The sequence below is a fragment of the Chryseobacterium sp. PET-29 genome, from assembly GCF_025736815.1.
In the GTDB taxonomy this organism is placed as follows: Bacteria; Bacteroidota; Bacteroidia; order Flavobacteriales; family Weeksellaceae; genus Chryseobacterium; species Chryseobacterium nepalense.
In genome coordinates this window covers 2,652,888-2,710,558 of the sequence record NZ_CP107053.1, presented here as the reverse complement: position 1 = coordinate 2,710,558, position 57,671 = coordinate 2,652,888, and the positions used below count along the sequence as shown (strand labels likewise).

Below are 57,671 nucleotides of genomic sequence, written 5' to 3'. Positions count from 1 at the left end.
AACAATATATTCAGCCGAACACAAAAGTTTTATATCTGGAAACACCTACCAACCCTGCGATTGAGGTTTTGGATTTAGAATTTTTCGGACAGATTGCGAAGAAGCACAATTTAATTTTTATTGTGGATAACTGCTTCGCTACACCTTATTTACAGCAGCCGATAAAATACGGGGCAGATATTGTGGTTCATTCCGCAACCAAATTAATTGACGGACAGGGTCGGGTTTTAGGAGGAGTGGCAGTAGGAAGAGAAGATCTCATCCGCGAAATTTACCTCTTTGCAAGGAATACGGGGCCTGCCATGTCGCCTTTCAACGCCTGGGTGTTGTCCAAAAGTCTGGAAACATTAGCGATCCGTGTTGAAAAACATTGTGAAAATGCTTTAAAAGTTGCCGAATTTCTGGAAGCTCATCCCAATGTAGAATTGGTGAAATATCCATTCCTGAAATCCCATCCGGGATATGAAATCGCTAAAAAACAGATGAAGTTGGGTGGAAATATCGTAGCCTTCGAAATCAAAGGCGGAATTGAAGGGGGAAGGAACTTCTTAGATAAAATAAAAATGTGTTCACTTTCTGCAAATTTAGGCGATACAAGAACAATTGTTACGCATCCGGCATCAACAACGCACTCCAAATTGTCCGATCACGAAAGGAATGAAGTAGGAATCACGGCAGGCTTGGTGCGGTGCTCTGTTGGTCTGGAAAATGTAGATGATATTATTGCTGACTTGAAACAGGCATTGGATTAACAACGAACCCGAAGGGTTCAACAATAATAGCCGTAGGTGTTACCTATGGAAAAAATATAAAAAATGAAAAATTCAGAACAATTATACAAAGCATTATCCGAAAGAATTTTAATTCTCGACGGAGCGATGGGAACCATGCTTCAGCGGTATAAATTTGAAGAAGAGGATTACCGTGGCGAACGTTTCAAAAACTGGGAACATCCTGTAAAAGGAAACAATGATTTGTTGTCTTTAACGCAGCCTCATGCCATCGAAGAAGTTCATAAAAAATATCTTGAAGCAGGAGCGGATATTATCGAAACCAATACATTTTCGGGCACCACGATTGCCATGGCAGATTATCATATGGAAGATCTGGTATATGAATTAAATTACGAATCTGCAAAAATCGCCAGAAAAGTGTGTGACGAATTCACCGCTAAAAACCCGGATAAACCACGATTCGTTGCAGGATCTATCGGCCCAACGAACAGAACGGCAAGCCTTAGTCCGGATGTGAACGACCCCGGTTACAGGGCCATTACATTCGAGGAATTGAGAGTGGCCTACAAACAGCAGTGCGAAGCATTATTAGACGGAGGGTCAGATATTTTACTGGTAGAAACTATTTTTGATACTTTGAATGCAAAAGCAGCCCTTTTTGCTATCGATGAAATTCAGGATGAAAGAAGAATTAGCATTCCAATTATGGTTTCAGGGACGATTACCGATGCTTCAGGAAGAACACTGAGCGGACAAACCGCAGAAGCTTTTTTAATCTCTGTTTCGCATCTGAATTTACTAAGCGTAGGTTTCAACTGTGCTTTGGGAGCAAATCAGTTGACGCCATATCTGGAAACTCTGGCGCACAACTCTGGATTTTATGTTTCTGCCTATCCGAATGCCGGCTTACCAAATGCTTTCGGAAAGTACGATGAAACGCCTGAAGATATGGCTGCCCAGATCAAAGAGTATGTGGAAAAAGGACTGATCAACATTATCGGAGGATGCTGTGGAACAACGCCGGATCATATCAAAGCGATTGCGGATCTGGTTTCGCAATATCCACCAAGAAAATTGAAGGAATTTGTCTGATTTAATAGAATTTTTTAATTGAATAGGAAGAAAAGGAATGTTTTTTAATATTATCTTTAAGTATCACACAAAATTTAAATATAATGGAAAAACCTATTTACTTAAAAGATTCAGAGGATGCAAAATTGTTTAATGAATTAAGAAAAAAAGTGAACCAGCGGGTAGAAGCAATTCCTGAAAACCGGGATATTTATATTCAGATCAAAGCCGTTATATTGCCTTTGTTGTATTTCGGGCTGTATGTTTTTGCATTATTCAATGCGGAAAATGCCGGATTATATATTTTAAGTTTTGTTTTGATGGGATTAACGCTTGTTTTAATTTATCTTAATCTGATTCACGAAGCAGCACATAATAATATTTTTAAAAGTAAAAAACTCAACAGTCTGGTATTGCAGATTTTCGATTTTGTAGGGGCTAATTCCTATATCTGGAAAAAAAGACATATCGCAAGCCATCATGCTTATCCTAATGTTGACGGTTGGGATACTGATATTGAACAAAGTGGTGTGCTTCTGATTGTTCCGTGGATTAAAGCAAAAGGAGTTCAGAAGTATCAGCATCGGTTTTTCTTCCTGGTATACCCGCTGTATTTATTCAACTGGATGTTTATCAGGGACTTCAGGGATTTTTTTGATAACAACCGTGTGATCCTGAAAACGCAGGGAGCAATTCCGGTAAAAGAAAAAGTAAAGATGATTGCTTATAAACTGTTTTATTTTTTTTATCAGATTGCTGTACCGGTTTTGTTTTTTAAGGTTTCAATAGGTCTTGCACTGGGAGCTTGGTTTTTACAGGTAATTGCAGCAAGTATTTTTGCACTTTTTGTATTGCTTCCATTACACCCGCTGCCTGACAATGCTTTCCCGAAACTGGATGGAAAAAACGGATTGCCTTTCAGCTGGCTGCATCATCAGTTTGAAGTAACGAATGATTTACAGGAAAATAACTGGTTTGTAAGAAACGTGCTGGGAAATTTCAATTTTCATGTTGCCCACCATCTTTTTCCAAATTACAGTTATGCTTATTATAATGAAATTACAGAAGAAATTGAGCAGTTTGCGAGAGATTACGGATTAAATTATAAACGATTTCCGATTGCGACCGCTTTAGGAAAACATGTTGATTTGCTGAAGCAGAATGCAAACAACGCCTATTTTATTTTAGAAGAATAATTAATGAAATATTTAAGATTATCGGGGCTTGAGCCTTTGATCATAACACCGGAAAGTAATTTTATCAATGTTGGCGAAAGAACCAATGTTGCCGGCTCAAAGAAATTTTTAAGATTAATAAAAGAAGAAAAATTTGCTGAAGCCTTGGATATAGCACGCCATCAGGTTGAAGGTGGCGCGCAGATTCTGGATGTCAATTTCGACGACGGACTGATTGACGGAAAAGCTTCCATGATCAAATTTTTAAATTTAATAGCATCCGAGCCGGATATTGCCAGAATCCCAATAATGATCGATTCTTCGAAGTGGGAAATCTTGGAGGCAGGACTTCAGGTGGCACAGGGAAAATGCGTGGTTAATTCAATCAGTCTCAAAGGAGGTGAAGAAGAATTTATCAGGCAGGCAAAAGCAATCAAAAGATACGGTGCCGCTGTTATTGTCATGGCATTTGATGAGTTAGGACAGGCAGATACTTACGAACGAAGAATTGAAATTTCAAAGCGTTCTTACGATATTTTGGTGAATCGTTTAAATTTTCCTGCGGAAGATATTATTTTCGATTTAAATATTTTCCCCGTCGCTACAGGAATGGATGAACATCGCCGAAACGCAATCGATTTCATTGAAGCAACAAGATGGGTTCGTCAAAATCTTCCGTATGCCTCGGTAAGTGGAGGGGTTTCAAACGTTTCTTTTTCATTCCGTGGAAATGATACGGTGAGGGAAGCGATGCATTCTGTTTTCTTATATCACGCCATTCAGGCCGGGATGAATATGGGAATCGTGAATCCTGCGATGCTGGAAGTGTATGATGAAATCAATAAAGAACTTCTTGGGCTGGTGGAAGACGTTATCCTTGATAAAAGGGAAGATGCTACCGAAAGACTTTTAGATTATTCGGAAAAGCATAAATCCATAAAAAAAGAAAAAGTTGAGGATTTAGAATGGAGAAATCATCCTTTGCAGGAAAGAATTACCCATGCTTTGGTAAAAGGAATCGACCGTTTTATTGAAGAAGATGTTGAAGAAGCAAGATTGCAGGCGGAAAAGCCACTTCACGTTATTGAAATTAATTTAATGACCGGAATGGGCGTTGTGGGAGATCTGTTCGGAAGCGGAAAAATGTTTCTTCCCCAAGTGGTAAAATCAGCAAGGGTCATGAAAAAAGCGGTGGCTTATTTACAGCCATTCATAGAAGCGGAAAAAGATGGTTCGAAACCAGCGAATGGTAAGATTCTGATGGCAACGGTAAAAGGAGATGTTCATGACATCGGTAAAAATATTGTGAGTGTGGTTTTGGGTTGTAACAATTACGAAATTGTGGATCTCGGAGTAATGGTTCCTGCTGAAAAAATTATTCAGACCGCCATTGAACAAAAAGTAGACGTGATCGGATTAAGCGGACTGATCACACCAAGCCTGGATGAAATGGTTTATATCGCACAGGAATTGGAAAGACAGAATTTAAATTTTCCTTTACTAATCGGCGGTGCAACAACTTCAAAAGCACATACCGCTGTAAAAATTGATTTAAAATATAAAAACGCCGTCGTTCACGTAAATGATGCTTCCAGAGCGGTAAACGTGGTAAGTTCTTTATTAGGCGACCGAAATAAGGAATATGTTGCGGATTTAAAAAATGATTATTCCGAATTCAGGGAAAAATTCCTGAACCGGCAGGTGGAGAAAGATTATGTCTCCATCGAAGAAGCCAGAGGAAATAAGTTTAAAATTGACTGGGAAAACGAAGATATTTTTACTCCAAATCAATTAGGAATTACCGTTGTTGAAAATCAGGATTTAAAAGAGTTATTGCCTTTTATTGACTGGTCGCCGTTTTTCAGAAGCTGGGATCTTCATGGGAAATATCCGAATATTCTGGAAGATGAGGTTGTCGGAGTTCAGGCTAAAGAACTGTTCAAAGATGCTCAGGTCATTTTAAAAAGAATTCTGGATGAAAGACTCTTAACAGCAAAAGCCATTTTCGGAATTTTTAAAGCCAATTCCACTGAAACGGACGATATTCTCATCTTTGACAAAGACAACCGACAAAAAGCAAAATTCATTACGTTAAGGCAACAGGCGCAACGATCAAAAGGAAAAGATTATCTGGCGCTGAGTGATTTTATTGCACCACAAAATTCAGGTAAAACAGATTATGTCGGAGCTTTTTGTGTGACAACAGGTTTCGGAACTGACGAACTGGCGCAGGAATATGAAAAAGCAAACGATGATTATAACGCCATCATGGTAAAAGCTTTGGCAGATCGTTTCGCAGAGGCCTACGCCGAATTTTTACATAAAAAAGTGAGAACAGAATATTGGGGCTATGCCAATCAGGAAAATTTAACCAACGAAGAATTAATAGCCGAAAAATATAAAGGAATCCGTCCGGCTCCTGGTTATCCCGCCTGTCCGGATCACCTGGAAAAGCACGCCATCTGGGACTTGCTGAAAGTGGAAGAAAACATTGGTGTTTATTTAACAGAAAGTTTAGCGATGTTTCCTACTGCTTCGGTTTCCGGATATTATTTCGGAAGTCCGCACGCAAAATATTTCGGACTGGGAAAGATTGCGGAAGACCAGCTGAAAGATTATTCGGTAAGGAAAGGAATTTCTTTACAGGAAGCAAGAAAATGGTTAAATCCTAATTTGGCAGACGGTACTGATTTGGTTTAGTTTCGGGGCGGCAAAGCCGCCGCGAAAACTAAACCTCCAAAAATAAATTAAAACAAAACTTACTATTTTAACTAATAATGAAAATCACCGACCATATAAAAAACGCAAACGGAAAAACCTTATTTTCGCTCGAAGTCGTTCCGCCACAAAAAGGCATCGGAATCGAAGATCTTTACAAAAATATTGATCCTTTAATGGAATTCAAACCGCCTTTCATTGACGTAACAACTTCCAGGGAAGAATATATTTATATTGATAAAGGAAATGGTTTGATGGAGCGCCGTATTACAAGGATGCGTCCCGGAACGTTGGGAATTTGCGCTGCTATTCAGCATAAATACAATGTAGATACCGTTCCGCACCTGCTTTGCGGAGGTTTTACCAAAGAAGAAACAGAATATCTTCTGGTAGACTGTATGTACCTCGGAATCGATAATGTAATGGCGCTTCGTGGTGATGCCATGAAAGGACATCAGTATTTTGAACCCACTATAGGTGGTCATGCCAGTGCGATGGATTTAGTTCATCAGATTAATAATCTGGGAAGAGGTAGATATCTGCACAATGAAGACCAGGAGTGTGATGAGCACAATAAATTCTGTGTCGGCATAGCAGGTTATCCGGAAAAGCATATTGAAGCACCTTCCATGAATTATGATTTAAAATGGCTGAAACAGAAAGTAGATGCCGGAGCCGATTATATTGTAACGCAGATGTTTTTTGATAATAAAAAATTTATGGAATTTGTAACCAAAGCCCGCGAAATGGGTATCACGGTACCTATTATTCCGGGAATCAAACCGATTGCTACGAAGAAGCATCTGAAACTTCTTCCCCAAGTCTTTAAAATTGACCTGCCTGAAGAACTGATCAGCGAAGTGGAAAACGCCAGGAATAATGATGCTGTAAAACAAATCGGGATAGAATGGGCAATCAATCAATGCAAAGAATTGCTTGACTTCGGTGTTCCGGTACTGCATTTTTATTCAATGGGTAAAAGTGACAATATTAAAAAAGTAGCGGGAGCATTATTCTGATAAACTCATACGATCTAAAAAAACCTCATCCAGGATGAGGTTTTTTTATTTTAGTTTTTGTAGCGGCTCCATGCCGCCAAAAACTAAACGCATCAAATTTCATTCTGATGTTGTAATAATTTATCAAAAACACTTTTGGTAGTAGGTTTCGAAGAATCAAGATTGAAAATAAACATTCCGCTTTCAATATTGAAATAATATTTCTTCTCCTGATCGGCGATAGAAAACCATTTCAAAAGTCCGTTTACAATATTAACATCTTCCCATTTGATGTTGCTTTCACTCATAGGAAATACGTGCGGATTTTGATGTAGAGTATCTTCAAAATAAATATTTCGGCCTTCAACATATAAAATTCCACTGCCCTGAAATGCTTTGAGCTTAAAGAATTCATTTTGTGTATTTCCCATATTGTATCTTACAAAAGCATAATATTGGGGAGTTCCTATTTTTTCGAGCAGTACTTTCTGCTTTTTCTTTCGGCTTCTCGCAGCAAGATAGGCGATAAGAAAAATAATGGCAGGAATCAATAATATGATGAAAAGAAATAAAACAAGTAAAACAAATACTGAATTCATAAAATATATTTTTAGATTATAGTGTAGGATGTCTTTCAAATTCTTTATTACGATCAAATAAATATCGATAGGTTGCCAGTTTCCTTGTTACCGTAGTGTCAAGATTTTCAGCAATTTTAATCATTTTAGGATTGAAATCTCCGATCCACTGCATTTCCGTAACTTTAAAATCAGTATGCTTTCTTAAATGCTGTGTCCCTTCCCAGATCATATATCCTTCAATTCCTTTCCTCTGCCATTCCGGAACCACCCCGAAAACAAGGCCTACCATTTTTTCATTTTTCTTGAATCTTTTTACCCATAAGAATTTAAGTTTTTGAAAAAAGCCAAATTTTCCGTTCATATATTTAAACCATTGATTCAGATCGGGAATATTCATCCACATGGCAATAGGCTTTTCATTTTCATACACAAACCAGGAAATATGCTCATTAATAATAGGTTTCATGGTTTTAAACATCTTCAGTACCTTAGATTCTTCCATGCATTTTCCTTCACCATGAGCCGCCCAGGCTTTATTGTAGATTTCTGTAAAATCTTTTGCGAATTTTTTCAGGGCATTCTTTTTCATGGGTTGAGCCGAAATGTCAGGATTTCTTTGGTGCTTTGCATGCATAACCATAAAAACGCGTGAAACTTCCGCAAAAATAGGTCTTGAAAAACAGAGCTGCTCAAAATAGATCCTGAATCCATAATTTTCAAAAAGCTCCTTATAATAAGGGAAATTATAGTTCATTCCATACAGAGGCTGTTCAAAGCCATCCGTTAGTACACCCCAGAATTTATCCCGCTCCCCGAAATTGATGGATCCGTCCATGGCTTCCATTCCTCTTTTTTGGAGCCACTCTTCACAGTAATTAAAAATAAAGTCCGCCGTCTTCTGATCATTAATACAATCAAAAAAACCTATTCCGCCGGTCGGCTGCTGCTGTTCGTAAAAATTGTTGACAAATACGGCAACTCTTCCTACGGTGTCATTTTCCTTGTTTTTAAACAAAAACCGGGCGCATTCTCCGTTTTTAAAGAATCTGTTTTTTTCAGGATTAAAGATTTCTTTTATGTCTTTATCTAAAGGTCTGATATAGTTTGGGTCATTTTGATAAAGTCTTCCCGGAAACTCTAAAAATTCCCTTTCCCGGGCTTTGCTTTGTACTTCTTCAGCAATAATCATAACGTAAAGTGATGTTGGCGGCGAAAGATAATGTTTTTCGGCTAAATTAAATATGACGAACAGATTTTATCCGTATTTTTGTGCAAATTAAATAAAAATGGTTGATTTTACGGACAACGACGATGATATTTTCACTGGAAAAGAACATACGCCTATCAGGAAAGATGCTTTTGAGAAATCACCAGAAGAGAAAATAGAAAAAATAACTGTACTTTTTGGAGAAATCATGGAAACACTAGGACTTGATATGACGGATGATTCTCTGAAAGATTCCCCGCGCAGGGTTGCCAAAATGTACGTTAACGAAATTTTTGGCGGACTTCTACCTGAAAATAAACCTGGCATTTCTACCTTTTCAAATAAATACAAATACCGCCAGATGCTGGTGGAAAAAGACATTACCGTATATTCATTCTGCGAGCATCATTTTTTGCCGATTATCGGAAGAGCACACGTTGCCTATATTTCCAACGGTGAAGTGATCGGGCTTTCAAAAATAAACAGAATCGTAGACTATTATGCAAAACGTCCACAGGTTCAGGAAAGGCTTACCATGCAGATTGTTGATGCTTTAAAAGAAGCTTTGGGTACAAAAGATGTTGCCTGTATCATTGATGCAAAACATCTTTGTGTCAATTGCAGGGGAATAAAAGATACGGCAAGCTCTACCATTACTGCAGAATTAAGTGGTATTTTCAGGACCAATCCTATTACAAGACAGGAATTCCTTCACTATGTGGGAAGTCATGCGAAATTGGATTAAATGAAAAATTGTACTATTTTTAACAATGCTAAATGATATCAAATATGAACTCCAATATATCCTTTCAGGAAAGAGCGAAGTTAAGCATGGAAATATTATCCAAGCAATCGCCGGTTACCTTGGAAGAAGCCAAGAAACAGGCAAACTGGCTTCAAAAGAAAAGCCTTTCAAAAGAAAAGAAACATTAGAGTTAATTAATTGGATTAATTCTAATAACTTTTGGTATGATACAATAGACTTTGATCTGTTTGTCTCAGAAGGAGCGGAACAAAAAGTGTATTTGAAAGATGATAGTTCTGTTTTGAAACTTAATGATTCTATTTACTATGAATCATGGTTGGATTACTTTCATAATCTCCTTTTAAATAATTATTTTTTTCCGGATACAGCTTATGAGTTAATTGGATTTTATATGAATTCGGATATCTTATATGCAGTCGTAAAACAAAGATTTGTTAAATTAGATCAATTAACTGATCTTAGAGAAGTCAAAAGTTTTCTTGGTAATAATGGATTTGAAAATATAAGAAACAATGATTATTATAATCCTTCTTTAGGAATTATTCTGGAAGACTTACATGACGAAAATGTTCTTACACAAAAAGGAGTGTTATATTTTATTGATACTGTTTTTTATATTAAACCTCACTTCTGGAAGTAAATTATAATGATAAAATTTAAAAAAATCTCAGATAAAATTTTTATCACAACCATTATTTGTTGTGAAAGATTTATCTTGAATTAAATTTAAAAATCATTTATTAATCATTAATTACTACTTATTAAATCATGCAACTAAAAATATACAACTCGCTTACCGGCGAAAAAGAAATATTTAAACCCATTTTAGATGGAAATGTCGGGATGTATGTCTGTGGACCAACTGTTTATAGCAATGTCCATCTGGGAAATGTAAGAACTTTCCTTTCTTTTGATTTCATTTACCGTAGCCTTACTCATCTGGGGTATAAAGTAAGATATGTCAGAAATATCACTGATGCAGGCCATCTTACCGATGACGGAGATGTTAACAACGACAGATTCGTAAAGCAGACCCGCCTTGAAAAGCTGGAACCCATGGAAATTGTACAGAAATATACGGTAGATTTTCATAAAGTTCTGGAAATGTTTAATTTATTGCCTCCGAATATTGAACCCACCGCAACGGGTCACATTGTGGAGCAGATTGAACTTACACAGAAATTGATTGAGAGAGGATTTGCCTATGAGAGCAACGGCTCCGTCTATTTTGATGTTTTGGAATACAATAGGAGAGGATTAAATTATGGCGAATTATCGAAAAGAAATATTGAGGAACTTTTCGCAAATACCCGTGATCTGGACGGGCAGGGTGAAAAGAAAAATCCTCAGGATTTTGCTCTTTGGAAAAAAGCTTCCCCGGCACATATCATGAGATGGAATTCTCCCTGGGGAGAAGGTTTTCCGGGGTGGCATCTGGAATGTACCGCAATGAGTACAAAATATTTGGGAGAAACATTTGATATCCACGGAGGTGGCATGGATTTGAAGTTCCCGCACCACGAATGTGAAATTGCACAGGGTAAAGCATGCAATGATAGCGCTCCGGTAAACTACTGGATGCACGCCAATATGCTTACCATGAATTCTCAGCGTATGAGTAAGTCAACGGGGAATTATATTTTGCCGATGCAGCTGGTAACCGGAGAAAATGACTTTTTCGAAAAGCCTTTCCATCCGGCAATTGTACGTTTCTGTTTCCTGCAGGCACATTACAGAAGTGTCTTGGATATTTCCAATGATGCCATGCTGGCCAGCGAAAAAGGATTCATCAGGTTAATGGAAGCCGTTAAAGTTTTACAATCCATTACGCCGAATGATGAAAAGCAATCCGGTTTTAGCCTTGAAGAATGGAAAAATAAAGCTTATGATGCATTGACCGATGATTTTAATTCACCGGTTCTTATCGCGCATTTATTTGAAGCTGTAAAATATATTTTTGCTCTAAAGGATGGAAAAGAAACCATTTCAAAAAATGATTTGGAAGATTTGAAATCTACTTTAAATGCTTTAATATTCGATGTTTTAGGCCTTCAGACTATTGAAGAAAATAACAACGAAAAACTGGATCAGACGCTGAAGGTTTTGATTGAATTAAGAAATCAGGCTAGAAAATCAAAGAATTTTGAACTGTCAGACCAGATCCGCGACAGGCTTCTTGCGGAAGGCATCGAGCTGAAAGACGGTAGGGATGGAACAACATACGTTTTAAATTAGAATTTTTAAATATTTATATTATAAACTCTCACAGTTGTTTTGTGGGAGTTTTTTTGTATAGATATCATTCTGAATGGAGCAAAGCGAATTGACAGAAAGCTCAAATTCAAAATTCTTCTTTAACCTTAAATTTTTTTAAAATGAATTCAAAAAATACGTAACTTAGTCATAATAAAATGATTAAAAATTAAAATTTATATACTATGAAAAAACATCTATTCCCTTTATTTTTGCTGTTTATCGGTATTAATGCTTCTGCGCAACAGGATTTTTTTGCGCTTGTCGGTAAAGATTCACCAAGTATTATTTTTAACGATTTCCGTACTATTGATGCAAACAGAGGAGTTTCCGGAGAGGTAATTTTTACGGCAGATTCTTCTTCAAAAGTTTTTTCCCAAAACAGAAATGGTGCTGTAACGGAAGATAAGAATACGTATAACAACGCCCAGGCTGTGAATATGGCGACTCTGGCTTACGATGCTTCCAACAATAATCTGGTTTATATGCCAATGTTTTCTTCAAATATCTATGTTTTAAACGCAAAATCACGCGAAATAACATTGGTTGAAAATAACGTGGCAAGAGTTACTTCCTGCGATATCAATTCTCATTTTACAAGAATGACTGCAGGCTATGACGGAAGTATTTACGCAATTAATAATGTAGGGACACAGTTTATCAAAATAAGTAAATCGGGAAATCAATATAACGTCACTGATCTGGGTATCATTACAGATGATGCTGCCAACGGCAAAAGTTCTTTCACGATCATGGAAACCGGTTTTGGTGGTGATATGATTGCTGATGCAGAAGGTAATTTTTATGTGTTTTCCGCATCAGGGAATGTATTTAAAGTCGTGACAAAAGAATTAAAAGCTAAATTTATCGGTAAAATTGCCGGAATTCCTGATAATTATTCGGTAAATGGATCCGCAGTTAATTCAAAAGGGAATGTTGTTATTGCCAGTGCAAAAGGAGCTCCGTTATACGAAGTGGACCTCAATACTTTACAGGCCAAACAGCTTCTGGGAGAGCAAAATCTGCATATTTATGATCTTGCAAGCAAGTATTTTGCAAATGATAAAGCGGCTTTAGGAAATGTCTTCGCAAATATTGATCTCTATCCTACAAGAGTAGATGAAAAATTAATCAATATTAATGTTAATGACAAAACGGTAAAAGGATCTGTAAAACTTAATATTTTTGATCTTTCCGGTAAGAATGTCCTCACACAAGCTTTATCTGTAAAAGACGGGTTTTTGAGACAACAGGTCTATCTCAGAAATCTTGTAAGCGGAGCCTATCTCGTAAACATTACGGATGAATCCGGAAAAGTATTACTCAATAAGAAAATTGTAGTGACAGAATAATCATTATCTTTACAATATATCAAGCCTTTTCAAAATATTTGAGAAGGTTTTTTTAATGAATATTTGATATTCAATAAGTTTTATTTTTCGATATTATAATGTATTTTTATAAAAAAATGTAAATGAAGATATACTTTAATGTAGGTTACAGTACAAAAGTCGGAGAAAGACTTCAGCTGGTTATCAGCGAAGAAAATGCTGTATCGCAGACGCATCCTATGTTTTATGAAGAAAACGGACAATGGAAATGTGAAGTGGATTACTTTTCAAAATCTATTTCTTATCAATATCAGGTTATAGATGAAAAAGGAAGTATGCTGCGTGAAGAATTTGTCCTGCATCGTTTGAATTTCCCTCATAATTATAAAGAGTTTATTATTTTTGATCGCTGGAACAACAAAAATTTTCCTGAAAATTACCTTAACAATAAAATACTTTACAATAAGCTGAATACATTTAAACCCGAAAAAATATCGGTTTTAAAAAAGCATACCCATTTATTTAGAATTGAAGCGCCCATCTATAATCCCGACTGGGCGGTTGTCCTGTTCGGCAGTACGGCTTCCCTTGGAAATTGGGATTATGATAAGGTTATTCAGTTGTCGCAGACGGATTTCGGTATCTGGGAAACTTCAGTTGAAATTCCAGAAAATGAATTTATACAATATAAATACTGTCTTTATGATAAAGCATCCGGAAAAGTATTTGATGTAGAAGCTGGCGAAAACCGTTTTGCCCTTCCCAATCAATCCAAAGATGTTTTGCATGTCGTTGCAGACCATTATTTTAAATTCAAACTTTACCAGATGTATCACGATGCCGGAGTGGCTGTTCCTATCTTTTCTTTAAGAACAGATGACGGCTTTGGTGTGGGAGAATTTTCAGATCTTAAAAAACTGGCAGATTGGGCGAAAGAAACTAACTTGGGAATTATTCAGATTCTGCCGATCAACGATACCACTGCAAATTATACCTGGACAGATTCTTATCCCTATGCAGCAGTTTCTGTCTATGCGCTTCATCCGCAGTATATTGCTCTGGAACAGCTGGACTTCCCGTTGCCCGAGGATCTTTTTGCTGAATATAAAGCTGAAAAATCTGAATTGAATGCACTTGATCTGATCGATTATGAGAAAATGATCTCAGGAAAATGGAAATACCTGAGAGCGGTTTTTGATGCTGATAAAGAGAAAATATATAAAGACAGGAACTTTAAAAAATTTATTAAAGACAATGAATCCTGGCTGATTCCGTATGCTGCATTCTGTGTTTTAAGAGATAAATATAAAACCCCGAATTTCAACGAGTGGAAGACGCATAAAAAATATATTGCCGGAAAAATTGCGCCTTTTTTCAGCGCAAAAAGTAAAGATTATGATGCGTCTATGCTGCATGCCTGGGTGCAGTATCAGCTTCACAGGCAATTGAAAGATGCTATTGACTACACGCATAGACTTGGTGTTTCCGTTAAAGGAGATCTTCCAATCGGGATTTACAGATATTCAGTAGAAGCATGGACGGAGCCTGAGTTATTCGGAATGGATTTTCAGGCAGGAGCACCGCCGGATCAGTTTACCGAATTGGGACAGAACTGGGAATTCCCAACCTATAACTGGGAAGCCATGAAAGCGGATGATTACAAGTGGTGGAAAAACAGGTTCAAAGCATTGGAGCAGTATTTTGATGCGATGAGGATTGATCATATTTTAGGTTTTTTCAGGATCTGGAGAATGCCGATTTCCGCAACACAGGGAATTTTAGGATATTTTTACCCTGCCGTTCCGGTTACGCTGGAGGAATTCGGTAAATGGAATATTCCTTTCAATTTCGACAGGTATTGTAAGCCGTATATCAATGATCAGATTCTTTGGAATTACTTCGGAGAAGAAAACGCAAATGCGCTTGAATTTATTGACAATAATTACGACGGCACTTATTCTTTTAAAGAAGAATTCAATACCCAAAGAAAATTGTCGGATTTCTTCAGGAAAAATCCTCGCGGACCAATTGAAAGCCAGCTTATATCACTTTGTGCCAATGTTTTATTTTTAATTGAAGAAAGAAACGGACAGATAGTTTATCATCCGAGATTTAATGTATATAACACAGAATCGTACAAATATCTTTCGGATTGGGAAAAGAAAGCAATATACGATCTGTACCATGATTATTTCTTTAAAAGGCAGGATCATCTCTGGTATGAAAAAGCCATGGAAAAATTACCTGTAATCCTGAATGCCACCAAAATGCTTATTTGTGGTGAAGATCTGGGGCTGGTTCCGGATTGTGTTCCGGTAGTAATGGATGAATTGGCAATCGTTGCTTTGAAAGTTCAGAGAATGCCATCCGATAACATTCCTTTTTATAATCCTAAAAATGCAGGATACCTGAATGTGGTAACGGCCTCTTCTCACGACAGCTCAACATTGAGACAGTGGTGGAAAGAAAACCCCTCACTTACCCAGCAGTATTTTAACCTTCAACTGATCCAGTACGGACAGGCACCGGAAAATCTTGATCCTTATCTTGCTGAAATTATTATGAAACAACATCTTTATAATGATGCAATGCTGGCTATTTTCCCGATACAGGAATTTCTGGCAACCGATCAGCGATTGGCTAATATTGAAATGGATAACGAAAGAATTAATAATCCTGCCGTTTTTCCACATTATTGGAGGTATAGAATGCATCTAAAGCTTGAAGACCTTAAACATGAATCCGACTTCAATAAAAAGATAGCATATTGGATCAAAGATAGTGGAAGGTTGTAAATTTAACAATTGATTATCAATTTATTAACGTATAATTAAAAGAAGTTTTATCGAAAGATTTAACTTCTTTTTTCTATTTATATCCAAAAGATAGAATGAAGAATTCTACTATATTATTAACCAATTAACGACTTTAAAAATGAAAAAAATATTGATCGGTTTTGCTTTGAGTCTCGGAGTTTTTTCCTTTGCTCAGCAGTATCCGGATTACGGATATGACAATGACGGATATTATCAGAATGACGGTGGCTATTACAGCGATGAAGATGACCAGAATTATTTCCCGGATGATTACTATTATAATTATCCACAGGATTATTATCCACAGAATTATTATCAGAGTAATTACAACGATTACCGAAACAGTATCGTTAATATTAACTGGAATGTATTTTTTACCCAAAACAGGCTAAATCCATGGCAGATCGATCAGATCCTGAGACTGAATAATCTGTATATAAGTTTTTCATCATGGAACAGATTCTACAGATACAATCCGGACAGATGGTATTATGACAGATTCTATGCTTTACAGAGAATCATGGGTCCAAGGGTTTTTGTAGTGTTCCAGAATAATTATTACAGAGGATACAGTCCGGTAGTGTATTTCCAGAATTACAGAAGAACACATTATGCTGCAATCTGCAGACCGATGCCAAGATACAGAAATGTAAATATCAATATTTACAGAGTAGACAGGGCGAAATTCAGAAGAATGGACAATCCTACCTTTAATATTGTAAGATCCAGCGACAGACCAAATAATGGATTCCGGGGTTCGGTGAGAGATGGTAATAATGGCAATAACGGAGGCTTCCGCAACAATAATGCTGGAAATAAAAGTAATGATAATTCAGGTTTCAGAAATAATGGTAATGCGCCGAGAAATAACGGAGGTTTCAGAGGAGGTAATGATAGCGGTGTAAGAAATGATGGTGGATTCCGTGCTCCAAGAGCTGAAAATAATGGCAACAGAGGCGGTGGATTCAGAGGTGGAGAAGTTAGAAGAGAAGAGGCTCCTAAAAGAGAAAATAACGGAGGCTTCAGAAATGAAGGAAGTTTCAGAAGAAATGAAAATACCGCACCGAGACAGCAGAATAATGGTGGTGAAAAGAGAGGTAACGGCGGTTTCAGAAACGGATTTGCAAAGAATTAATTTTCATATATTATATTTAAGTGGTGTGAAGGGCAGGTTTTATAAATCTGCTCTTTTTATATTTATGAAATTCATATTTAATTTTAACAATAATTATAATATTTTGCATTTAACTTTTGTTTTAACTAATTATCAAAAAGATATAGAGAGAATAATTGAATAATAGATTTTCATATATTATATTTAAGTGGTGTGAAGGCAGAGTAATAATTCTGCCTTTTTTTAGTACTTAATGTTGAATTATTCATATTTAATTTTAACAATAATTGTGATATTTTCTATTTAACTTTCATTTTAATGGATAATCAAAAAGATATACAAGAAATATTTAAAAATTTGTAATATGAAAAAATTAGTATTAGCGGTAGCATTTATCGGATTCGGAGGTTTTGCAATGGCTCAACAGACTACTCCACAGGACAGACAGGCAAAAAAAGCTGAAATGCAGCAGAAGTTTCAGCAAAAAGAACAGGAGCATATGGCTCAAATGCAGAAAGATTTAAATTTAAATCAGGCACAGGTTGATAAAATTAAAGCGCTTCATGATAAGAGAAAAGCTGAAATGAAAACTGAATTTGAAAAAAATAAAGGTGAAAGACAGGCGAGAGCGGAGCAGATGAAAGCTAAAAGAGCACAAATGGATGCTGAAATGAAGCAGATTTTAACACCTCAGCAATATGATAAATGGCAGGCCGACAGAAAAGCTAAAATGGAGCAAAGAAGAATGGCGATGAAAGAGAGAGGTGCCAGAATGCATAAGCCAATGAATACGGTAGCTCCGGATGCAACAAAGTAGTTTATAATTTTGATTTTTTAATGTGTTGAAGGGCGGGATTTATCCTGCCCTTTTTTATTAATTTTTACTAAAACTTTTGTTTTAAGAGTTTATTCCCTAATTTTGAAAGTAAATTTATACCCTATGGTTAGCGAGAAAATTGCAAAATTAATTAACGAACAAATAGCTCACGAACAGTACGCTGCACAATATTATCTGTCAATGTCCGCATGGTTTTCGGGAAAAGATCTTGATGGGATTGCCAATTATTTCAGAGTGCAGAGTAAGGAAGAATTAATGCATGCCGATAAAATGTTTGATTACCTTAACGATGTGGGGGGAGAAATAATCATCGGTGAAATTCCTAAGCCTCCACATGAATTCCTTGGAGCAATTGATATTTTTGAAAAAGCATTGGAGCACGAAAGAAAAGTAACAAAAAGTATTTTCAATATCGTTAAAAATGCCAATGATGAAGGTGATTTTGCCACCACTTCATTTCTACAGTGGTTCATTAATGAACAGGTGGAAGAGGAAGCAAGTGCTTCACAACTGGTAACAAAAATTAAGATGGTATCTGATAACCCTTCAGCACTATATCTTTTTGACCAGGAATTGGCACAAAGGGTTTTTAATCCTAAAGGAGAATAAATTGAATTGACTTAATGATAAAAATTTTCGGCGGCACCTTTGGTGCCGCCGAAAAATTTCATCATATTTTTGATTTTTACAAATAAATCAACCTTGTCTTCAAAACCTTTTTGCCCAGTTTTTCAAGAATATTTTTATAATTCTCAATCTGGCGTTCATTTTTGGAAGATTCTTCTCCCGTTTTAAAATCAACGATGATATAGCCTTCATCACTTTTCAGCATACGGTCGGGCCGGTACACTTTACTTTCACCGTTTTCGGAAATCATGATGTCTTTTTCATTGATAACTTCCCATTTTTCATCAAAGAATTCGGCATGGGTTTCTATGATTTTTTTAAGTTCGGAATGTATCGTACGGCTTTCCTCAAGGGTTACCTGACCTTCAAGAATATAGCATTCCAGAACTTTAGAAACGTCTTTTGCGGTATTGATCTGAGATAAAAGTTCATGCACAAAAAGACCGATTCTCACCTTTTCATTTCTTACCTGATAGTTCTTGGAAGGGGTTGCGATTTTTATTGAAGTATTGTTTTCACTGATGTTTTTCAGAACCCGGATGTCCTTGGTTTTAAAAGATGAAATTTTTTCCTTCGAATATTTTTTCAGCATTTCAGGACTAACCTCGTACAGATCAAATTCATCAAGATTTTCAGGATTTTTCGACTGGAGAAACTCCAGCAGCTCAAGATTATTTGATGTTTTATTGGCTTTTTGGATATAGAAAAAAAGCTGTTCCACAGGTCGCGTTGTGGCAACATACTGCAGGCAAAGCCGGTCTACAAAGTTTTTGTATGAATTTTGTCTGTTGAATTTTTCAATTTCTTCATCGTAAACCTCCAGATTTTTGCTGAATTGATTAATGTTGACCGACTTTAGCGGAGTGTCTTTTGAAGTTTCAAACCAGTTGGTAAATTCGGCATCACGGTTTTTATTCATCATCGGGATAAAAACGATTGGGAATTCCAGACCTTTAGCCTTATGAATGGTCATGATCTGTACCGCATCAATATTTTCAGAAGCCTGAATTGTATACGCAGAAGCTTCTTCGTCCCAATATTTAAGGAATTCTTTAGTACTTGCCCCTGCATTTTGGGTAAAATTAAAAAGCATTTCCAGAAAGTTCAGCAGGAAATCCGTTTCTTTACTTTCAACGGAAAATTCGTTGATGTAATATTCTACAAAATTATAAAGATTAAATCTCGGGAAATGATCCTGCTTAAGCTTTAAGGCATACCTGTTCTGGATGAAATCTAAAATTTCTTCATGAGAGCTAAGATCAAGGATTTCTTTCATCTCCAGGGTAAAATCTGCCATATGAATTCTTCCCAGCTGGTTAAGATAGTACATCATCATAATCAGGTTGGGTTTATTCTTCGGATTAACCTCCCATTTCAGGAATTCGATCACGGCTTTTAACGTATTGGAAAGCTCCAGGGTTAAACCTTTGTCAGAAATTGTTTTAATATTCGTTTCCTCTCCTTTATAATTTACCTTCAGATTTCCTAATTTCTGGGAATAACTGAAAATGTCAAAATTCCCGCGGCAGAGAATGGTAATGTCTGAGAATCTGAAACCATTGTCCAGGCTTTCCTGGATATCTTTCCGCATTCTTTCAGAAGTATCATTATAAAAATCTTCATTCGTAAGATTTTCAATTAAATTTACTTTTACACGACCTTCCATTGAAGATCTCGGCGTCTGTTCTGCGTCTGTCCCGAAAATATTCTTATGCTCTTCTTCTAAGATATCAGAATGAAAGCGATACAGATCGTTATTGAAACGGACTATATTCCTGGCGCTCCGCCAGTTGTCTTTCAGTACCAGAAGTTCGGCTTCCTTGGGAGTAATTTCTTTTTTGTTGATAATATCAAGCATCAGTTTGCTTTCTCCGCCCCGGAAACGGTAAATACTCTGTTTCGGATCTCCAACCAATGTAAACGAAGTATTTTCAGTAGAAATGGAATGGTCTCTCAGCGGAAGGAAATTCTGCCATTGAAGCTCGGAGGTATCCTGAAATTCATCAAAAAAATAGTGCTGAAACTGGGATCCTACCTTTTCATAGATAAAAGCAGACGGCTCATTTTTAAGATTTTCGTTGATCAGAATATTGAATTTGCTTAATAGCACAAGATCATTTTCCTGTTCAATTTTTCTCAGCTCATCCTGGATATCTTTATTTACTTTCAGTGGTAAAAGTGCGGAAAGGATTTTCTCTTTTTTCTGTGTTTCAATATAAAGAAGAATCAGCTGCATCCTGTTTTCAAGAAGCTGATCAAGAATTTCTAAAATATCACCTTCCTTGTGTTTTGATTTTGAAGAAGCTCCTTTACGGTAATTATTGACAACGGATTCCTCTGCAGTGGTAGGAAAAGGAAAACCCGTTCTTTTTTGCTGGTAAAAATCTAATACTTTAGTGAAAAATCCGCCGATTCCATTTTTGCCCTGCGCGAAATCTTCAATCTCAATACCTTTCGACCTGAATAATTCTATCGATTTTGCGGCAAGATCACTCGCCTGTTTTTTGTTTAATACAATCTCTTTACGAAGTGTATTTTTAATATTTTCGTAATTCGTGCTGTCGAAGTCTTTATTGTTTTTCAGATGTTCATAATGAATATCCTTCACAAATTCTTTCGCAGAATCATACAGGTTTTTATTTAAATTAATTCTTTCATTATTCTCAAGGCTGTAATCCACATAATCCATGAACGATTCGGAAATCACTTCATTTTCCCCGATCTGGTCAAGCATTTTATCCACGGCTTCAATAAGGAAGGGCTCGGCTTCAATTTCAAGATTAAAATTTTTAGCCAGACCCAATTCATAAGAAAAGCTTCTTACAAGTCTGGAGTTAAAACGGTCTATAGTTCCGATATTCAGAGTAGAATAATTATGAAGAACATAATCCAGTAGTTTTTTTGCACGGATATGAAGTTCATCAATGGTAATCTTAATGCCTTCAAGTTCAAACGCTTTCTGGATATTTTTCAGATCACTATTTTCCGCGAAATCATCCGACGAGAAGTTTCCCAGCCAGCTCAGGATTCTTTCTTTCATTTCGTTGGCTGCCTTGTTGGTAAAAGTGAGTGCCAGAATATTCCTGATCGACTGCTGTTGATTAGGATACCGGAGACAGATCATCAAAAGCCGCTGCACCAGCGCATAGGTTTTTCCCGAGCCGGCTGAAGCATTGATAACGGTATAAGAATTTTGCATTTCGATTGGAATCAATGTGCAAGTTACTTAATTTTTAAGTGAAATTTTAACAAATTGAGCGGTTGATTTAACAGTTTTAAAGCTATAAATCAAAAAGAAATGCTAAAACGCGTTAACTGTGGTTAAACTTCCCGAAATATTTAAAAATAATTATAGTTTTGCTCTAATAAAAAACTTTCCGTGAAAATTAAACTACTTTTTGTCTTATTTACCGTTCTTTTCATCAATATTCAGGCCCAGGATTATATTTTCGGGAAGGTGACTTCTGAAGATAATAATGAAATTTCCGATGTTACGGTCATTAATATAAGGACTGACGAAAGAATTTCAACCAATCGCGACGGCCATTTTATGATATCCGGAAGAGCAGGAGATGAGCTTCGGTTTGTGAAAAACGGTTATGAAAGAGCCAACAGAAAAATCAATAAAGAAAACATCAGTGCACCTGTTAATATTACGCTCATGAGATCGGCAACACTTATTGCAGAAGTAGAACTGAAAAAAGAAATTACAGGAGATCTTAAAATTGATTCCAAAAACCTTAACCCTCCAAGGAAAGTCCAGAAACTTAAGAGTGATCTTGCTGTCTACATGAAGCGAAAATCAGCACCTTCGGTTTTAGCACCGCGTGCGGGGGAATTTGTACAGCCGGTAACAAAAGGTGTATTTTCTCTGGGAAAAGTTAAAAACAAGTGGGATGATATGGATCTCCTGAATTACCTGCAGAATGCCCTTGGAACAGAGTTTTTTGAAGATCTTAAAATTGAAAAAGCACAGATACAGCATTTTATCCTTTATATACTGAGAACGGGTTTTGAAAGAAAAAATATCCTTAAATACGGCTATGTTACCGAAGCGGATCTGAACAGGTTTAAAAATGCTGTACTAAACAGAATCTCGGCCTATAAAACTCCCTAGGTTCATTATATATCTTAAAAGTAATGAGAATCAAACTTTTAATTTTTGTAATATTTCCTTTTCTCCATGTATTTTCACAAAAAACGATAGAAGGATCCATTACTGATGAAGACGGCGTTGCGCTTCCTGCTGTAATGATCATGAATATCTCTTCAGAGAAAAGGACTTATACTGCCTTAGACGGAACTTTTTCAATCGAAGCAGCGCCTGAAGATGAATTACGGTTCATACGTTCCGGCTATGAAAGGTCTTCTATACAGGCAAAATATCTTACAGAAAATAAAGCAACGATTAAACTGATAAGAATCGCTGAACAGATTGAAGAAGTAGAAATCGCCAACCTTACCGGCGATATCAAAAAGGATTCCCGCGCGATGGCCAAAATCGATAAAGGAAAGTTGGTGGAAGATGCTGTAGGACTTCCGCAACCTGTTGGGAAAATGAGGGAAACACCGGCAGATATAAAACAGGTGTTACTTCCTATTTTGCTGGGAAATCTCAATATTCAGGGGCTTTATGATGTTGTTAGCGGGGATGCGAGGCGAATGAAAAGGCAGTATAAATATGATGACCTCCAGGAAGATATTGCATGGATTCGCGAAAGGGTAGAGGATGATTATTTCATCAAAGAAGGCATTCCCAAAGAAAGGATCTCCGAGTTTATTGAATTTTCATTTTTAGACAAACCACAGACAAGAGCTTTTGTAAGGGCTAAAAACCTCACAGGTGCTTTATCAAGAATGGAAGAATCTCTTCCGGTGTTCGTTGAAAGATTGAAGGAAAGTTCTGTCGGAAAATAAATAGGTTCAGATATTAATGATACACAATATCGTAAATTTCATCTTTAATATCTTTTACATTCTCTGGCGTATAATTGGATAATAACCATAAATTAAGAGGTTTTTTACCCTTTCCGTAACTTGGCTGTACATACATTTCATCGATAAGGCGGAAGCCGTTTCTCTGATAGAAGGCATAGCGTCTTGCCGCATTTTCATTCACATGTTCCGGTTCTATTTCCAGGATTATTCTGGGATAGTTTTCAAAAAGATATTTTGTAATATGTGAGCCGAGTTTCTGGTTTCTGAATTCTTCGAAAACTTCAAAATGTTCCACAAAAGTATAAGTGCTGAGTTCCCAAAGAATGAGGTACCCAATATTGTTTGATTCGTGGAGGATAGATAGGATTTTTACTTTAGGATTTGTAAACAAAGGAACCAGTTTTTCCCAGTCTCTTCGTTCGTTTTCACAAAAAGTGGTGCAGTATGAACCGTAAATCTGCTCAACTCTGTAATCTTCAGGGGAAGTAATCTGTAAAAATTCCATAGTTTAAAGATCAAAAACATTAGGTCTTCTGGTGATGAAAATATCTTTCACCCATAGTGTAAATGCCAGTCCGAGGTAGATCAGGAAGAAAAATCCTGCCGTAGCAAAAGTAGAGTAAATAAAAAATACTCTGAGTTTGGATACCGGAATACCCAGTTTTGCGCCGGTTCTCGTAAGAACACCGAACCATTCTCTTTCCATTTTGTGGCGGATGTTATCTAGCATTTTAAGATTCTTTTAAAAGTGTAAATCCAATACTGCAATTTAAGCAATTTTTTTGTACACAAAAATGATTGAAATGATAAATGAAACTTTGGCTTTCCAGGGAGCTGAGGATTTTTATATTCATTTTACTCCAACTGTCAATCACCGCGTTTTTTTCTGCAGGCAGATTTTTATAAAAAGCAAGAAGTTCCTCTGTAATTTCTTCATGGTGGTATCGGTGGTACGTATATTTCAGAGGCAGGATTGTGTTTAAGATGATAAGTTCTACAAAGTCTCTGCTCAATACTTTGGGTTGATGTACCGTGGAAATTTTTCCGAAGCTGAAATGATTGTCCCAATATTCCGAAGCTTTGATTTCTTTAAATAAACTGAACAATTCTTCTGCTGATTTTGCATGAACAACTTTTGAAAATAAATTCTGGTGCTGATGATACAAATCCGCCAGCTGAGACAGACGCAGCGTGGGGAAATTAGGAGGACGCAGCCTTAAAAATTTAGGATGGATTCTTACATCAGATATTTTAAATTTTGCTTTTAAAAAATCAAATTCCCTTTTCCAGATTTTTACTAATTCATCCTTCGGATCTTCCAGCCACCCCGCAATCCCGAATAATAAAGCTTCAAGCTGCGTTTTGTTTTGGCGTACTTTAAGAACAATTGAAAAGTCAATACTTTCTGCAATTTGCCTGAATATCTCAGCATTGATCTTCAGTCCGAAAGAATAGGCAAGGCTGTGGAACAGAATGGCTTCAAAATTATTGTTGAATTTCTTCAGTTTTTTTTCAAGGTCTTCAGCTTTTTCATTCAGTTTTTTCAGGATATTTTGTTCATAAAAACCAACAGGGATATGTTTTGGATTGAAGCTGCTTTCGCAGGCAATGAACTGATTTCCACTTAACAGCTTTTCATATTTCCAAAGCATACCCTCATCAATATGGTGCTTCAGTTCCAATGTCGGAATGTTTTTATTATTCAGTTCATCAATGTCTATGTTATGTTCATAAACGGCATGAAGGATAATGTTCTGATAATTCGGATCCTGGGAATGATTATGGAAGATCCAGTCGGAAGATTTTATATGAAGTTCTACGTGTCCGGCTAAAATAACGCCGCCGACTTTAATTTTAGCCTCTAAAAAATCCGGTCCGGAATCGGTGTTCCATTTCCCGAAGTCAATAATTTCAATGGGATTTCCTCCCATATCCCTGAAGTCGAAATGTTTAAAGATCTTATGGTTCCAAAGATATTGGAGTAGTTTTTCAGTCATGCGTGTTTTTTTGCTAATTTAGGAAATTGCTGTTAACAATAAAGCTGCCTTCATTTTGAGGCAGCTTTTACTCGTAATATTTATTTAATGATTGTTTTTAAATCCTGAACAACTTGTTGTTGCGAATATTCTCCGAAGTAGCTTCTGTATTTGTTATCATAGATAATTACATAACTGCTGCATGGGTAATGATATTGGAAAAAAGTATTCTCTATTATATTTTTTAGGATCTTTAAACCATTGTGATTTCTTAAACTGCTTTAAATTAGTTTTATTTTTATAAATGTAAAGATAATTGGAGCTCTTAATTTTATCAGCCAATTTTTCCAGCTCTTTATGCCATAAAAATTTGCTACGAGCAGTGGCGGAACCTGTTAAATTACATTCATCTGCACCTGGGTAAAAACTTATAATTGTTGGCTTATCTACATCCAATTGTATTTTCAGTAGCTTTTCCAAATCGGTTATTATACGATCTGAATCAATGGTCCCTTCTTCTGATCGGGTAGAAATAATCTTACATTTCTGTAATGAATCATTACATACTTTAAGCTTTCCAAAAGAAATTTGTCGGGAATTATATTCCTTCTCAGTAATTATTTTATCATCTTCATCTAAGTAAGTTATCTGAGAAAACAGGATTGTAAAGTTGGAAGTTAAAAGCAGAATTATTATTTTTTTCATAAATATTTAAACTTGATAAATGATAATAAACTCATATACATTTGTGCATAAAGTGATATAATTTTCATACTTGTGTTAAGGTAACAATACCCTCCGGAGAGCCTCTGAAATTATTGCTTGGTAAAAATAAGATTTTCGGCATCAGGAAGATAAATGGTGATATCCGGATTTCCGGGACAGCTTTCATTAGTTAAAACAGAATCATTAGGATAATACGACCAGCTAATCTGTGTGCTGCTGACTTTTTTTAGCGTTATCCTTCCCCAACCTACACCACAATTAGTGCCACTATAAAATAACGCAACGCTGTTATTATCTAAATCATTTGTTCTTTTGCTTATAATTTTATTTATATCAGGATTTGTAGGGTTTTGATTATCCTGCAATACAGCACCTGTTGATATTTTCTCTACAGTATATTTTACATGAAGAACATCCTGGTAATATTTTCTATCGTTGGGACCATAATCTTTAAGATACTTATCTTCTTTTGTAATATAAAGGGTGATTTCATTTCCCTGATACGTAGCCTTGTATGTGCCCACATAAGGGGGAAGGTAATTGTTGAGGTCTTTCATGTATGAGTAATTAGGAACATCTTCAAAGAATGTATTAAGAGGATAAATTTGCTGTGCTTTACAAGCTAATATAGTCATACTTATAGCGAATAATACGAGTAATTTTTTCATAATTGTTTATTATTTAATTAGTTTGGACAAGGGATATCCTGAGGTTTCCCGTTGGCATCCAGGGTTATATTGCTTACTTTTCCGTTCTGATCTACTTTTTGTAAAATCATTTTATTTTTATCAATTCCCATTTTGTCAAGGGCATAAAAAAATACTTCTTCCAATCCTTTGGTACTGATGAAATTTCCGTTTTGAGAAGAATACCCTGCCTTATTTCTCAGTTCCATTTCAAAATCTGTATATTTTCTTTTAAGTCCTTAAAATCATAAACTGTCTGATAAATATTGGTAGCTTCGTAAGGAAGGCCGTTAAACCGGATGATATAATCGTAATATTCATAACCTCCGGGGCAGTTCGGGCAGACCTGCGAACCTATCATCTCTCCAAAAGGTCCATCTACAGGCGTTCCCGTAGGCTGCTTGAAAATAAATTCAAAAAGCCTGTGGATATCTTCACAAGAAAACATTTTGATCCCTTGTGGGGTGTGGTTGTGAGAATACCCTTGATATCCTGTAAGATTACCCAGCTGAACACTATGATCGGCACCCTCTATTATCTGGCTTTGCGTTCCGTCTGCTTTTGTCATAAAAGCTTTTTCCCCGCTGGTTTTAGATTTATCTCTTAATTCCTGAATTTTGGCTTGCCTTTGGGGGTTGTTAAGAGTGGATTTTGTTTTTTCGCATGGATTCGTTAAAAATTGGTTCCTATACTGCTCCCAGGTTACGGTAGGATTCTCCAGCATATACTTTACGGCAAGGATTGCTGTAGCAAGCTTCTGGTTATAATCGAGATAGGTTCCCGTAGTGGGATCATAGTACCATTGGGCAATCTGTTGGAGCCTTTGGCTTACAAAAAGCTTGTTGGCATCAGTCATTCCATTGGCTTTGAAGAACGTATGCACAAAGTAGAAAACATAATGGTATTCGTTATTAAAGTTTTTTACAATCTGCGGCTGTGCCTGTATAAACTGGTTTACCCTGCTCCAGAAGATGAAATCCGGGTCCGTCATATCATCGCTGTTGTAGTACGTAAGGTCGTACTCATCAAACATCATGGTATTGGCATCCCCTCCTCCGGCAGAGGTATTGCTTCCTGTCCCTACAGGATAGCTCCCGGTTCCGGTTTGCGGCCATTCTATCCCGCCGTCTGAGCCTCCACAACCGGGAATTGCCGTTATTGAAAGGATTCTTGGCGGCTGCGGAGCATTGGCACCGGAAAGCTGGCATTGAGAAGGGTCTGTATGGGCACATGCCGAAGCGCATTTTCCGTCTTCGTAGCTTATATTCAGGCATCCTATCTGGTAGTTTACTATTCTTGCCTGGGTGTTGATGTGTAGGTTATTGATGTCATAGATCTCCGTTTTAGATTTCAGGTCTATGGTATGCCACCTGTTGAAAAGATCTTTTTGCTGTGCCGTAAGATCATACTGCACCAGCATCCCGGAGAAGGTGCTGTCGGGATTTCTTTTCAGCACCAGGTTTTCTATTTTATTGGATGGGTATATCCTTTTCAGGGGAAAGGTATAGGTCTTCTGCCTGTTTTCATCTTCCACCACCAGCACCTTGCTGATGCCGATAACGGCACCATCCAGTAAGCCGTCTTGCGTAGTTTTAGCGTTTGTTTTTCTTTCGGAGAATACTTCCTGGATCTGGGAAAGCCTGCTGAAAAGCTCAAAGTCTGCGGTAAGCTGCTTTTTGTCTATCATATAGACTTTATAATTGGCAGTCTGCTTTTGGGTTTCCTGCTCCATAAAATCCTCGGTACGGCAGGAATGTAAACAGAAGCTGAGGAATACTGTCAATAAAAACAGCCATGAAATTTTCTTTCTCATCATTTGCATTTGTTGTGTGTTAAATTAATTCTTACCTAATAGATGCATGTTTTATCCGTAGGGTTAGAAAGAGATAAAACCAATCTATAGTTGTGCGGCAAATCTAAACAAAATATTTCACATGCATCTGAACTAAAGTTGTAAAATCGCCAACAAAAGTTATATTTTTTGAATATAAAAAATACGATTGTGCATTTTGAAAAATTTTGATAGTAGCTTCGTCACTTCGAGTGTTTTTTCGCAACAAAGTGGAGAAAAAATGTATCGAGAATGGAATCTCTCTTCAAAATTATAAACTTCTCGATACGATTTTTTAAAAAATCTACTCGAAGAGACGAAAATGAATCAAAATGCACAACGGGTTATAAAAAATAGTAAATTAGCTGAAAAATTATTTGAGCTGAAAGACCAGCTTGCTTTCTGGAAAAGCCAGGCTGAAAACAGCAAGTAATTTCCTGTTTTCCCGAAAAGCTGTTGCACTCCTGCAATGACTTTTCGGGAACACCCGAAAGTTTGTCGCACCCTCGCAACGGTTTTTCGGGAAACTCCGAAAGCTTCCTGCAGCCTGCAGGAGGTTTTCGGGAACGTCCGAAGGGATTTTTATACCAGAGCCTGCCGGAATAAAATAATTAATCACATCATATGGTTTAATAATAAATATACACAAATGAATTTTATCGACTTACCAAAACTTCGCAATGCAGAATACCTGCAATACGTAAAAGACTTCTCAGGAATTATCGCCCTGAACAACCCTGCAACCTTACAGATCGATGCCAAGCTTTCAGCATTCAATGCCCGAATTTCCGAGCTGGAAAATCTGTATAAGAAAGCGTTGGCTAATGAGAAGACACAGGACCTCTTGCTGTTGGCTGAAAGAAGGGATAATGCCATCAACGGAATTTATTATTTTCTTCTGGGGCATTCTTATCATTTCGAAGCAGATAAAAAACAGAAGGCACAATTGCTTCTCGATAATATGGCTCTGTATGGAAGCGGTATTTCGCGTTTAAACTATCAGGCAGAAACGGCAACGCTTGACAATCTCACTAGGGATTGGGAAAATAAACCCGAACTTATTGATGCGGTTGCCTCCTTTAATCTTTCTGCATGGATCAATGAGATGAAAACGGCCAATGACCTATTCAATACAAAATATCTTTCCCGAACCCAGGAATACGGAGATGCCAACCCGGAAACCATTAAGTCTAAAAGGGAAGAGGTGAATGCCGCGTACTATGCTTTGCGTGACAGGATCGATGCGCTTCATCTTCTGGTGGAAACACCGCCGTCGCCATACGTCACCATCATCAATCAGCTGAATGCGCTTACGGATCAATATAATGTACTGCTGGTGAATCGTAAGGATACGGCTGCTCCGGAGAATGGTGCTAGAAGTGAGATGTGAAAAGTGAGAAGTAAGATGTAAGAAGTAAAATGTGAGAAGGGGTTGAGTTGGGAGATCAAAAATGAATCATTAATTCTTATGGAATATTAAAGATATTTTATTAACTCTCTCTAAACCTTATAAAATCTTAACGTTTAATTGATAACATCAAACAAAAAAGGCTGCATTACCAAAAATGCAGCCTGTATTTTAGATTCTAAAACCCTATACTTTAGTTAGTGCATTTTTAAAATTTTCAATAGTCGTTCTATACATTTCCTCATAGATAGGAAGAATGTTTTTCAGATCGAATTTAATGGCCTGCTCTTTCGCATTTTTCTTCATTTCAATTAAAAGTTCTTCATTGCTCAGCAGTTTAATGGTATAGTTGCTCATGGCTTCCACGTTTCCGATTTCCGCTAAAAATCCGGTTTCACCCTGGATGTTCACTTCCGGAATTCCTCCCGCGTTGGAACTTATAACCGGTGTGTAAGCAGCCATCGCTTCCAGTGCGGCAAGACCAAAACTTTCCTGTTCCGAAGGCAGCAAAAAGACATCGGATAACTGAAGAATTCGGTACAGGTCGTTTACCTTTCCAAGCAAACGGATTTTTGAGATTAGGTCAGGATTTTCCTCAAGGAACTGATTAACCTTCTCCATATCCGGCCCTTCCCCGATAATGATTAATTTCGATTTTACCTTTTTCTGTACACTTTTGAATATCTGAAGCACTTCATCCACCCTTTTTACAGGTCGTAAGTTGGAAACGTGGATCAGGATCTTTTCATCAGGATTTGCAAATTGTGTCCTTTGACAGTCACTAGGTTCATCAAATTCAGAATTATCAATAAAATTGGTAATCACCTGAATTTCTTTTTTAATATTGAAAAACTGAAGAGTGTCTTTTTTTAAGCTTTCGGATACGGAAGTGATCGCATCAGACTGGTTAATGGAAAATTCTACAGCATGTTTGTAGCTCGGATGCTGCCCAACCAGTGTGATATCAGTACCGTGAAGGGTAGTAACCAGCGGAATGTCATTATCATCTTCCTTCAACATCTGCTTTGCGGTAAATGCGGCATAAGCATAAGGAATAGCATAATGGGCATGAAGAAGATCCAGCTTATAGAGATTCACAACACGGTAGATCATTGAGCTCAATGCAATGTCATAAGGCTGATACTGGAACAGGGGATAGGTCTGCACATTTACCCTGTGAAAGAAAATATTCGGATTGGTAATATCCAATCTCGCCGGAAGTGCATTGCTGATGAAGTGAACTTCATACCCCTTATTGGCAAGTGACATTCCCAGTTCTGTTGCTACAATTCCGCTTCCTCCGTAGGTGGGATAGCAAAGTATGCCTATTTTCATTGATGTATTGTTGTTTGATTTTGTAAATAAATTCACTTTATTTTTTCGGCTGCAGGCTCAAGGTCAATTCCTATTCCTGCCTGTAGTTTTTGATTTACCAAAACAGGAAGCCTGCCCCGTATTTTTGTTTTTCCTTTCAGTGCATTGGCTGTAGCCGTCATAGAATCATCGTTGTTTTCATAAGAAACCAGTACTGTCGAGATGCCTGAGATATCAATATCTTTCAGGGCGTAAGCGCTTCCGAAAACATTCAGTATAACATTTTGATTTTTTGATAATTCATATAATATCTTTTTTGATGCCTCTGAAATTTTGTAAGATTTGTAAGCTGTGGAATTATCCTTATGCAATCCGATAATCACTGTAGAATTGGCAGGAATTGTACTGATCTCATTTGCTTTTTTAATTATCAATTCAGAACCCATTTCATTAACAAAAGTTTGATAAGGTGCCTCCTCCAGAGGAACATAATAGATTGTATTTCCTTTCAGGGGAAGCAGTTTTCTATCATCTTTCAATAACGTTAAAGCATTCGCATATAAATTCTGAACCAATGTTTTATGAGAATCATTGTTTAAATCTGAATTGATGTTTTCAGGATTTTTCGGGCTGTACTTATCCAAGCCTAAGAAATATTTTGTCAGAAGGATTTTCTTTACACTTTCTTCCACCCTTGACTGCGAAATTTCGCCATTATCAATTGCTTTCTGAATAAGTTTTTTTCCTTCTGCAACACCCTGGGAGAAAAGCATAATATCATTTCCGGCCTTAAAAGCCATCGCATCCAGTTCGCCCGGTTTATATTTGCTGGCCACTGCACCCATGTTTAATGCATCGGTAATAATGAGTCCTTTATAGCCTAATTTTTCTTTCAGCAGACCGGTAATAATATTTTTTGAAACCGAAGCAGGAATTCCTTTTCCTGATTCTAAGGTAGGAACATATAAATGAGCAACCATTACGCCTCCGATGCCTTCTTTCATTAATGCTTTAAAAGGAGCAAGTTCAACGGTATTAAGCCTGTCAAGGTTGTGGGAGATTACCGGAAGATCCAGGTGAGAATCTGTGCTGGTATCACCATGTCCCGGGAAATGTTTTATGGCCGCCAGAATAGTATTGTCCTGAAGACCGCTGGCATAAGCAGATGCAGAGCGGATAACATTGCTCACTTCAGATCCGAAGCTTCTGTTGCCGATAATCGGGTTGTCAGGATTGGTGTTTACGTCAACAACGGGAGCAAAATCCCAGTTGATTCCCATTCTTTGGCAGTCTTCTGCTATTTTGGCAGACATCTGGCGGATCAGATTTTTATCCTGAATAGCTCCCAGGGTCATCGCCCAGGGAAATTTGTGTGCGGCAGCAATTCTCTGGTACAATCCCCATTCCGCATCCATCCCGATCATTAAGGGAATTTTGGATTTTTGCTGGAATTCATTAACCAGATTGATTTCTCTTGCCGCGTCATCCTGCATCAGGATAAGACCGCCGATCTTTTCATTTACAACAATATTCCGTACGGTATTGATCTCATTTTCACCTTTATTGGTGTATAATGCAATGATAAAAAGCTGCCCGAGCTTTTCATCCTGTGAAAGATTTTTGTATGTTTTATCAACCCAATGATTAGCTTTTTTTATATCTTCCCTGGAAAGGTTTTTCGGGACATATTGTGCCGCAATTTTTGGGCTGAATAATGAGATAATAAAGATTGATGTACAGACCAGTTTCTTCATAATTTTGAATAATAACAAAAATACAATTAAAAAGATGATGAAAACAATGTTTTTAAGTTTTTTGGTATATGATTTGAATACGCTTTATAAATAACAAGAACAATTAAACTTTTATAAAATGAAAAAATATCTTCCAATTTTGCTGTTAGCTTTTGTAAGCTTATTTATATTCAGCTGTGATGATAATGATAACGTTGTGGGAGACGGCGATACTTACCCTAAAATGAGGGATGTAAGTGGAAGCTTTACCAATGCAAACGGATATTCCTTTACAGTTCCGATTAATATACAAAATACAGATGTTGTATTAATATACAGAAGAGATCCTGCAGCAAGTAATGCATGGCAGTTAATTCCAAAGACCTATTATTTGTCAGGTGGAAGAGAGCTCGATTACAATGCTTTGTTTGATTCTCAAAATGTGGAAATTTACACTGAAGCCAATTTTGATCAGACAACAATGACTTCTTCTGAGGTATCACAGTATCTTACGAGCCAGACTTTCAGAGTAGTTTTGGTTCCTGCAAGCCCTGCGAAAGGTGCATCAGCAGTTGATACAAGTGATTATAATGCTGTAGTGAAATATTATAACCTTGATGAGTCTAAAATAACGACAATCAAAGTTAATTAAGACATATCTTTTCAGTTTTTTATAATTACAAAAAAGCTCCGGAATTAATTTCCGGAGCTTTGCTTTTATTTATCATTTTCATCCAACAAATGGCCAAAATAATCTTTCTTTGTCTGCAGATAACCTCTGCTGATCTCATTGGCGGGAATTTGTAAAGGAATTCTGGAATTAAGATGAATATTGCTTTCTTCTACATATTTTACCTTTTCAGGATTATTGGTAAGCAGATTAATATCTTTTATATCCAATAAATTAAGAATTTCAATAGCAACACCGAAGTTTCTGTCATCTGCAGGGAGTCCCAGCTTTAGATTGGCTTCTACTGTGTCAAATCCTTTTTCCTGTAAAGAATATGCTTTTAACTTGTTAATGATCCCGATATTTCTGCCTTCCTGGCGAAGGTAGATAATAACTCCTCCATTTTCATGGATATATTTCATGGCTGCATCCAATTGCTGCCCACATTCGCATTTTTTTGAATGGAAAACTTCTCCGGTAATACATTCTGAATGGAAACGCACGTTTACAGGTTTTGAAAAATCTGTTTTATCTGCGACAATAGCCATGTGAGGCATCCAGTCATTCTCATTTTCGGATAAAGCAATCATTCGGAAAGTACCATATTCCGTAGGAACATTGGACTCCGCCTGAATTTTAATCATTGATACCCTTAGTTAGTTTAATTTGCTTTAATATAATCTTCAATTGCAGAAACATTGGTTTTTAATCTTACCAGATACCGGTTCAGGATTTCATTATCATCCTTGTTAAGACTTGTTCTCAGCTTCTGAACTTTTTTATAAGATTTTTCAAAGTCTTTTAAAGCTTTATTTTTCCCGCTCAGATTATCTGCATCTATCGCATAAAGATAGTTTTGCAGGCTGTATTTCAAAGTAATGATTTCGCTGTTTAAAGCTGTATTTTTGAATTTGGGAAAAGTGGCGATCAGATTGGAAATTTCGGAAGCATTTACATTACTTTTTACATTAATATCAATGCTGTTTTTTGTTCCTTTATCGGAATCTGATCCTTTGGTTTCGCTATAAAAGCCGGTAGACAACGGAGAAAAGTTTTGTTTTTCCGTTGCACAAGATGTTATAATTAGTAATACCCCAAAAAAAAGTGATCGTTTCATTTTTGTTGCCCCTTTTGATACAGGACTGGGTTAAGACTTTCATCGTTGTACATTTTCATCTGTTTGTACACTTTCATCTTAACATCACCGTTCTCAATATCAGTAAGCAACTGATTAATAGAAGTTGAAAGATCTTCATGCTGTGCAAGAAGAACATCTAATTTTGCCTTACAGTTGGCTCTGTGTTCTTCGGAAGCCGAATCTCTGTTTGCCTCTAACGACATATGATAAACCTTGAGTGCGAGAATTGATAATCTGTCTACCGCCCATGCGATAGTTTCAGTATTGATTTTTGCTTCAGGTTTAGGAATTACACTTTCATACTTTTTAAGAAACCAGCTGTCTATAAATTCTACCAGATCAGTTCTTTTCTGATTGGATGCATCTATCGCCCTTTTAAGTTGAAGCGCTTCAGCCGGATCAATATTTTCATCTCTAATTATATCTTCCAAATGCCATTGAACGGTATCAATCCAGTTTTTTGCATACAAAATTCGTTCCAAAGTGTCTTTTTCGAACGGATTATTAATTAGAGTGTTAACGTCATCAGACACGTGATAATCTTCAATAGATTTGTTGAAGACTTTCCATGCGGTCTCTGTAAAATTCATCGGTTATAGAATTTTTTAGTTGCTTGAAGGATTGTTGTTTGTGGTTTTGTTTTCAGAACCAGGCTTGTCTTCTTCCTTTACTGCATCTTTAAATTCTTTAATACCGGAACCAACTCCTCTCATTAATTCAGGGATTTTTTTACCTCCGAAAAGTAAAAGAAGAATGATGGCTACGATCAGAATGTGTTGCCAAGATAATGACAATATTGTTAATGTATTCATTGCTAAATTTTTTACAAAGTTAATCTTTTTTAATAAGAAACCCAACCTAAAGGATCAATAGGTGTGCTTCCGTTCCATACCTGGAAATCAAGGGTATAAGTTCCATCAAAATCCTGTCCTATTACTCCTACCGGAGTTCCTGCCGAAACCTGCTGGCCTTTGGAAACACTAACACTTCCGAGATTGGAATAAATGGTGAAATAATTCCCGTGTTTCAGGATAACAGTTTTCGTTCCGTCACTATTGGCCAATACTGAAGAAACAGTTCCTGGAAATACCGATTTTGCCCGCGTTCCGGACGGTACTGAAATTTTAATACCGTTGTTCTCCTCGTCAATATTTTTAAATACCGGATGGGGATGTCTTCCGAATCGGTGGGTAATTTGTCCTATTTTATCAGCCGGATAGCCCAACCTTCCTCTATTATCTGCAAAATTGCTTCCTGCAACAGTTGTTACGCCATAATTGGTCATTGCTTTTGTTTCCGCAGCTTTTTTATCATCCTCATTCTTTTTCGCCAGAGCTGCTTCTGCGGCTCTTGCTGCAATCAGTTTATCGGAGGCTTCTTTTGCTTTCGCAGCTGCTTCGTCAGACGCTTTTTTAGCAGCTATTTTTCTGGCTTCATCTCTTGCTGTAGCCTCTGATCTTGCAGCATCTTCATTTCGTTTTCTCTCTTCCTCGGCTCTTTTTGCCGCCAGCTCGGATGCTTTTCTTGCTTCAGTTTCTGCTGCCCGTCTTTCTTTTTCAAGTGCTTCTGCACGGGCTTTATTTTCAGCTTCAATTCTGGCTTTTTCTCTTTCGGCAGCAATTTTGGCAAGACGGATTTTTTCAGCTTCGGCTTTTTTTCTTGTTTCTTCCTCTGCTTTGGCAATTCTGATTTCTTCTGCTATAATTGATCTGATCTGCCCTTCCAATGCTTTTGATTGTGCCTGTTTTTGTCTGAGCTCTGATGTAAGTTTGGACTCGTTTTTCTTAAATTCTGCTACCAGCTGTTCTTTTTGAGATCTTTCCGCATTAATCGTTGTTAAATCTTTCTGCTGATTGACAAGAAGATTTGCTTTTTCTTTTACAGAATTCTGTTTCTGGGCGATAGATTTTTTAATTTTAGTTGCTGCGTTGGTGATTTCCGCGGCTTTTTTATCCTGATAATCGGAATATTGTTTTAAATACTGAACCCTTCTTATTGCTTCGCCCAGGTTTTTAGAAGAAAGAATAAAAGTTACTTTATTTTGGACTCCCTTATTTTTATAGGCATTCACCAAAACTTTGGCGTAATTTTCCCTAAGGATTTTAAGCTCTCTGTTTTGGCGGTTAATTTCAAGCTGACGAAGGTAGATTTCATCTTCAATAAATCTCTTTTCTTTCTGAGTGTTGTTATAAACCTTTTCTCTCAACATCAACTTTTTATTAACATTTTCAAGATAAGCTATAGAAAGTTTTGATTCATTTCTTGTTTTTGCTAAATCTGTATTTATCTGAGCAATTTGTTTTTTAAGTTCAGCATTTTGTTTTTGCAATTGTTCTTTTTTACCACCTTGTCCATAGTGCAGTCCGAACAGTAAAATACCTATTAAAAAGCTAAATTTTTTAATCATTTAATCTCAATTTTCTTATAACTGGATGGTACAGAATAAGGTGTATCCATCCTCGAAAAGTCAAATTTCGTATTTTCCAGTAAAATCTGACTGTTTTTTGAGCCTTTTATAATTATTTTAACATTTTTAGGCAATCTGATTCCATTGATTTCTTCCCAATTACTGTAGGAAACATTAAGTTCATCAGGAGATAAAACGTCTTTAAGATTAACGTTCAGCAAATCATAATTGGTGTCGTAATCAAGGACGATTTTATATTCTCTGGTTCTTCCTTCGGTTTCTATTTTCTGATTAACGTTGGATGCCATTTTAAATCCCTGGGGATTTTGGGTAAGGGTAAACTGCGAGTCGTTTATTTTAACAAAAGTCCGTCCCAGTAAGATTTTCTCTAAAGATTTATAGTCTATGAAATTAACATTCAGGAGGTTATTGAGGTAATCGAAATCGGAATCAATATACGTTTTACTGGTTTTATCCTGCCCTTTTATTCCTTCCGGAGTAGCAATTCCCCGGGCTACTGTAATGATAAATGCCTGAAGATTCATCCATACTTTTTTGTCTTTTTCAATATATATTGTAGCATCAAGGGTTGGGATAAAGCTTCCGGTTTCTACATTTACTTTACTGCTGATTTTAATCTGCTCAAACTGTGGCGGAGGAATTACATGTTCGAAAAACGGAAGTTTATTTCTGATGGGTTCATTCACATCTCTCGGATTCTGGTCGGTTTCCAGTACAAACGTACTGTCGGTTTTTATATTTTTATTGGCTTTTCTGCCTGCATTTCTCGTTTTACAGGATGTTACAGCAAAAAGCAATAAGAGTACTATGATCCAGTTTTTCATGTATTTACCTTTCAATTTATAAAATTACGTTGCAATATTAACGCCAAACCACACAAAACATTTTGTGTGGTCTGAAGATACTTATTTGCGTTGAATTATCTATTTTGACAGAATTATTTCGATAAGAAATCAAGAACGGAATAATCTCCCAAGGAAATTTCTCTCGACACCCCGAAATACTGCGCAGAATTCCCAATCATAGAATTCGATAGGTTTCCGTGATTGATCTGTGTATTTTCCTGAATCAGGGAGTTTTCAATATTAGAATTAACCACTACCGTGTTATTTCCCAATGAAACTCCGGGACCAACTTTTGAGTTGGAGATTTTGACATTTTCACCAATAAAACACGGCGGAATAATCAGTGAGTTTTCGATTTGTGCTGAAGCCGGATATTGGGCCATTGCTTCTTGTTCGTAGGCGAGAATTTTACTGTTGGTTTCTACGGTAGCGTTTTTATTTCCGCAGTCCATCCAATCGTTTACTTTTCCTAAGGTGAATTTTGCTCCTTTTGCGCGGAGATTCTCCAAGGCTGTGGTAAGCTGATATTCTCCACCATTTTTGATGTCGTTATCCATTAGATAATTGATTTCATCCATCAGTTTTTCAGCACTGTTGAAATAGTAAATCCCGATAATGGCAAGATCTGAAACAAAAGTCTGTGGCTTTTCAACAAAATCTGTAATAAACCCGTAGTTGTCTAATTTTACAACCCCGAAAGCGGAAGGATCTTCTACACTTTTTACCCAGATTACACCATCCGAATTTTTATCCAGAATAAAATCTGCACGGAAAAGAGTATCGGCAAAAGCGATCACTACATTACCGCTCATTGATTGCTCTGCACATTTGATGGCATGAGCAGTGCCAAGAGGATCGGTCTGGTAATAAATACTTCCTTTCGCTCCCAGTTTTTCAGCAATATGGATAAGGGATTTTTCAATCTCGGGACCAAAATCTCCAATGATGAAAGCAACTTCTTCAATTTCTTCTCCTGCGACTTTGGCGATGTCTTCTACCAGCCTTTGAACGATAGGTTTTCCGGCAATCGGAATCAAAGGTTTCGGAACGGTAAGAGTATGTGGGCGTAATCTGGAACCACGTCCAGCCATAGGAACGATAATTTTCATAAATTATATTAGTATGTTTTTTTTATTAGGTTATAATTTTTTATAAAGATAGCAATAAAACTATGTTTGTGGTATAATCTCAGGAGTTTTGCATAATATTAAAACAGAAACCATACGCAGCAAATTAAAGACCAAATTTATTTTCTGATTTTTGAAAGAAGCATCTCTTTTTCAGAATACATCAATATGCCTGCATAAATGATGAATAATAAGTTTCCGATCCAAAGATTATAATCAAAAAATTCTACGATAATATAGCTGAATACAGCCAAAAGCATAACGAAAAAGGAAATTTTCTTCATTCTGTAAGGAATAGGATAGTATTTCTGACCTAAAAAATAAGATAAGACCATCATGGTAAAATAAGCACCTAATGTGATCCAGGCCGAAACCATAAAACCATATTGCCTTAGTAAAAAGAGATTCAAAACGATTGTTATAATGGCCCCTATCCAGGAAATATAGGTTCCAACTCTCGTTCTGTCAGTTACTTTGTACCATGTGGAAAGATTATAATATATCCCGAAAAAAAGATTAGCAATAACAATAATAGGAATGATGTTAATGGCAACCCAGTATGAACTGTTGGGCACCAGTAAAAGCTTAAGCCAGGATACGTTGGCAATGATTCCCAAAGCAACTACCGAGGCGAAAAAAGAGAAATATTCGGTTACTTTTGCATAGGTTTTCTTTGCATTTTCATTGTTCATCTGTTTAAAGAAAAACGGTTCAATTCCCATTCGGTATGCCGTAACGAAAAGTGTCATTAAAACGGCCATTTTATAACATCCGCCATATGCTCCTGCATCACCGTCATCAATGATAAATTTCTGGATGAATTTATCGAAGTTTTCATTCACCATGAAGGCGAGTCCGGCAATCATAATCGGCCAAGAATATTTTAGCATCTGGAAGAAGAGTTCTTTTGAAAACTGCAGCTTCACCTTCAGGATAACCGGTAAGACCAATATGACCCCTAAAAAGCTCGCCGCAAGATTGCTGTAAAACGGATACGAAACTTTTTCCTTTAAGCCTAATTTTAAACTGAATTCCTGCGGAATATAAAGAAATAATGCAATAGCAAAAGCACTCTGGAAGACAGCCTGTATTACTCTTACCGCAGTATATTTTATCGGTCTGTTGTGAAATCTGAACCAGGCCAGCGGGATTACAAGAATATTGTCAAAGAATGCGATCCAGGCAAACCAGCGAATAAACTCCGGCGTTTCAGAATATCCGAAAACATTGGCAATGGGCAGATTAAACAGCAATACCAACACCAGAAAAACAGTTGATAAACCTGTTAAAAACCAGAAAGAAGTATTGAAAACCTTCTGTTCATTATCTTTATCGGATGAAAACCTGAAATAAGCCGTTTCAAAACCAAAAGATAACACGATATTAACAAAAGATATCAGTGCATATAAATTGGTGAAAATGGCAAACGAACTGTTATCAATATTTTTTATAAAGAGATAGTTTAACAGTACAACAATGATCCTCGGCATAATAGCGCCAATTCCGTAGATAATTGTTTCGTTGAGAAGTTTCTTCAAAATCTGAAATTTTATGCAAATGTAAATATTTAGAAATTGATTTTTATTGACGATATTAAATTCATTCATAAACCTTAATTTTGAAAAACTTTGTGAAATTTCTGAACTTTGACAAAGTTGGATAATTTACCACCACTTAATTTAAAAGTAAAAATGAGGACCTTAATCAAAAATGTAAAAATCGTTAATGAAGGAAAAATATTTGAAGGCGATATTTTAATAGAAAACGATATAATTTCCAAAATAGATACTAATATTTCAGAACAGGCAGATGAGACAATTGATGGTTTTGGAAAATATCTTTTACCGGGAGTTATTGATGACCAGGTGCATTTCCGTGAGCCTGGCCTTACGCATAAAGGTGATATTGAAAGTGAATCCCGAGCAGCTGTTGCAGGTGGAACCACCAGCTTTATAGAACAGCCTAATACGGTTCCCAATGCCGTAACCCAGGAATTATTAGCGGATAAATATGAAATTGCTTCTCAGAAATCATATGCCAATTACGGTTTTATGATGGGAGGGACAAATGATAATCTTGAGGAAATTTTAAAGACCAATCCGAGAAACGTTCCTGGGATTAAATTATTTTTAGGTTCTTCCACAGGAAATATGCTGGTGGATAATCCGGAAACACTGGAAAATATTTTCAGCAATACGAAAATGCTGATTGCTGTTCACTGTGAAGATGAAGCAACCATCAGAGCCAATACGCAACAATACATTGATCAGTACGGAGAAGATATTCCGGTGAAATTCCACCATTTGATCAGAAGTGAAGAAGCCTGTTATAAATCTTCTTCAAAAGCTGTCGAGTTGGCAAAAAAAACAGGAGCGAGGCTGCACGTTTTCCATTTGTCAACGGCGAAAGAATTGGAGCTTTTCCGAAACGATATTCCATTAAAAGATAAAAAAATCACGGCGGAAGTTTGTGTTCATCATTTGACTTTCACCAATGAGGATTATGAAACAAGAGGTTCGCTCATCAAATGGAACCCGGCTGTAAAAACCCAACACGATAAAGACGGACTCTGGGAAGCGTTGCTTGATGACAGAATTGATGTGGTTGCCACTGACCATGCGCCTCATACTTGGGAAGAAAAACAGAATGTTTACACAAAATGTCCTTCTGGAGCGCCTTTGGTGCAGCATTCTTTGGTGGTGATGCTTGAAAATTATAAAAACGGAAAGATTTCTTTAGAGAGAATCGTTGAAAAAATGGCTCATAATCCGGCAATTTTATTCAGAATTGAAAGAAGAGGTTTCATCAGAGAGGGGTATAAAGCTGATTTGGTTTTAGTAGATCTGAATGAGAACTGGACAGTAGAAAAGGAAAATATCCTTTACAAATGTGGTTGGAGTCCGTTGGAAGGAATGAGTTTCCATTCTAAGGTAACCCATACTTTTGTAAATGGAAATTTAGTTTACGAAAACGGAAAGATTAATGAACAGAAATTTGGGGAGCGACTGCTTTTTGAAGTTCAGGAATAAAAAGGTTTAAATTAATATATTACGATTACGGGCGGGCTTTAGCCCGCCCGTAATCGTAATAATCTTTCAGCATTAATATTGCAAATAAGATCAATGCTTTTCTATTATATTAAAGTTGGTGACTGAACTCAGGCAATTACAATACTTTCAATTCCTTTTGATAAAGCGGTATCCTGGATAACAGGAAGACCCAAACCTTCCGCCCGGAAAACACTGATGTCGGTAATCCCGATAAACCCAAGCACGCTTTTCAGATAAGGTACTACAAAATCATAAGCCTGATAATCGCCTTCTGAAAAAATAGAGCCACTCGCTACTGCGATATACACTTTTTTATTTTTCACCAGACCTTCAAATCCGTTTTCGGAGTATCGGAAAGTCATTCCGCCTCGTGCAATATGATCAATATAAGCTTTTAAAGCAGAAGGGATTCCAAAATTATAAATAGGAACAGAAATGATGATGATATCTGATGCCTGTAATTGTGCAATTGCGTCATCCGACCGTTTTACTGCTGCATTTTGTTCCGGTGTTCTGTTTTCAGCCGGAATAAACCAGGAATCTACCTGCTCTTCGCCCAAATGAGGGAAAGGGTTTTTCAGCAGATCCAATGTTGTTATGGAATGTTCAGGATACGTTTCCTGCAATTTTTCTTCAATGGCGTTTCCCAGTGTTCTGCTTGCCGAACCATTGGTTCTCGGACTTGAAATAATATGAAGTACGTTTTTCATTTTTTGAATGATTAAAATTTCTTCAACAAAATTATGTACATTTGCTTATGAAAAGTAAGTAGTGAACAAAAGGTTAGTACTAACCTTTTTATTAGTTGTTAATTTTTAATCATATGGAAAATCAGGATCAGGTCTGTAAAAATGGATGTAAGGCTGCGTGCAGTGAAAATCTTGCTGCAGTGGAAGATGCATTATATGTGATCGCAGGAAAATGGAAGCTCAAAATCATTATTGTTCTGCAGGAAATGGGAAATGTTCGTTTTAATGAGTTACAAAGACTTATTCCCGGTATTTCCGCAAGGGTTTTATCGAACGAGCTCAAAGATCTGGAACTGAACGGATTTGTAAAAAGGGTGGTGCATGCCGAACAGATGCCTGTTGTAGTAGAGTATATATCAACAGATTATAGCCATACTTTAAAGCCTGTGATCATGTCGCTTTCACAATGGGGAAAAACACATAAACGAAAAATTAAGGAAGAAATGCTTTAATTCGCGGAATGTTTCATAAAGTCTGTTTTGTTTATAACTAATTAAAAGATTGTCTGAATTCCAAAGGAGACATCCTCGTTTTCTTTTTAAAAAGCGTACTGAATGACTGCGCATGCTCAAATCCCAGCTCATAGGCAATTTCACTTATCGAAAGCTCTGTTGTTGAGAGTTTCTCTTTTGCTTTGCTGATCAACTTTTCGTGAATATGCTGTTGCGTATTTTGCCCGGTATGAACCCTCAAAAGATCGCTCAGGTAATTGGGCGAAAGATTCATGGCTTCTGCGATTTGCTGAACGGTAAGCAGTTCTTTTTCAGCTGAATTATCATTAAAATAATCATTCAGAAAAGCTTCAAATTTTGCCAGAAGATGATGATTTCCGCTTTTTCGGGTAATAAACTGCCTTTCATAAAATCGTTTGGAATAATTCAGCAATAACTCAATTTGTGACAGAATAATTTCCTGGGTATAATGATCGATGTGCTGGCATTCTTTATCAATCTTAAATAAGATTTCAAGCAAATCATTTTCTTCGTCTTCAGAGAGATGCAGCGCTTCATTAACGGCGTAAGAGAAAAATCCGTAGGAAGAAATGGTTTTTGCTAGGGAATGTTTCAGAAGAAAATCTTCGTGGAAAATCAACAGGTAACCTGTGTTTTTGCAATCCATCGTCTGCAGATCCAGATATTGAACCTGGTTGGGCGCTGTAAAACTCAACACCCCTTTATCATAATCGTAATGCTGTTGTCCGTATTTTATTTTTCCTGTAGCGTTCCGTTTCAGGGCTACACAGTAATAATGGCTCACAAAGCCTTTCCATACTTCATCTTCAATAAAAATACTTTCCGAAAGATTGATCACGCTTACCATCGGATGTTTCGGTTCCGGAAGCGACAAAAGTCTGTGAAAATGGGAAATAGATTGTATGGTGTTCATACTTAAGGTTTATAATAGTAAAGGTAACAATTATTTGAATTCTTCAAAGCGTCTTAGATTTGGGCGCCTTTTTCCGTCTTCCACTCCCGCTTTTTTGCTTCACTTCGTTACGCAAAAAGAGCTCCGTTCAAGCCGGGGCGCATAAAAGTACTACTTTATAAACCTAACAGGTTTCAAAAACCTGTTAGGCTTGAATTATTACGAATTTTACTTTAAAGATTTAACTTTTGAAAAGAAAATACTAATAATCTAAGAGTCCCATCCCGAATTCATCGTATGTCGCTCCCGTATCCGTTCCCAACGGCACAATACTTTCAAGCTTCTCAATATCAGATTCGCTTAACTGAATGCTTGCTGCTTCAATATTCTGTTCAAGATATTTTCTGCGTTTCGTTCCCGGGATCGGAACAATTCCTTTGCTGATGATCCACGCCAGAGCGAGTTGAGAAGACGTAATTCCTTTTTCTTTTGCCATGGCTTCAATTGCTTCCACCAGCTCTATATTTTTATGAAAATGCTGTTCCTGAAATCTTGGGATTCCTCTTCGGAAATCATTTTCCGGCAAATCATCAATGGAACGAATCTGTCCGGATAAAAATCCTCTTCCCAACGGTGAATAAGCTACAAAACCAATTCCCAATTCATTCAGTGTTTTGATGACGCCTTTTTCTTCAACGGTTCTTTCAAACAAAGAATATTCGCTCTGAACCGCGGAAATCGGATGAATAGCATGTGCTTTCTTTACGGTTTCAGAAGATACTTCGGATAAACCAATATAACCGATTTTACCTTCTTTTACCAGGTCGCTCATGGCGCCAACCGTTTCTTCTACCGGAACATTCTTATCCAGTCGGTGCATATAATACAGGTCGATGTAATCGGTTTTCAGATTTTTGAGTGAGCGTTCAACAGATTTTTTAACATAGTCTTTACTTCCGTTGATTTTCCAGGTAATCTGTTCGTTGTCATCAATTTCCCAACCAAATTTGGTGGCGATGATATACTGGTCCCGATTGCCTTCAATTGCTTTTGCAATAAGCTGCTCGTTTTTAAAAGGACCGTACAGATCTGCCGTGTCCAGAAAATTTCCGCCCAGTTCCAAAGAACGGTGAATGGTGGCAATCGCCTCCTGTTCATCTGCCGGTCCATACATATTGGCATCTCCAAATCCTGTCATTCCCATACATCCTAAACCAATATTCGGGATGATGAGTCCCTGGCTTCCTAATTTTACCTGATTCAATTTCATATTGTTGATTTTTATTGATACAAAATTGAAGAGAAATTAAGAACCTGATGTATGCAAAACGCTGATTGTCGTATGCAAATTACAGATGAGCAGAATTTAATCTCATTTATCATTGAAAATAGTGTTTAAAAGCTATTTCTTTGGTTTCGAACTCATATAAAAATTCAATTTCCCACCATTTATGATATCCGAATGTTTTAATGTAAAGTTTTTAATTTCCTTACCATTCAACAGGATTTTTTGAACATACACATTTTTCGGACTTTGATTAATCGCTTCGATCTCAAAAGTTTTTCCGTTTTCTAAATTCAAAATCGCATGGTCGATTGCCGGACTTCCAATGGCATACTCTTCCGAACCCGGAGCAACAGGATAAAATCCAAGCGAACTCAAAATATACCAGGCGCTCATTTGTCCTGCATCGTCGTTTCCACCTAATCCATCTGGAGTCGCTTTATATTGCATTTCAAGAATTCTTCTGATCTGCGCCTGGGTTTTCCAGGGCTGTCCTGCCCAATTATAAAGATAAGCCACGTGATGTGCCGGTTCGTTTCCGTGAACATAGCCTCCGATAATGCCTTCTCTTGTAATGTCCTCTGTATCTGCAAAAAACTCGTCAGGCAAATGCATGGTGAACAATTCATCCAGCTTGGAGGCAAATTTTTTCTTGCCACCCATAAGCTGAATTAATTCACCCGGATTTTGCGGTACAAAAAAAGTATAATTCCAAGAATTTCCTTCAATGAAGCCCTGTCCGTGCGTACTCAGCGGACTAAAATCTTTTTTAAAACTTCCGTCTGCAAGGCGGGGACGCATGAATCCATTACTTTTATCAAAATTATTTTTCCAGTTTTCGGAGCGTTTGATGAACTGATTATAAAGTTCTGTTTCGCCTAAATGTTTCGCCAGTTGTGCGATTGCCCAGTCGTCATAAGCATATTCCAGCGTGTTGGAAACCGAAGTTCCGTTTTTTTCCGAAGGAATATATCCTAAATCAATATATTGCCCGATGCCTTCATAATCTCTTTTGTTAGCTGTAGCAACACAGGCTGATAGGGCTGCTTTTGCGTCACCGTCATAATTTCCTTTAATAATGGCATCTGCGACAACGCTTACGCTGTGATAGCCGCTCATACACCAGTTGTCATTGGCGTAATGTGACCATATCGGAAGCATTTTCATAGAAAACTGATCGTAATGCACCATCATAGATTTCACCATATCTCCGTTTCTTTTTGGCTGGATGATATTAAAAAAGGGATGTAGTGCACGATAGGTATCCCAAAGGGAAAAAGTAGTATAATTGGTGAAGCTTTCTACCCGGTGAATATTTTGATCCAAACCTTTGTATTCTCCGTTTACATCCATATACGTGGTCGGATTGATAAAAGTATGGTACATTGCCGTATAAAAATTCGTTTTCTCAGTATCTGAACCTTTAATGACTATTTTATTAAGCTCATTATTCCATATTTCCTGGGTTTGTGCTTTTACCTGATCAAAAGATAAATTTCCGGCTTCTTTTTCTAAATTTTCAAGGGCATTGGCCTGGCTTACCGGTGAAATGGCTAATTTAATTTCAATGGCTTCATTTTCTTCCGTATCGAAATCGAAATACATTTTCAGGTTTTTTCCTGCGATTTCGGGGAAATTTTTAGTCTGGTCGAATTTTCTCCAAAAGCCATTATAAACCTGCTTCCCATCATAATTCTTCTGTCCGTAAGATTTGAAAGGCTTTGAGAATTTCATGGCAAAATAAACGGTTCTCGTTCTTGCCCAGCCGTTGGTCTGACGATAGCCGGTAACAGTGTTTTCGTTTTCTACCCGAACATAAGTCCAGATATTTTTTCCTTCATAATTATAGATTCCGGACATCAGATCAAAAATAATATGCGCCTGATCCGACTTCGGAAAAGTGTATCGATGGACACCAACTCTTGTTGTTGAGGTTAATTCGGCTAAAATATTATGATCCTCCAATTTTACTTTGTAATAGCTGGCTTCTGCTTTTTCGTTCTGATGGGAAAATCTGCTTCTGTAGCCATTTTCAGGATGGTCTGCAGTTCCGGGATTCAGCTGTAGCTTCCCGATAGTCGGCATTATTAGGAAATCTCCCAAGTCTGAATGTCCTGTTCCGCTGAAATGGGTCGAGCTAAACCCTACGATGGTTTTATCTTCGTAACGATAACCGGCGCAGTATTTATAGACTTCGCCATTATATTTCCCATTGAGTTCATAAGCAATAGTGTCGGTTTCCGGACTTAGCTGAACGGCTCCGAAGGGTGCAGTGGCTCCGGGATAGGTATGACCCATTTTTTCTGTACCGATCAGAGGATTAACAAATTGTATTAATTTTTCAGATTTTTGGGCATTGGTAAATGCGCCGAAAAGCAAAAGAATAAAAACAAAAGTTCCGGGATTTTTCATGCAAGAATTTTTTCGATGCATAAATTTAGATAAAATCGAATGATAATGATTTATGGTTTTTGATTAATCAATTATTTTTCAGAAAAACGAAAGCCAATACCATGCAGATTTTCAATGACAATATTTTCTTCTTCTGCCAATACTTTTCTCAATCTGGAAATGAATACATCCAGACTTCGGCCCATGAAATAATCATCATCGCCCCAGATGGCTTTCAGAATGTCCTGTCTTTTCAGGACGGTATTTTTATTACTGATAAAATAAAACAGCAGATCAGATTCTCTTTGGGTAAGGGTAATCATGTTTTGGGCGTCCTGCAACGTATAGTTTTTAGGATCAAAAGTATATTTTCCTACTCTGAATTTTGATGGAAAAGCATTCGTTTTCTTAGAGCGCCTCAGGAAAACTTCGATTTTCAGAATCAATTCTTCAATGCTGAAAGGTTTTACCAGATAATCATCAGCCCCGATTTTTAATCCTTTGATTCGGTCCTCTTTCAGTGCTTTTGCGGATATGAAAATAATTGGGATCTCAGTATTTTTCTCACGGATCCGTTCTGCCAGTTCAAAGCCGTTAAGTTCGGGCATCATGATATCAAGAAGACAGATGTCAAAAGCTTCTTTATTAAATGCCTCAAGTGCTGATTTCCCATCACGATAACATGAAATGTTGTAATGATTTTCCAGGCTATCCTGAATCAGGAAGGCAATCGTTTCATCATCTTCGGCATACAGAATTTTAGATTTTTCCATCTCTTTCAAATATTAAAGTGGCAGAGTAAGGGTAATGGTGATTCCTTTATCGGCGTTATTTTCAACCGAAATTTTCCAGTTATGCTGCTGGACAACTTTTTTCACGTAAAATAAACCTAGCCCGAAACCATTCACTTCATCGCTTTTTGGGGTATTCACTCTGTAGAATTTATCAAATATATGAGGAATGTTTTTAGCAGGAATCCCAATTCCGTTATCTTTAAACTTTAAATATAATGCTTTTGAGTCTTTTAATGAAGAAATAAAAATGACGGGTTTGGTATCGCAGTATTTTATGGAGTTATCTAAAATATTATAAACGATATTGGTAAAGTGAAACTCATCGGCAATGATGGATAGATTGCTCTCAATATTTATTTGCACGGAAAGATCTTCGTTTTTTTGCTTTATATTATCAATGATTTCCTGGATAAAAGGAAGCAACACAATTCTTTGCGGCTTTAAAGACAACCCTGAAGCGTCATTCTTGGCAATATTTAATATCTTTTCAATATGTCGGTTAAGTTTATAGCTTTGATCGGTAATAATTGAGGTATAAGTCTGCAATTTCGGATTGTCTTTTACGATATCCTGTTTGGTTAATGCTTCTGAAGCCAGCAATATGGAAGAAAGCGGTGTTTTGAATTCATGCGTCATATTATTAATGAAATCCCGTTGCAGTTCTGCAAATTTTTTCTGCTGAATAATGGTGTAGATCGAATAAACATATACTAAAAGAATAATGATTAATGCAAACGTGAGCACATACCAAAAACGCAATGAGCTGATAAGGTACGTCGTTTTATCAGGAAAACGGATAGAAAAGTAATAAACGAGATTTTTGTGTTTAGGAAATTTAATGATCTTCTCGTTTGGGCTTTCCTGATGCTTCGAGACGAATTTCCCGTAAAGCATCTGATCGCTGTGACAATTGTACAGCGCATACACATAATCGGTGTTGATCTGGAAGCGATTAAATTCGGTCTTAAGATAATATTCCAATAATTCAGGATGAAATTCATTATTAATGTTTACCACATAATAATCATTGGAAATATTCTGTACCGGGCTTTCGCTGAAAGACGTTTTTCCACCGGACAATTTTTCTACCACTTCGAGCAGGGCAATGTTCACAGTCTGATTAAATTTTTTGTCTTCAAGATTATACGCCTGCCGGGTCCACATCAGCTGGGCAATTAAGATCCCGATAATTGCCACAAATCCGAGGGTAATGATAATATTGAGTTTTTTTATTTCCATTTTATCAAACAATATTATCCAAAAATATTTATTTATCTTTGGCTATTAACAACTCATTAACAAATGTTTGAAACCGGTTAACACGCAAAACTTGTTATCACCTTTACATTTGCTATATCAAAAGACATAATACGTTTCTTGTAACAATTAATAAAATTTTATATCATGAAAAAATTAAAAATTACAGCTCTTTTAGCAGTGTTGGCATTTTCTCCGTTCTATGCGGGAGTTTTTCCTGCTGACAGCAATCCCGTTGTTAAAGTACTTGCAGATGCCATTAAATGGAAATCAGAATCTATTGATGTAGGAAATATTCCTCAGGGAAAACCTAAAGTGATCCGATTTGAATTCACCAACACATCCAAAAAACCTATTGTCATTGAAAATGTGGCGCCATCTTGCGGATGCACAACGGCAGACTACACCAAAACTCCTATTCTTCCCGGAAAAAAAGGATTCGTAGAAGCGAGTTATAATGCTGCAAGTGCAGGTCCCTTCATGAAGACGGTAAATGTTACCACCAGCGACAGCAAAACTCCGAAAACGCTTTCTTTCAAAGGCACGGTTGTTGCATCTTAATTTCTATTAATTTAATCTTGTTCAATATAAAAAACGGCGTGATCATTACTGGTTACGCTGTTTTATTTTTAGGAGCTTTATAACTACAGCGAAAGTTATATTATTCTATTTGAAGCTTCTTCCGGCTTTCCGCACTCGCTATTTTACTATTTTCAGCGACGCGGCAGCCGCACGCTGAAAATAGTAAAATGAGCTCAGACAAAGCTGCAATCCGGGCTAGGATCGAAGTCATCATTTCAATATCAGGCATTCAAAAATTTTTATTTTTTTCAGGAAATAGATAATCATTTTCCTCTGAGTTTTTGTAACCTTTTGAATTATTTCATCGTCAATTCTTTTGCGGTAAAATAAAATAATTATTTAGTGCATTATTTCTTGGATTATTTTAAAGAACGGCAATTCAATATTTAGTATTTTTAAGAAAAATAAACAATATGAACTTATATTCACAACCCATGTTACGCGAAGATGCCTTAAAAGACAAAGTAGCCATCATTACTGGTGGCGGAAGCGGTCTTGGAAAAGCCATGACAAAATATTTTCTTCAGTTAGGTGCAAAAGTGGTAATTACTTCCAGAAATCTTGAAAAATTACAGGCGACAGCCAAAGAACTGGAAGACGAAACCGGTGGAAAAGTTCTCAGCGTGGCATGCGATGTTAGAAACTGGGATGAGGTGGAAGCAATGAAAGAAGCCGCTTTAAAAGAGTTCGGAAGAATTGATATCTTATTGAATAATGCAGCCGGGAATTTTATTTCTCCTACAGAAAGGCTGACGCATTCAGCCTTCGATTCCATCCTGGATATTGTTTTAAAAGGCACAAAAAATTGTACCCTTTCTGTCGGGAAACACTGGATCAATTCCAAAACACCCGGAACCGTTCTGAATATCGTAACCACCTATTCCTGGACAGGTTCAGCGTATGTTGTTCCGTCCGCCTGTGCCAAAGCAGGCGTGTTGGCGATGACAAGATCTTTAGCGGTGGAGTGGGCAAAATACGGAATCCGTTTCAATGCGATTGCTCCGGGACCATTTCCTACAAAAGGAGCCTGGGACAGGTTGCTTCCGGGAGATCTGCAGGAAAAATTCGACATGAGAAAAAAAGTTCCGCTACGAAGAGTAGGAGAACATCAGGAATTGGCCAATCTTGCGGCGTATCTGGTTTCGGACTATTCCGCATACGTAAACGGAGAAGTGGTAACCATTGATGGTGGTGAATGGCTTCAGGGAGCGGGAGAGTTTAACATGCTGGAGGATATTCCGCAGGAAATGTGGGACGCCCTGGAAGCAATGATTAAGGCAAAAAAATCAAATTAATTTTAGGTCCTACTAGAATCACAAAGATTTGATTGTAAGTTAAAATGCTCATTAGTAAGGTTAAAAATAGCTTTTTTCTTTTGCGGTTAAATGAAAGTAAAAAGCTTTAGGTAAAAAGTAAAGTAGATTCTCTATCGGGAATCTACTTTTTTTATTTGGGGGATTCTACGGTTGAAGTTTCGTTGAATTACTGAGATAGTTCACTCTTGAGCGAGATAAATTTGCAGTAGAAATTTTTACTAAAACAAATTCAAAAACATGGAAACATTAAAGTCGGTGTTGGAAGCAAACCACACCAAAAAATCAAAAAACGAATTAATTGACCTTTTAACAGGACTGGAAAAATCATTAACGCCTGCAGTGTACGAAAAAGTTTCGGGAATTGAAACATCCGAACTGGCTTCTTTATCAAACAAAGAATTAATAAGCATTATTGATGACTTCAAAAAAAATTACGATGAGAAATGGGAAAAATCTTTTGCCGCAGTTTCATCGGAAGTAATGAAAATGATTGCAGGAAAAATGGCTGCTGATGACCAGGTGTTCAAAACATCAGGTGCTGAAAGTGCAGACTTTGCCGCAGAGCTGGGAAGCATTGATTTTGCAAAAATTATTGGCGGGCCGCTTGACGCGTGTGTTAAAGCACAGTCCAACGCAGCTATCAGCACGGTGAACTTCATTCAGCAGGTTGGTTTTGAAAAAGACGGAGAGGAAAACAAACTTCGTATGGCAGAATTCAAATACAAAAAACATGTCCCGAATCCTGAATATAAAAACGAAGAAGAAACCCCGAATGTAGACGCTACCATTGAGCAGGATGTGGAAATTTCCGTTCCTTTCATTGCTTTACTAAATGTGCCGAGCTTCAGAATCGAAACCTGTGATGTAGATTTTAACGTGAAATTAAATTCTACCTACACCAAAGACGTAAGCGATGAATTCGGAATTAAAGCAGGTGCTTCAGGAGGCTTCGGTCCCGTAAAATTCAATGTCGATGTATCTTACAAGAGAACTTCCAGCACGGGAATTAAAGTGGAAAAAGAATATTCTCTTGGGGTAAAAGTGAAAGCTACCAATGACGAAATGCCTGCAGGACTGGAAAAAGTTCTGGGATTACTTGCACAATAAAACTTTTACGAGATCATGATTAAATTATCAGATTACCTGGATTATCTCAATAATGAGATAATTCAGGCTCGTAAAAAAGCAGACGAAAATGCAGTTGCCATAGCAAAAGAGTATGCTCAGCACGAGTACTTAAAATATTTTAAAGTTCCGAGATATTCGCTTCCCAGTGTGAAAATGGATATTCCTATTAAAATCACTGATATTGATGCCGATGCCGACAGGGATTTTCCGATAAATGAACTCAAATTAATTCGCGATGTCAATGAACGAATTTATACGGTCAACAAAGAAAAACAGCTGAATATTCAGCCGATTTCCACGAAAAACATTCAGACGGAAGATTTCAAAACATTACTGAATTCCGTAAGAGGCGGAGGTCTGGAATATTTGAAACTGCCGAAAATTGAGAATGAAACGAAAACTCCTGCAAGCAGGATGCAAACTGCAAAATCTATCGCTGCCGTTCCGCAAAAACCTGTTGAGAGACCTATAGAAGGTACCTCCACGGAAGAAGAGTCTGCGGCATTGAGACAGATTTATACCGAAGTTTTGAACAGGTATATTTTGATCAATTCAAAATTGAACAACATTTATATTGACCCGAATACCAATTCTGCCGAAGATAAAGATAAATTATTCATCAACCTTCATGTGGAAATGGAAGAAGAGGGTATCAGGATCATGTCTTACAAAGACAAAGACGGTAAAGAAATCGAACAGATAATTTTTGAATAATGCAGGAACTTGTTCATCACACGATACAGAAAATTCAGGAACTCTTTCAGAAATTTAATAAAGTTCAGGAGTTGTATCTGTCGAAATCTTTCGATTTTGACGGACAATTTGAAGCTTTTCTTTACGAATTTTTAGAATATTTGAAAACCAAAGGAAATACCACCTGCGAATCTGACGTGTTGAAGGTTATGAATATGATTTCAACCGTCAAAAGAGGGTTCAATCCCGTTCAGATGGAAAAAATTACCAATGCAAAACGTGAGCTTCAGTGGGGTTTTTCATTCAGTGCAATGGAAAGTGTCCACGGATTATTGACAGAAATGTACAATAAGGAACAAAAAAAACTGGATGAAGCGGAAGAAATCCTTTCAGGACTTATTGTTTCATTATACCAGAACGGATTTTTAGATGAAGACAAAGTAAAAGATCTCAATACAATCCCCAAAATTGAAATATTCTGGAATTCACTTGTTAACCACAACACACAGATTTTAGGAATTAACAAAAAACTGAGACTCAGCATGATTTCGGAAGATATATTCCTGGTCATTGAGAAAGTTCTTTTAAAATTAATATAAACCACTACCATGGAAAAAGAAAGATATATTGTTGTGCTCGAAGATCAGCAGAAAAAATCCCTCAAGAAAGTAGAAAATGAACTTGAGGTTACCATTACTTCGTCAGAATTTCTTTCATCGGAAAACCGTTCTTACGAGGTAATTGATAATGATAACGGTGTCCTATATAAAAATTTAGGCGTTCTGGTCGTGGAAAATATGGATGAAGGGCAATTGAAAAGTGCCGTTAAAAATGATTCTAATCCCATCATTTATTTTGAAAAAGAAAGAGAATTCTTTTCTGCCGACGAGTTATCAATCATCCATGAACTGAAAAAGCAATCCGCCGAAATCACCGATAAAATAGCAGAGCTGGAAAAATATATTACAAATAAACCTTTGCCGCAAAAATCCCTCATAGGAATGGAATGGGGATTAAAAGCGCTTGGTATTGAAAATTCCCTCTACACCGGTAAGGGTATCGACATCTGTATTCTGGATACAGGGATAGAATTGTCACACCCCGATTTTTCAGGAAGAGAAATAGAAGGAAAATCATTCATCAGCGGAGAAAGCTGGGACCGCGACCCGAATGGTCACGGAACACATTGTGCAGGAATAGCAGCCGGAAACATCAGACTGGACAACGGAAAGCGGTACGGAATTGCCAAAGATGCCAATTTAAAAATTGCCAAAGTGCTTTCCGATTCGGGGAAAGGAACCACCAGCAGCGTAATCGATGCCATAGACTGGGCTATTACAAAGCAGTTCAGGATTTTATCATTATCATTGGCTTCTGCAGTAAAATTAAATGATTTCCCTTCCCCCCTTTTTGAAACCGTAGGTGCAAGGGCATTGGAAAATAACTGTATCATTATTGCCGCTGCCGGAAATGACAGCAGCCGGCCATCACTCCCAAAGCCGGTATCTTCTCCTGCAAATACTTCATCTATAATGGCAGTTGGCGCGATAGACGGACAAATGAAGATTGCCAGATTCTCTAATGCAGGCTTGAATCCCGCAATGGGAGGCTCTGTCAATATCTGTGCTCCGGGAGTAGACATCATCAGCGCATATCCGAAAAATAACAAAAATAAAAGCAGCAATTATTACGCAATGAGCGGGACAAGTATGGCAACGCCTCATGTTTCCGGAATGATGGCATTGTACATGGAACAGTTTCCCGAAAAATCAGCAAAAGAAATCTGGGAACTGGCAGAAACGAAAGCAAAACCAATCGAAGGCCTGAAATACAGGGATATCGGTAGCGGATTAATACAGGCATAATTATGAAAACCTATATCGCAGTTCTGAAAAAAAATATTGATATTAAAAAGCTTGAAAACGAACTGAAAAAGAAAAATTTAAAACCGGCGGCTCACTATATATCTATTGGAGTAGTAAAATTAGAAAGTGAAAAGCCGGTTTACCAGAAAGATTTTGAAGCCTATTTCATTTCCGTGGAAGAGGATAAAAATATTGAGATTTAATAATATGATTTTAATTATTTATTAAAAATACCAGCGAAGTATGCTTTCTATTGGATAAACCTTATTTTTGTTCTGTAACTAAAATAAATGATTATGAATTTCAGATTTTCAATCTTAACGATGATGATGTTTGCATTAGGTTTTTCGCAGGATCTTAAAGTAATGAGTTTTAATATCCGGCTGAATGTAGATTCTGATAAAGAAAATTCATGGACGAACAGGAAGCAGGATGTTGCAGATCTTCTTTCTTATTATCATCCGGATTATTTCGGGGTTCAGGAAGCGTTGCCGGAACAGATGAAAGACATAAAAAACGGATTGAAGAATTATGATTATGTGGGAGTAGGAAGGGATGACGGAAAAGAAAAAGGTGAGTTTTCAGCTATTTTCTACGATACAGGAAGACTTCAGGTAATAAAATCAGGGACATTCTGGCTCTCTGAAACTCCTGAAAAACCATCAAAAGGTTGGGATGCGGCTTTAAACAGAATCTGTACCTACGCGCTTTTCAGAGATAAAAAGTCGAAAAAAGAATTTATGGCGCTGAATCTCCATTTTGATCATGTTGGCAATGTGGCCAGGGTAAAATCTTCTGAACTGATTTTAAAAAAGATCAAAGAACTGAATCCTAAAAACTTACCGGTAACCGTAAGCGGCGATTTTAATTTAACCGAAGATTCGGAGCCGATAAAAATCATGTCACAAAATATGAAGGACAGTTTTTATCATTCAGAAACAAAACATTACGGCCCTAAAGGAACATTTACGGCTTTTAATGTCAATGAAATCCCAAAAGACAGAATCGATTATATATTTGTAAAAGGATTTAAAATTAAGTCCCACAGACACATCAATGACAGGAGGGAAAATCTGCTGTATCCGTCAGACCATTTTCCGGTATTGGCAGATCTGCAGTTTAATTGATATAACAACTGAAAATGTAATTTAGCTTTTAGAAGAGACCTTTCCTAATAATCCATACAGAATCTTATCTCTTATTTCATCAGTGATTTCGGAGGTAGATTCTGTATTTCTTTTAAACCAGAAATAAGAATTATTTAAAGTGTGAAGAATAAATCTTGTTGTAAATGATGATGATCGCAATTCCCAGTTTTCTGCCCTGTAAATCTCGGAAATCAATTCCTCTACTTCCTGCTGGTAATTTTTCCGAAGCGCAATAAATTCAGGAAGACGTTCTTCCAGGTGTTTCCATTCATTGGAATAAATATGTGTAACATCACGGTTTTTAAGAACTACGGATAAATGTTTGTCAATAAAAAGGTTAAGCTTTTCCTTTGGAGGAATAGATGTATTTTTTACTTCCTGAAGTTCATCGAAAAATTCCTGGGCAATTCCGAAGCAGATCCATTCTAAAATTTCTTCCTTAGAACGGATGTGGGCATACAATGAAGCTGCCTTGATATTGAGCTTTGTCGCCAAATCCCGTACAGAGCTGCCCATATACCCTTTTTCTTTGAAAAGTTCTACGGCAACATCTAATATTTTCTTCTGTTTTTCTTTAAGCTCCATCTGGTAAAACGCAAAAGTAATTATTTTGATTGTAATATTTTGTTTTTCAACGGATGATTTTGTCTTCAATAGGAACGGACTTTAGTCCCATTTAAAATATAAAAATTTTCCAGTTCTTTAACCTAATTTTATTATGTTCGTTTTAAACTTGATAAAGTAATTTTAAACTTCATTTTTTTTGAATTTTTCCCAATCTGACTTTTCTTCCATGATTTTTTACTCTAAAACAGCCTAACCGGAATTTTTGTCTGTTACAATCAGGTTTAAAGTGCATTTTTCGGAAATTTTGTCTGTATTTTTTGAAAAATCAATAATTGAACACTTTTTGCGATATAGCTCTTGAATTAAATGATTAAATACGATGGAGGGCATCAGAAATTAGAAAATCAGATTTAAAAAATTAACATTTATTAC

General features: G+C 36.9%; 54 protein-coding genes (1 of these 54 only partly in view). 27 read left to right on the top strand and 27 right to left on the bottom strand.

The window, feature by feature from the left end; all coding sequences use genetic code 11:
* The 5 genes from ODE14_RS12085 to metF form a co-directional block, all read left to right on the top strand.
* Positions 1–752, top strand: the 3' portion of a protein-coding gene (locus ODE14_RS12085) for an O-succinylhomoserine sulfhydrylase (RefSeq protein WP_263601621.1). The gene continues 415 nt to the left of window position 1, outside the view; the window shows 752 of its 1,167 coding nt (coding positions 416–1,167); the start codon falls outside the window, past its left edge; its stop codon occupies positions 750–752.
* Between the two features lie 63 nt (positions 753–815).
* A complete protein-coding gene (locus tag ODE14_RS12080) occupies positions 816–1,826 on the top strand; it encodes a homocysteine S-methyltransferase family protein (protein ID WP_263601620.1) in 1,011 nt (336 codons plus the stop codon).
* Positions 1,827–1,909: 83 nt separating this feature from the next.
* Positions 1,910–3,001, top strand: coding sequence for a fatty acid desaturase family protein (locus ODE14_RS12075; RefSeq protein ID WP_263601619.1), 1,092 nt, complete (start codon positions 1,910–1,912; stop codon positions 2,999–3,001).
* Positions 3,002–3,004: 3 nt separating this feature from the next.
* The gene (gene metH / locus ODE14_RS12070; protein WP_263601618.1) at positions 3,005–5,680 is read left to right on the top strand and encodes a methionine synthase; all 2,676 of its coding nucleotides are present in this window, start codon (positions 3,005–3,007) and stop codon (positions 5,678–5,680) included.
* A 77-nt stretch (positions 5,681–5,757) separates the two neighbouring features.
* Positions 5,758–6,717 (top strand): methylenetetrahydrofolate reductase [NAD(P)H], encoded by a 960-nt coding sequence (metF, locus tag ODE14_RS12065; protein WP_263601617.1) that lies wholly within the window; start codon positions 5,758–5,760, stop codon positions 6,715–6,717.
* 92 nt (positions 6,718–6,809) lie between these two features.
* On the opposite strand, the gene ODE14_RS12060 is transcribed toward metF, so the two are convergent.
* Both ODE14_RS12060 and ODE14_RS12055 read right to left on the bottom strand, forming a co-directional pair.
* Complete coding sequence (locus ODE14_RS12060) at positions 6,810–7,295, bottom strand: hypothetical protein (protein ID WP_263601616.1); 486 nt, start codon at positions 7,293–7,295, stop codon at positions 6,810–6,812.
* A 16-nt stretch (positions 7,296–7,311) separates the two neighbouring features.
* Positions 7,312–8,466, bottom strand: coding sequence for a hypothetical protein (locus ODE14_RS12055; protein WP_263601615.1), 1,155 nt, complete (start codon positions 8,464–8,466; stop codon positions 7,312–7,314).
* A gap of 97 nt (positions 8,467–8,563) precedes the next feature.
* On the opposite strand from ODE14_RS12055, the gene folE reads away from it, so the two are divergent.
* The 8 genes from folE (at position 8,564) to ODE14_RS12015 (ending at position 18,211) form a co-directional block, all read left to right on the top strand.
* Positions 8,564–9,229 carry a GTP cyclohydrolase I FolE gene (gene folE, locus ODE14_RS12050; protein WP_248390338.1) on the top strand — a complete coding sequence of 222 codons (666 nt, stop codon included), beginning with the start codon at positions 8,564–8,566 and terminating at the stop codon, positions 9,227–9,229.
* 25 nt (positions 9,230–9,254) lie between these two features.
* A complete protein-coding gene (locus tag ODE14_RS12045) occupies positions 9,255–9,890 on the top strand; it encodes a hypothetical protein (protein WP_263601614.1) in 636 nt (211 codons plus the stop codon).
* A gap of 128 nt (positions 9,891–10,018) precedes the next feature.
* Positions 10,019–11,485, top strand: a complete 1,467-nt coding sequence (cysS, locus tag ODE14_RS12040; protein WP_263601613.1) for a cysteine--tRNA ligase — start codon at positions 10,019–10,021, stop codon at positions 11,483–11,485.
* Between the two features lie 203 nt (positions 11,486–11,688).
* Entirely contained in the window at positions 11,689–12,855 is a 1,167-nt protein-coding gene (locus ODE14_RS12035; protein WP_263601612.1) for a T9SS type A sorting domain-containing protein, read from the top strand.
* Positions 12,856–12,977: 122 nt separating this feature from the next.
* Positions 12,978–15,629 (top strand): 4-alpha-glucanotransferase, encoded by a 2,652-nt coding sequence (locus tag ODE14_RS12030; protein WP_263601611.1) that lies wholly within the window; start codon positions 12,978–12,980, stop codon positions 15,627–15,629.
* Positions 15,630–15,768: 139 nt separating this feature from the next.
* Entirely contained in the window at positions 15,769–16,785 is a 1,017-nt protein-coding gene (locus ODE14_RS12025) for a hypothetical protein (protein WP_248390357.1), read from the top strand.
* 343 nt (positions 16,786–17,128) lie between these two features.
* Entirely contained in the window at positions 17,129–17,581 is a 453-nt protein-coding gene (locus tag ODE14_RS12020; RefSeq protein ID WP_263601610.1) for a hypothetical protein, read from the top strand.
* Between the two features lie 123 nt (positions 17,582–17,704).
* Positions 17,705–18,211 carry a ferritin gene (locus ODE14_RS12015; protein ID WP_072883991.1) on the top strand — a complete coding sequence of 169 codons (507 nt, stop codon included), beginning with the start codon at positions 17,705–17,707 and terminating at the stop codon, positions 18,209–18,211.
* A 76-nt stretch (positions 18,212–18,287) separates the two neighbouring features.
* On the opposite strand, the gene ODE14_RS12010 is transcribed toward ODE14_RS12015, so the two are convergent.
* A complete protein-coding gene (locus tag ODE14_RS12010; RefSeq protein ID WP_263601609.1) occupies positions 18,288–21,428 on the bottom strand; it encodes a UvrD-helicase domain-containing protein in 3,141 nt (1,046 codons plus the stop codon).
* 180 nt (positions 21,429–21,608) lie between these two features.
* Between ODE14_RS12010 and ODE14_RS12005 the strand changes: the two genes are divergently transcribed.
* Entirely contained in the window at positions 21,609–22,346 is a 738-nt protein-coding gene (locus ODE14_RS12005) for a carboxypeptidase-like regulatory domain-containing protein (protein ID WP_263601608.1), read from the top strand.
* 23 nt (positions 22,347–22,369) lie between these two features.
* Positions 22,370–23,146 carry a carboxypeptidase-like regulatory domain-containing protein gene (locus ODE14_RS12000; RefSeq protein ID WP_263601607.1) on the top strand — a complete coding sequence of 259 codons (777 nt, stop codon included), beginning with the start codon at positions 22,370–22,372 and terminating at the stop codon, positions 23,144–23,146.
* 13 nt (positions 23,147–23,159) lie between these two features.
* Here ODE14_RS12000 and ODE14_RS11995 read toward each other — a convergent pair whose 3' ends face one another.
* From ODE14_RS11995 to ODE14_RS11965, 7 genes are all read right to left on the bottom strand, one after another.
* Complete coding sequence (locus ODE14_RS11995; protein WP_263601606.1) at positions 23,160–23,672, bottom strand: GNAT family N-acetyltransferase; 513 nt, start codon at positions 23,670–23,672, stop codon at positions 23,160–23,162.
* A 3-nt stretch (positions 23,673–23,675) separates the two neighbouring features.
* A complete protein-coding gene (locus tag ODE14_RS11990) occupies positions 23,676–23,897 on the bottom strand; it encodes a PspC family transcriptional regulator (protein WP_029297636.1) in 222 nt (73 codons plus the stop codon).
* Between the two features lies 1 nt (position 23,898).
* Positions 23,899–25,164, bottom strand: coding sequence for a DUF2851 family protein (locus tag ODE14_RS11985; RefSeq protein ID WP_263601605.1), 1,266 nt, complete (start codon positions 25,162–25,164; stop codon positions 23,899–23,901).
* Positions 25,165–25,320: 156 nt separating this feature from the next.
* Complete coding sequence (locus ODE14_RS11980) at positions 25,321–25,848, bottom strand: hypothetical protein (protein ID WP_263601604.1); 528 nt, start codon at positions 25,846–25,848, stop codon at positions 25,321–25,323.
* A gap of 110 nt (positions 25,849–25,958) precedes the next feature.
* Positions 25,959–26,537: a DUF6705 family protein gene (locus ODE14_RS11975; RefSeq protein WP_263601603.1), complete on the bottom strand. Its 579-nt coding sequence runs from the start codon at positions 26,535–26,537 to the stop codon at positions 25,959–25,961.
* A gap of 17 nt (positions 26,538–26,554) precedes the next feature.
* A complete protein-coding gene (locus ODE14_RS11970; protein ID WP_263601602.1) occupies positions 26,555–26,764 on the bottom strand; it encodes a hypothetical protein in 210 nt (69 codons plus the stop codon).
* A complete protein-coding gene (locus tag ODE14_RS11965; RefSeq protein WP_263601601.1) occupies positions 26,755–28,371 on the bottom strand; it encodes a hypothetical protein in 1,617 nt (538 codons plus the stop codon). The genes ODE14_RS11970 and ODE14_RS11965 overlap by 10 nt, the downstream gene beginning before the upstream one ends.
* 664 nt (positions 28,372–29,035) lie before the next feature.
* Between ODE14_RS11965 and ODE14_RS11960 the strand changes: the two genes are divergently transcribed.
* Positions 29,036–29,776, top strand: a complete 741-nt coding sequence (locus ODE14_RS11960; protein WP_263601600.1) for a DUF6261 family protein — start codon at positions 29,036–29,038, stop codon at positions 29,774–29,776.
* 204 nt (positions 29,777–29,980) lie between these two features.
* Here the strand turns inward: ODE14_RS11960 and bshA are convergent, their stop codons facing one another.
* Positions 29,981–31,129 (bottom strand): N-acetyl-alpha-D-glucosaminyl L-malate synthase BshA, encoded by a 1,149-nt coding sequence (gene bshA, locus ODE14_RS11955; RefSeq protein ID WP_263601599.1) that lies wholly within the window; start codon positions 31,127–31,129, stop codon positions 29,981–29,983.
* Positions 31,130–31,161: 32 nt separating this feature from the next.
* Complete coding sequence (locus ODE14_RS11950; RefSeq protein ID WP_263601598.1) at positions 31,162–32,862, bottom strand: glycoside hydrolase family 3 protein; 1,701 nt, start codon at positions 32,860–32,862, stop codon at positions 31,162–31,164.
* A gap of 118 nt (positions 32,863–32,980) precedes the next feature.
* Between ODE14_RS11950 and ODE14_RS11945 the strand changes: the two genes are divergently transcribed.
* On the top strand, positions 32,981–33,493 hold the full coding sequence (locus tag ODE14_RS11945) for a hypothetical protein (protein ID WP_248390396.1): 513 nt from the start codon (positions 32,981–32,983) through the stop codon (positions 33,491–33,493).
* Between the two features lie 65 nt (positions 33,494–33,558).
* On the opposite strand, the gene ribA is transcribed toward ODE14_RS11945, so the two are convergent.
* The 8 genes from ribA to ODE14_RS11905 all read right to left on the bottom strand — a co-directional run bounded on the left by ribA (position 33,559) and on the right by ODE14_RS11905 (position 40,587).
* Positions 33,559–34,155, bottom strand: a complete 597-nt coding sequence (gene ribA, locus ODE14_RS11940; protein ID WP_248390399.1) for a GTP cyclohydrolase II — start codon at positions 34,153–34,155, stop codon at positions 33,559–33,561.
* Positions 34,156–34,172: 17 nt separating this feature from the next.
* Positions 34,173–34,628, bottom strand: coding sequence for a hypothetical protein (locus ODE14_RS11935; RefSeq protein ID WP_248390402.1), 456 nt, complete (start codon positions 34,626–34,628; stop codon positions 34,173–34,175).
* Complete coding sequence (locus ODE14_RS11930) at positions 34,625–35,239, bottom strand: DUF4254 domain-containing protein (protein ID WP_248390405.1); 615 nt, start codon at positions 35,237–35,239, stop codon at positions 34,625–34,627. Before ODE14_RS11930 ends, ODE14_RS11935 begins: the two co-directional genes overlap by 4 nt.
* A gap of 15 nt (positions 35,240–35,254) precedes the next feature.
* Positions 35,255–35,461 carry a twin-arginine translocase TatA/TatE family subunit gene (locus ODE14_RS11925; RefSeq protein ID WP_029297620.1) on the bottom strand — a complete coding sequence of 69 codons (207 nt, stop codon included), beginning with the start codon at positions 35,459–35,461 and terminating at the stop codon, positions 35,255–35,257.
* Positions 35,462–35,490: 29 nt separating this feature from the next.
* On the bottom strand, positions 35,491–37,056 hold the full coding sequence (locus ODE14_RS11920) for a peptidoglycan DD-metalloendopeptidase family protein (RefSeq protein WP_263601597.1): 1,566 nt from the start codon (positions 37,054–37,056) through the stop codon (positions 35,491–35,493).
* Positions 37,053–37,901 carry a DUF4292 domain-containing protein gene (locus tag ODE14_RS11915; protein WP_263601596.1) on the bottom strand — a complete coding sequence of 283 codons (849 nt, stop codon included), beginning with the start codon at positions 37,899–37,901 and terminating at the stop codon, positions 37,053–37,055. Before ODE14_RS11915 ends, ODE14_RS11920 begins: the two co-directional genes overlap by 4 nt.
* Positions 37,902–38,014: 113 nt before the next feature.
* Positions 38,015–39,031: a sugar phosphate nucleotidyltransferase gene (locus ODE14_RS11910; RefSeq protein ID WP_263601595.1), complete on the bottom strand. Its 1,017-nt coding sequence runs from the start codon at positions 39,029–39,031 to the stop codon at positions 38,015–38,017.
* A 137-nt stretch (positions 39,032–39,168) separates the two neighbouring features.
* Positions 39,169–40,587 (bottom strand): lipopolysaccharide biosynthesis protein, encoded by a 1,419-nt coding sequence (locus ODE14_RS11905; RefSeq protein ID WP_263601594.1) that lies wholly within the window; start codon positions 40,585–40,587, stop codon positions 39,169–39,171.
* A 153-nt stretch (positions 40,588–40,740) separates the two neighbouring features.
* Here ODE14_RS11905 and ODE14_RS11900 point away from each other — a divergent pair, with 153 nt between their 5' ends.
* A complete protein-coding gene (locus ODE14_RS11900; RefSeq protein WP_263601593.1) occupies positions 40,741–42,078 on the top strand; it encodes a dihydroorotase in 1,338 nt (445 codons plus the stop codon).
* A gap of 128 nt (positions 42,079–42,206) precedes the next feature.
* Here the strand turns inward: ODE14_RS11900 and ODE14_RS11895 are convergent, their stop codons facing one another.
* Positions 42,207–42,809: an FMN-dependent NADH-azoreductase gene (locus ODE14_RS11895; protein WP_263601592.1), complete on the bottom strand. Its 603-nt coding sequence runs from the start codon at positions 42,807–42,809 to the stop codon at positions 42,207–42,209.
* A gap of 113 nt (positions 42,810–42,922) precedes the next feature.
* On the opposite strand from ODE14_RS11895, the gene ODE14_RS11890 reads away from it, so the two are divergent.
* Entirely contained in the window at positions 42,923–43,300 is a 378-nt protein-coding gene (locus tag ODE14_RS11890) for a winged helix-turn-helix transcriptional regulator (protein ID WP_248390424.1), read from the top strand.
* 37 nt (positions 43,301–43,337) lie between these two features.
* Here ODE14_RS11890 and ODE14_RS11885 read toward each other — a convergent pair whose 3' ends face one another.
* The 5 genes from ODE14_RS11885 to ODE14_RS11865 form a co-directional block, all read right to left on the bottom strand.
* Positions 43,338–44,234, bottom strand: coding sequence for a helix-turn-helix domain-containing protein (locus ODE14_RS11885; RefSeq protein WP_263601591.1), 897 nt, complete (start codon positions 44,232–44,234; stop codon positions 43,338–43,340).
* Between the two features lie 241 nt (positions 44,235–44,475).
* Complete coding sequence (locus ODE14_RS11880) at positions 44,476–45,483, bottom strand: aldo/keto reductase (protein WP_263601590.1); 1,008 nt, start codon at positions 45,481–45,483, stop codon at positions 44,476–44,478.
* A 132-nt stretch (positions 45,484–45,615) separates the two neighbouring features.
* Entirely contained in the window at positions 45,616–47,910 is a 2,295-nt protein-coding gene (locus tag ODE14_RS11875; RefSeq protein WP_263601589.1) for a GH92 family glycosyl hydrolase, read from the bottom strand.
* A gap of 71 nt (positions 47,911–47,981) precedes the next feature.
* Positions 47,982–48,662 carry a response regulator transcription factor gene (locus tag ODE14_RS11870; protein WP_263601588.1) on the bottom strand — a complete coding sequence of 227 codons (681 nt, stop codon included), beginning with the start codon at positions 48,660–48,662 and terminating at the stop codon, positions 47,982–47,984.
* Positions 48,663–48,674: 12 nt separating this feature from the next.
* Positions 48,675–49,922: a sensor histidine kinase gene (locus ODE14_RS11865; protein ID WP_263601587.1), complete on the bottom strand. Its 1,248-nt coding sequence runs from the start codon at positions 49,920–49,922 to the stop codon at positions 48,675–48,677.
* Positions 49,923–50,087: 165 nt separating this feature from the next.
* Here ODE14_RS11865 and ODE14_RS11860 point away from each other — a divergent pair, with 165 nt between their 5' ends.
* The 8 genes from ODE14_RS11860 to ODE14_RS11825 all read left to right on the top strand — a co-directional run bounded on the left by ODE14_RS11860 (position 50,088) and on the right by ODE14_RS11825 (position 56,651).
* Entirely contained in the window at positions 50,088–50,501 is a 414-nt protein-coding gene (locus ODE14_RS11860) for a DUF1573 domain-containing protein (protein WP_248390441.1), read from the top strand.
* Between the two features lie 434 nt (positions 50,502–50,935).
* A complete protein-coding gene (locus ODE14_RS11855; RefSeq protein ID WP_263601586.1) occupies positions 50,936–51,817 on the top strand; it encodes an SDR family oxidoreductase in 882 nt (293 codons plus the stop codon).
* Between the two features lie 258 nt (positions 51,818–52,075).
* Positions 52,076–52,945: a DUF2589 domain-containing protein gene (locus ODE14_RS11850; RefSeq protein WP_263601585.1), complete on the top strand. Its 870-nt coding sequence runs from the start codon at positions 52,076–52,078 to the stop codon at positions 52,943–52,945.
* Positions 52,946–52,960: 15 nt separating this feature from the next.
* Positions 52,961–53,680, top strand: a complete 720-nt coding sequence (locus ODE14_RS11845) for a hypothetical protein (protein ID WP_263601584.1) — start codon at positions 52,961–52,963, stop codon at positions 53,678–53,680.
* Positions 53,680–54,258, top strand: a complete 579-nt coding sequence (locus tag ODE14_RS11840) for a hypothetical protein (protein ID WP_263601583.1) — start codon at positions 53,680–53,682, stop codon at positions 54,256–54,258. The genes ODE14_RS11845 and ODE14_RS11840 overlap by 1 nt, the downstream gene beginning before the upstream one ends.
* Positions 54,259–54,267: 9 nt before the next feature.
* Positions 54,268–55,524: a S8 family peptidase gene (locus ODE14_RS11835; protein ID WP_263601582.1), complete on the top strand. Its 1,257-nt coding sequence runs from the start codon at positions 54,268–54,270 to the stop codon at positions 55,522–55,524.
* A gap of 2 nt (positions 55,525–55,526) precedes the next feature.
* Positions 55,527–55,727: a hypothetical protein gene (locus ODE14_RS11830; protein WP_263601581.1), complete on the top strand. Its 201-nt coding sequence runs from the start codon at positions 55,527–55,529 to the stop codon at positions 55,725–55,727.
* Between the two features lie 93 nt (positions 55,728–55,820).
* Positions 55,821–56,651, top strand: a complete 831-nt coding sequence (locus ODE14_RS11825; protein WP_248390486.1) for an endonuclease/exonuclease/phosphatase family protein — start codon at positions 55,821–55,823, stop codon at positions 56,649–56,651.
* A 21-nt stretch (positions 56,652–56,672) separates the two neighbouring features.
* Here the strand turns inward: ODE14_RS11825 and ODE14_RS11820 are convergent, their stop codons facing one another.
* On the bottom strand, positions 56,673–57,326 hold the full coding sequence (locus ODE14_RS11820; protein ID WP_248390489.1) for a TetR/AcrR family transcriptional regulator: 654 nt from the start codon (positions 57,324–57,326) through the stop codon (positions 56,673–56,675).
* Between the last annotated feature and the right edge of the window lie 345 nt (positions 57,327–57,671).

Coding starts and splice junctions, on each gene's coding strand:
- ODE14_RS12080 (WP_263601620.1), top strand. CDS start 816: ATGAAAAATTCAGAACAATTATACAAAGCATTATCCGAAAGAATTTTA.
- ODE14_RS12075 (WP_263601619.1), top strand. CDS start 1,910: ATGGAAAAACCTATTTACTTAAAAGATTCAGAGGATGCAAAATTGTTT.
- metH (WP_263601618.1), top strand. CDS start 3,005: ATGAAATATTTAAGATTATCGGGGCTTGAGCCTTTGATCATAACACCG.
- metF (WP_263601617.1), top strand. CDS start 5,758: ATGAAAATCACCGACCATATAAAAAACGCAAACGGAAAAACCTTATTT.
- ODE14_RS12060 (WP_263601616.1), bottom strand. CDS start 7,295: ATGAATTCAGTATTTGTTTTACTTGTTTTATTTCTTTTCATCATATTA.
- ODE14_RS12055 (WP_263601615.1), bottom strand. CDS start 8,466: ATGATTATTGCTGAAGAAGTACAAAGCAAAGCCCGGGAAAGGGAATTT.
- folE (WP_248390338.1), top strand. CDS start 8,564: ATGGTTGATTTTACGGACAACGACGATGATATTTTCACTGGAAAAGAA.
- ODE14_RS12045 (WP_263601614.1), top strand. CDS start 9,255: ATGCTAAATGATATCAAATATGAACTCCAATATATCCTTTCAGGAAAG.
- cysS (WP_263601613.1), top strand. CDS start 10,019: ATGCAACTAAAAATATACAACTCGCTTACCGGCGAAAAAGAAATATTT.
- ODE14_RS12035 (WP_263601612.1), top strand. CDS start 11,689: ATGAAAAAACATCTATTCCCTTTATTTTTGCTGTTTATCGGTATTAAT.
- ODE14_RS12030 (WP_263601611.1), top strand. CDS start 12,978: ATGAAGATATACTTTAATGTAGGTTACAGTACAAAAGTCGGAGAAAGA.
- ODE14_RS12025 (WP_248390357.1), top strand. CDS start 15,769: ATGAAAAAAATATTGATCGGTTTTGCTTTGAGTCTCGGAGTTTTTTCC.
- ODE14_RS12020 (WP_263601610.1), top strand. CDS start 17,129: ATGAAAAAATTAGTATTAGCGGTAGCATTTATCGGATTCGGAGGTTTT.
- ODE14_RS12015 (WP_072883991.1), top strand. CDS start 17,705: ATGGTTAGCGAGAAAATTGCAAAATTAATTAACGAACAAATAGCTCAC.
- ODE14_RS12010 (WP_263601609.1), bottom strand. CDS start 21,428: ATGCAAAATTCTTATACCGTTATCAATGCTTCAGCCGGCTCGGGAAAA.
- ODE14_RS12000 (WP_263601607.1), top strand. CDS start 22,370: ATGAGAATCAAACTTTTAATTTTTGTAATATTTCCTTTTCTCCATGTA.
- ODE14_RS11995 (WP_263601606.1), bottom strand. CDS start 23,672: ATGGAATTTTTACAGATTACTTCCCCTGAAGATTACAGAGTTGAGCAG.
- ODE14_RS11990 (WP_029297636.1), bottom strand. CDS start 23,897: ATGCTAGATAACATCCGCCACAAAATGGAAAGAGAATGGTTCGGTGTT.
- ODE14_RS11985 (WP_263601605.1), bottom strand. CDS start 25,164: ATGACTGAAAAACTACTCCAATATCTTTGGAACCATAAGATCTTTAAA.
- ODE14_RS11980 (WP_263601604.1), bottom strand. CDS start 25,848: ATGAAAAAAATAATAATTCTGCTTTTAACTTCCAACTTTACAATCCTG.
- ODE14_RS11975 (WP_263601603.1), bottom strand. CDS start 26,537: ATGAAAAAATTACTCGTATTATTCGCTATAAGTATGACTATATTAGCT.
- ODE14_RS11970 (WP_263601602.1), bottom strand. CDS start 26,764: ATGGAACTGAGAAATAAGGCAGGGTATTCTTCTCAAAACGGAAATTTC.
- ODE14_RS11965 (WP_263601601.1), bottom strand. CDS start 28,371: ATGATGAGAAAGAAAATTTCATGGCTGTTTTTATTGACAGTATTCCTC.
- ODE14_RS11960 (WP_263601600.1), top strand. CDS start 29,036: ATGAATTTTATCGACTTACCAAAACTTCGCAATGCAGAATACCTGCAA.
- bshA (WP_263601599.1), bottom strand. CDS start 31,129: ATGAAAATAGGCATACTTTGCTATCCCACCTACGGAGGAAGCGGAATT.
- ODE14_RS11950 (WP_263601598.1), bottom strand. CDS start 32,862: ATGAAGAAACTGGTCTGTACATCAATCTTTATTATCTCATTATTCAGC.
- ODE14_RS11945 (WP_248390396.1), top strand. CDS start 32,981: ATGAAAAAATATCTTCCAATTTTGCTGTTAGCTTTTGTAAGCTTATTT.
- ribA (WP_248390399.1), bottom strand. CDS start 34,155: ATGATTAAAATTCAGGCGGAGTCCAATGTTCCTACGGAATATGGTACT.
- ODE14_RS11935 (WP_248390402.1), bottom strand. CDS start 34,628: ATGAAACGATCACTTTTTTTTGGGGTATTACTAATTATAACATCTTGT.
- ODE14_RS11930 (WP_248390405.1), bottom strand. CDS start 35,239: ATGAATTTTACAGAGACCGCATGGAAAGTCTTCAACAAATCTATTGAA.
- ODE14_RS11925 (WP_029297620.1), bottom strand. CDS start 35,461: ATGAATACATTAACAATATTGTCATTATCTTGGCAACACATTCTGATC.
- ODE14_RS11920 (WP_263601597.1), bottom strand. CDS start 37,056: ATGATTAAAAAATTTAGCTTTTTAATAGGTATTTTACTGTTCGGACTG.
- ODE14_RS11915 (WP_263601596.1), bottom strand. CDS start 37,901: ATGAAAAACTGGATCATAGTACTCTTATTGCTTTTTGCTGTAACATCC.
- ODE14_RS11910 (WP_263601595.1), bottom strand. CDS start 39,031: ATGAAAATTATCGTTCCTATGGCTGGACGTGGTTCCAGATTACGCCCA.
- ODE14_RS11900 (WP_263601593.1), top strand. CDS start 40,741: ATGAGGACCTTAATCAAAAATGTAAAAATCGTTAATGAAGGAAAAATA.
- ODE14_RS11895 (WP_263601592.1), bottom strand. CDS start 42,809: ATGAAAAACGTACTTCATATTATTTCAAGTCCGAGAACCAATGGTTCG.
- ODE14_RS11890 (WP_248390424.1), top strand. CDS start 42,923: ATGGAAAATCAGGATCAGGTCTGTAAAAATGGATGTAAGGCTGCGTGC.
- ODE14_RS11885 (WP_263601591.1), bottom strand. CDS start 44,234: ATGAACACCATACAATCTATTTCCCATTTTCACAGACTTTTGTCGCTT.
- ODE14_RS11880 (WP_263601590.1), bottom strand. CDS start 45,483: ATGAAATTGAATCAGGTAAAATTAGGAAGCCAGGGACTCATCATCCCG.
- ODE14_RS11875 (WP_263601589.1), bottom strand. CDS start 47,910: ATGAAAAATCCCGGAACTTTTGTTTTTATTCTTTTGCTTTTCGGCGCA.
- ODE14_RS11870 (WP_263601588.1), bottom strand. CDS start 48,662: ATGGAAAAATCTAAAATTCTGTATGCCGAAGATGATGAAACGATTGCC.
- ODE14_RS11865 (WP_263601587.1), bottom strand. CDS start 49,922: ATGGAAATAAAAAAACTCAATATTATCATTACCCTCGGATTTGTGGCA.
- ODE14_RS11860 (WP_248390441.1), top strand. CDS start 50,088: ATGAAAAAATTAAAAATTACAGCTCTTTTAGCAGTGTTGGCATTTTCT.
- ODE14_RS11855 (WP_263601586.1), top strand. CDS start 50,936: ATGAACTTATATTCACAACCCATGTTACGCGAAGATGCCTTAAAAGAC.
- ODE14_RS11850 (WP_263601585.1), top strand. CDS start 52,076: ATGGAAACATTAAAGTCGGTGTTGGAAGCAAACCACACCAAAAAATCA.
- ODE14_RS11845 (WP_263601584.1), top strand. CDS start 52,961: ATGATTAAATTATCAGATTACCTGGATTATCTCAATAATGAGATAATT.
- ODE14_RS11840 (WP_263601583.1), top strand. CDS start 53,680: ATGCAGGAACTTGTTCATCACACGATACAGAAAATTCAGGAACTCTTT.
- ODE14_RS11835 (WP_263601582.1), top strand. CDS start 54,268: ATGGAAAAAGAAAGATATATTGTTGTGCTCGAAGATCAGCAGAAAAAA.
- ODE14_RS11830 (WP_263601581.1), top strand. CDS start 55,527: ATGAAAACCTATATCGCAGTTCTGAAAAAAAATATTGATATTAAAAAG.
- ODE14_RS11825 (WP_248390486.1), top strand. CDS start 55,821: ATGAATTTCAGATTTTCAATCTTAACGATGATGATGTTTGCATTAGGT.